This is a genomic window from Marinilactibacillus kalidii (assembly GCF_017599325.1).
Lineage (GTDB): Bacteria > Bacillota > Bacilli > Lactobacillales > Carnobacteriaceae_A > Marinilactibacillus > Marinilactibacillus kalidii.
Genome location: NZ_JAGFVM010000044.1, coordinates 57,672 through 115,342 on the forward strand (window position 1 = coordinate 57,672; position 57,671 = coordinate 115,342).

The following is a 57,671-nucleotide window of genomic DNA, read 5'->3' on the forward strand; positions in this document are numbered from 1 at the left end:
TTCACTAAGAACAGGAAGATAAGCTTTTTGTGCAATATCTCCTAGACCAATAATGCCGATTCTCATTTTCTTTCCTCCATTTTTGATAGAACTGATTTAAAATGTTTTTAAAAAACGACTCCCTGAAAGATAAGTCACAGCTCATTCGTGTGTTTATCTTTCAGGGAGTATCTTGACTCTATTTGTTTATGTTATTGTTTGCTAGCAGGTTTTTCCAATTTTATCATACCATGAATGAGCTGTTTCTTTTACTACAGCATTTAGCTCTTGGATATTTTGTTTCCCCTTACGTTGCAACCAATCTTTATTGCCATTATAAACTACTTTGATGGTTGGCCATATCTTTCGCTTTCCCAAAAACCGGTCTCAAGTCTGATGTGAAATGTATCGTAGTCACGTAAAGTAAGGGTAATAGCACGTATACATGTGAACGATTCTATACATAGTTTTAAGTATTCGTAAATTTTGTATGATATTTTTAAAATTCAAGCTATTTCATTCTGTTTTTAGAGTATAATGAATACAATCAATTTTGGAGGAAGATATGAAGATATTAATTACAACAGAATGGTACACGCCAACTGTTAACGGTGTAATCACTTCTATTATCAATCTAAAAGAGATTTTGACAGATATGGGGCACGAAGTGCGCATACTGACACTATCTGAAAAAGCCAGCGCTCATATCGATGAGGAGCAAGGTTTATATGCGATGTCTTCTTATGGAGTAGGTAAAATCTATCCCGGTGCTCGTGTAGCTTTGACGATGGATGATGACGTCTTATCCCATATCTTGGACTGGAATCCTGATATTGTCCACACACAGTGTGAGTTCAGTACGTTCCGAATCGCTCGCAGAATCTCTCAGATTCTGACCATTCCGATCGTGCATACATACCACACTGTCTATGAAGATTATACGCATTATTTCTCTCCTAATAAAAAGTGGGGGAAAAAAGCTGTTGCTGTATTCAGCAAGCGGGTATTAAATCACTCTGATGCTGTTATCGCACCGACAAATAAAGTCGAATCTCTTTTAAAAGGCTATAAGGTAAATCAACCCGTTCACGTTATTCCTACAGGTCTTGATTTAGAAAAATTCAACCAAGCACTCACACAAAAAGAAATCGTCACGCTCAGACGCAGCCTTTCTATACCTGATGATTGTTCTGTACTCGTCAGCGTCGGAAGAGTGGCAAAAGAAAAAAATCTGGAAGAAATCATCTCTTATCTCAAAGAGCTTGATGATCCTAAGCTACGTTTACTTGTTGTAGGCGATGGTCCTTATCGTGAAACGCTAGAAACATTCATTGACGAAATCGATGCTCGTGCTTTTGTCGTCTTTGCAGGTATGGTTGCCCCTGAAAACATTGCGACTTACTACCAGCTTGGAGATGTATTTGTCAGTGCTTCTACTAGTGAGACACAAGGTCTTTCTTATATTGAGGCGCTCGCAAGTGGTGTATTCGCTTTGTGCAGAAAAGATGACTGTCTAATCGATGTGATCGAAGATGGCGAAAATGGCTTCCAGTATACAACTTACGATGAATTTAGATCATCGCTATACACTTTGCTTACGCATGCAGACTTTAATACTGTCAAAAAACAAGCTGCTCAAAATAAAATCGAAGAAACGTACTCAATCGAGGCTTTCGGAAAAAGTGTAGAGATGGTCTACTTGGAAGCAATAAGAAACCATACGCATCAGCACGTTTTCTCTCTTTAGGAATGAGGATTTAGTTGACAACCGTTAATCAGAAAGTCTTACTTTACAAAGGTTCAGAAAAAGTTATTACTCAAAGTGGTATCGGTGAAGCACTTCGTCATCAAAAACAAATGCTAGCCTCTTTAAAAGTTTCTTATACAGAAGATCCTAAAGATGACTATGACATTGTTCATTTAAATACCGTACTTCCAGATTCCGTCTCAATGGCAAAAAGAGCAAAAAAGAATGGAAAGAAAGTGATCTACTACGGTCACTCGACTATGGAAGACTTCAAGAACTCTTTCAGTGGCTCCAATCTGGTCGCTCCATTGTTCAAACAATGGTTGCGCTATTGCTACCAGCACGGTGATATGATTATTACACCGACAGATTATTCTAAACATTTGCTACTTCAATATGATTTGAATAGACCGATCGTCTCCTTATCAAATGGCGTTGATACAACTTATTTTGTTAAAAATACCGTTGGTGGTGAGCGTTTTAGAAAGCAGTATCACTTGTCTGAAGATCAAAAAGTAGTCGTTTCCGTCGGTCATTTAATCGAACGGAAAGGCATCGTTGAATTCTTAACGCTTGCACAGCAATTTCCATCATATGTATTTTTCTGGTTCGGTCACACGGCAAAGTCGCTGATGACACGTCGTGTACAAAAAGCAATCGCCCATGCACCTGCTAATGTTCGTTTTCCAGGATATGTTTCTCCTACTGCTTTACGCGATGCCTATTCAGGTAGTGATTTATTTTTGTTTATGACCTACGAAGAAACAGAAGGAATCGTCTTATTAGAAGCGTTAGCTAATGAAATACCTGTGCTTGTTAGAGACATTCCGATTTATAAAGACTGGCTACCAGATAGAGAAGTCGTTTATAAAGCAAAGACGCAAGATGATTTTAGTCACATCCTTCCTCAATTATTAGAAGGTCAGTTGCCTTCCTTAACGCATGAAGCTCGTCTTGCGGCAGAAAAACTTGATATAAAAAACATTGGTCATGATTTAGCTATTATTTATACCAAATTATTTAGTGAATAACCGTTAACAGTTGGCATTATAAGAAGAGAAAGATTTGAGGTGACCTCGATTCTTTCTCTTCTTTTTCTTTATTTCTATCTAACCTCTCTATTTTCTAACTTTTTCTTTAATTTCGTTTTTCTCATTGTATTCTTAATTTATTCTATCTACAATAAACTTAACAGATCGATTTTTATTTTCAATGTTCAAATCATACTAAACCAGTTTATTCAGGGGGATATTTCATTGACATACTCAACGCAAACTACACAAACAATTGAAAAATTACATACACTGATCGATACGGTTGATCAAATCGTTATCGGAAAAAAAGAAGTGACTCGTTTGACCATCATGGCGATGTTAGCCGGTGGTCATGTACTCTTTGAAGATATTCCAGGTGTCGGTAAAACATTATTGATCAAAACCATCGCCAAATGTCTCGAAGCAGACTTTTCACGTATTCAATTCACACCGGATCTTATCCCTTCAGATATTATCGGTTTCTCTGTTCCCAATCTACAAGATACACAATTTGAATTCCGCCAAGGTCCACTGTTCAATCAAATCGTTTTAGCGGATGAGATCAATCGTACTTCTCCTAGAACACAAGCGGCGATGCTGGAAGCTATGTCGGAAAAACAAGTAACACTTGATGGAAAAACCCATCGCCTTCCGGACCCTTTTTTCGTACTTGCTACCCAAAATCCTATTGATTACGAAGGGACGTATCCTCTACCAGAAGCCCAGCTAGATCGATTTTTGTTTCAACTATCTCTAGGTTATCCTAGCAAAGAACAAGAAATTCGTATGCTAGAAGCGCCTGACCAGTTACGTGCTGTAGAAGAATTGACACCCGTTCTTTCATTGACTGAGTTCAATGCTTTGAAAGAGCGTGTTCATGCTATTCATGTCAATCCACAGTTGTTGGATTATATGATCACCCTTGTCGATCGAACACGTCATCATTCAGCACTGAGATTGGGTATCAGCCCAAGAGGTACACAATATTTCTTAGCTGGCGCGCGTGCACAAGCTTTGCTTAGTAATCGTGATTATGTTACCCCTCAAGATATTCTTTTCGTCATTAAGCCTTTATTTCGTCATCGTTTATTGTTTATTAATCGGATGACAACAAAAGAAATCGATCAATTTATTGATGATCTCGTCAGTCAGGTAGATATTCCTACAAAAATCAGGGATGCCAAATGAAACGGTCTTTTATAAACTGGATTGCTTGCGCTTGGCTTTTGTTTTATTTTTTCGTTATTGCCTATGCCTTAACCTTTCCTTCAGTTGTTACTTGGTTTATTGTTTATGCTTTTACCTTTATGTTACTGACTGCTTTGTTTACTGCTTGGATGAAGCCATCGATTGAACCAATCAATTGGCAAATTGCTGATAATGCCCATCTATCATTATCGATACGGATCAAACAACGATCAAAGTGGTTATTTCTGTCACCATCTTTCAAGCTCATCTTGTATAGTGATCAAGATAAAGCTTTTCACCAGGTTATTTATCCTGCGCTTTTTTTTAAAAACCACTCTACGGTACATTTAGACGCACTGATACTTGCAAGAGGTCATTATGATGATTTAAAGGTCGGTATTCAAGCAACTGGTTTGTTCGGTATTTTCAGACATCGTTCCGTGCATAAGCTACCACTAGATTTGAATATTTATCCTATGCGTTTACCACATGCTAGTGTACTTAAGTTACTGACCGAAAATGTGATTCATCTTATTGGCTCAGATCCACTCGCTCAGCAAGCTTATCAAGTAAAAGAATTGAGACCTTATCAGTCTCGCGATGCTTTAAGTTCTATTGACTGGAAGTCGAGTATGAAGCGCGATCAATGGATGATAAAGGATTATGACCGTGAAGAACCGCTCCCTGTCCGTCTCTCTTTTATCGGTATGCCGTCTCCTCAATTCGAATCTCTATTAAGTCTCGCTTATAGTCTTGCCTTACATCTTGAGGCCACTACTAAGCTTGATCTTTCGCTGATCGGTGCTTTTGATGGACAATCACAAAAACGAAAGCAACTACAGGATTTTTTGATGATTCAACCAAGTACAGATCAAGAAGATTTAATGGTTTTACTCGGTCATAGTGAAAACAGTAAACAAACGACTATTATCATTACATCAAATCGATCAAGCTTACCTGTATCACTGACCGCTTCTTCTCATACTTTTATTCTAGATGAGCGTCAGTTAACTCTACTGAAAGGAGGCGGATAACCCATGAAAAATACGATTTATTCATTTTTTGATTTCAGCCGATCAATGATGTTAGGCGTCATTCATGGTTTTCTTTTGCTTCCTGTCTTATCATTGTTCTTGCGTATCAATGAACTAACCGGCTTTGAATCTCTATTGATCTTTTTTATTATCACGCAATTCACTGTTTCTATTTTCAAAAAATGGTGGTTCTATTTCCTTATTCAAATTGGGCTTATGCTTGCTTTCCTTTATCGCTCTTTCCCTTCTTTGGCGATCGATGTATCTTTGATTGGCTGGATTAGTCGAATCTGGCAGATTTGTCAGCAACAATTGAATACGATTATTTCGGGTAATACTTCAGAAATCCCATTGTTTTTTGCGATTGTAGCACTCTTTAGCTTAATCACTTTACTATCTTTTTCAAGTATTCATCAGCGTTTCCCGTATACTTCTTTACTTGCTGCTTTTGGGTATTTGATGATTCTGCATACTTTTACAGGTTACGCTATTCTCATGCAAACTTTGATGGTAGTGGGTTCCGGTTTCTTACTGTTTGCCCTCTCTCGACTAGACGTTACGCAAGGGAAAGGCCACTTTTTCAAGCTTTCTGCTTTCACGACTATGTTGACTGTTGCAATCATCGGACTATCTTATTGTGGAATCGAGTGGTTCTTTCCCGTTCAGCGTTGGGCAGAAACGAAAACAGTCGGTTATCAAAACACACTTGAACGAAAAGGTTTCTTTGATTGGATCGATACTACTTCACCACAATCGAGATTACGTCAGACGGGTATGGGTACAGATGACACACAGTTGGGCGGGCCTTTGCGTAAAGACTATACTAGGTTATTTCAAGCTTATATCTCCGAGCCTAGCTACTGGAAAGTCCTTCATCGCTGGCAGTACACAGGTGAAGGCTGGTCCGGTTCAAACACTGGTCAATCTGAACAACTTTTCTCTCCTTACGATAGAAACTTTGCGATTTCTTCCTTTCGAAACGATGATGTTTATTATGGTGAGGTTCTTGATACAGCAAGAGTCAACTGGCAGACACCAATCACATATGTCGCACAACCCTATGGTTGGTCTTCTTTAGAAGTAGCGGCTGACGATGATCATTATACATTATCCCATGGTTATTACAGTGACTACTTGGCTATTGCAAGTCCAAAAGATACTGTTGATAGCTATACAATTGATTATTACGCGGATTACCCAGATCGATCTAGCGAAGAAACGTTACGCGAAGATGACGGCTGGCGAGCAGAATATATAAATGGTTTTGGAGATTTCTCTGACGACATACAAATCGAAGACGTTAGACTTATAAATGATTGGATGGTCAGTACCGGATTAGAAGAGCTCCAGCTTCCTACTGAGTTTCCGCAACGCGTTTGGAATCTTGCAATCGAACTAACAGCGGGACTGGATAGCGAATATGAGATGGTTCGCGCAATCGAATCTCACCTCAAAAGCGAGGGCGGTTATCGCTACAGTCTAAGAGACACTGAGCAAACGCCCCCGGGAGAAGATTACGTTGATCATTTTCTGTTTGATTCACGCGTTGGCTATTGCGATAATTTTTCGACCGCAATGGTTACCTTGTTGCGTTCGGTAGGCATTCCTGCTCGTTGGGCAAAAGGTTTTACACCAGGCAACAGTCAAACAGATTCAAATGGTGAAAACTATTACCAAATCACCAATGCAAACGCGCACTCTTGGCCTGAAGTATATTTCCCAAGCGTTGGCTGGGTCCCGTTTGAGCCAAGTCCTTCTTTCGCCAACCCTCTCACTCGAACAGCGGATGATGTATCTCCTGAAGATGAGCGCCTTACTTTTGAAGATGAAGCTGTTACGCCTGAAGAAAGAGAACCTGATACTGAGCCAGAAACGGACACCCAAGAAGAGGAAGAACCAATCGAAGATGTGCCGGAAGAAGAAACAGCAGCTGAACCAGATACAACAGACAACACTTCTTCAAATCTGGATGCCTCTATGTTCTCTTTCATTAAACTAGTTGTTGCTTTTTTAACAGCTATCGGCTTGATTGCCACTATCATTGGTTCCTATTATTTCTCATGGCATTTGAAACTATTGACCTGGCTACTTCAAAAAGCCCTAAAGGCAGATAAATTATCCTTAAATCACGCTGCTATGTGGACTTTGAAACTCTTTGAATTAAAGGAAAAAAGAGAAAACAATCAAACGATCGATGCTTACATGCAGCACGTGCGTTCAACCTTAAACGATGATTCTTTCGTGCTGGCTGACTTTTCTACTCTCGTTGATCGGACACTCTACGGAAATCAAGAGATGCCTTCTCAGATCAGCACTTCAGATAAAGATACACTTTTAGAAACAACGAATCGCTTAAATCAATGGATAAAATATAAGAAATGACCTTAAAAAGCCAATCTTCCCTCGAACAGGAAAGATTGGCTTTTTTTAATGTTTATTCCATTGAAAGTGAATGGTTATTAAAGCCTTTTGTTAATAGCCAAGTAGCGACCACAGCTAGTATAGCCATAATGATATAGGCGCCAAAAGGTATTAACGTCTGTATAGCGAATATACCGCCAGCAGCTACACCTATTATCATGAAGAAAATGATCGTTGCTAAACAACCTTGATTGGCTTCAGACGCATTGTATCGTTTAGAGAAAGGATATTGTTGAATCGTTCTTTTGACTTGTAGCGAGAAGACAATCGTAACCACTAAAAACCCATTGATAATAGCGGGCAGTAAGCTCAAATCAGAAAAAACCAAGACGACAACTGATAAAATTAAATAAATAGGAAACAATAGTTTCATAAGCATCGCTTTGATGATGCCTCTTAAAAAGACACCTGCATGATCTTCTGACTTCATTCCGAAGATCCAATGCGCTTTGTAGTTTTTTGAATATTTCAACGAAACGGCAAGCATGGGAATCACTAGCAATGCGTAATAAGGCATATATCTAAAGAAAACTGAATCGCCAACGCTACCACCTGTTTCTAAGGTCAATCGGTAAGTTGTCCCGATAAGCACGATTGGAAAAATGAAGAGTGCAGCAAGCGACGGATAGAGCCGTGTTTTAAATTCTCTTTCGTTTTTCGTTAACTGCCAAGCAAAATGATAATAACCCAATTCATTTTTATCCCAACATAACAGTTTCCCTGTAACGTTTTCGTACCAAGAACGTTTGTCAGTGTCACCTTCCCCGCTCTCTAGCTTCTGTAGATTAGCTTCTAATTTATCGCTATTAAAGTAATATAAGAAAGCTAAGCCAACAGAGCCGCCAACAAGTAATAGGATATATACCAAGTAAGTCAGTGAAAATCCATTTGTAATGATGCCAAACGGTGCAACAAACCATAGTGGAAAGACAAAAATATGCCACCACTGTAAGTTCAACTGAACCTCCAGCATACTCGGATTAATGAATTGGATTGCCTGATTCATGATTTGATAAGCCATCACAGTGAAAACTGAAATACCAATTTGACTATAAGCAATGATATTCTTTAACTTCTCCCCGTTGAATCGCTTTAGTACGGTTGCATAAGTAAGAATGGTCAGTAACAAACACCAAAGAGATGCTGTAACGGTTAGTATAACAGCGAGAAGACCGGCTAAAATGCCATGAATAACAAAGGTACCGATGACGACTGGACCCGCAATGACAACTGTCAGTGATATCAAGTAGATAAAGACATGCGTGGTCTTTGCTGCACTCAACGTTCTGGAAGAGACCGGCTTCGTTCCAATAAGGATTTGATCTTTTGTCTCCAATAAAATGGTTGAAAAATTGGCAATCAAAGTAGAGAACAACATGATAAATACATAGCTGAAAAAGATTGTGTATTGAAATTGAATATTATCAATCACAAACAAAAACAAAAGGAGTAAACTGATAAAGCCATAAAGCCATAAGGATTGAAAGAAGGCATTCTTGTCTTCATTCTCTTTTTCTTTCTGACTGCCCCACATAGAATTTGTCGGGATAACTTTTTCTTGACGGCTATCCATAATCAATTTCATATCAACGATTCTTTCCATTATAGGATAGTCTACACCAAATCGACGGTATAAAGGCGCAAACTTTCTGATCACTTTGATGAAGAATTGATCACCCTCTTTTTGTTTCTGATCTCCACCAAAAACATTACGCATCATAAGTGATTTCTCCCTTCATTGCAGAAACGAAAGCACTAGCCAACTCTTCATATTCGTTGAAACCTGTCAATTGGTTGAACAGCTGCTCCAAGGTACCGTCTGCCTCTTTTTGCAGTTCATCGAAATGCCCATCAGCGACAACACGCCCTTCGTTCAAAATAATAATACGGTCACTTAATTTTTCAACCGTATCCATAATATGAGACGAATAAAAAACGGTTTTTCCATCATTTTTCAATTCAGAAAGAATTTCTTTGATGATTTGTACACTGTTGGCATCTAGCCCGTTTAAAGGTTCATCCCAAAAAAGAATATCCGGATTATGTAGTAAGCTCGAAATGATCAACACTTTTTGACGCATCCCTTTTGAGAAAGAAGATAATCGATTTTGATAAGCAGCTTCGATTCCCAGAATCTTCATCATGGCAAAGCTTTTTCTACGAATCACTTCTTCTTCCAAACCGTAGAGCCTGCCAACAAATAGCAAGTATTCTTCGGCCGAGAGCGTGTCGTAAAGCTCGGCATTTTCTGGTACATAACCGATTCTGCCTTTGTATGTATCTCCCATACCTGAAAGAGATTCTCCGAATATCATGATCTCGCCAGAATCCTGTTGCAGTAGACCCAAAATCATTTTAACTGTCGTACTTTTCCCCGCACCATTCGGTCCAATATACCCGATGATTTCTCCAGGGTAAACGGCGAAATTGACTCCTTTAAGAACGTTGTTACCTCCAAAAGATTTGGTGACTTCTCTCATTTCTAAAATCTTATCCATTTATGTACTACCTCCATTGATTACGATTGCACTTAGTTTATCATACAAGCTGAGAACAATGTAGGTATGTTCTTGGGAAATTAGTCTTTTCTTTACATAGAAGTGATGATATGTGATACATTCTTTATGTTAGAATGATTATAGAAAAACTTTGGAGGACTTACATATGTATAAACTATCGCTTAAAAAATTTTCTAACTGGTCTATTGTTTGGCGCGTTCTTTTACTTTTGATTGGATTTGGTATATTAGAGGGCATTTTAATTTTCGCTATTCCTTATCCCCCAGCTCTAGGTTTGATGCTAAACTTATTTTTACATTTTCTGATTTATAAAATAATTACAAATCAGCTATCTAAACAAGATGTTTTGATCAGTGGTATTACAGGTACCGGCCGTCCACAAAAGAAACAACTGCTTCCGATCATCGGTCTCACCTTTCTGGTTGCAGTCTGTGGCAATTTGTTTGTTTTCTTTGCATTACGTGTACTTTTATCATTTCCAGATCTCTATAACTTTTTTATCGGTTACTTGAGTCTTGATTCAAGTGAAATGATTGTGGAGAGCCCCTCTTTTCTTTATCTATTCCCACTGACAGTCATTGCTGCACCTATTGTTGAAGAAGTTTTCTTCAGGGGCATCTTGATGAACAAGTGGTCAGAAAAATATGGTATCTGGAAAGGGATCATTTTTAGCTCACTTGTATTTATGATCATTCATTTCACTTCATTGATGATTCCTCAATTACTGTTAGGTTTGCTTTGCGCAGTTGTTTACACCAAAACCAGAAAATTGATTTATCCTATCCTTACACATGCACTGTATAATTTTATTATTATATTACCAACACTCTTCACGAATAATGCGGCAAATGAAGAAGAATTATCCCTTATTACTAGTCCGACATCTGTATTCATTCAACAGATGACCCTTTACGCTATTGGTTTCTTGATTGTTCTGGTCGTAACACTCCTATTGATCGTAAAATACGCTAAACAAATCAAACATCATCCTACACCTTATCTCGCAAATATCCCGCCTGAACTCCTAATGGCAAGACAAAGTCTGGAAGTCGAACAGGAGAATATTGAAGACATTGATTCACCCGAGGACATCTGATTTAACAGTAATTCTCTCAAACAAGCCAGCGATCGTTACTATGGGATCGCTGGCTTGTTTTAATTTAATTGTAAAAAGATGAGAAAATAATGTATTTTCACTCATCTTTATGTATACTGTGTTCTAAGGAGAAACGACTTAACTTAGGGGGAATATTATGACGTCACCTGTTTCATTTGATGATGTTCTTTTAAAATTAAAAGAAGAAGAAGCCTTTCACATGGATACACTCTTTGAATTGATTCGCCAACGCAGTATCAGTGCACAGAATATTGGGGTAGAAGCTTGCGCTGACTTACTACAATCCATGATGGAAGATGCTGGAATCGATACACAACAATTAGCTACAGAAGGCTTTCCTGTGGTGTATGGAGAAGTTATTCATCCAGATAATGACCTGACTATCCTCTTTTATGGTCACTACGATGTCCAACCGCCTGAGCCCCTTGAATTGTGGGATACCGATCCTTTTGAGCCGACCATTCGTAACGGTAAAATTTATGGTAGAGGTACTGGTGACAATAAAGGACAATTGATTGCCCACGTACTGGCTGTAAAAGCTTTGCTTGACCTTCATGGCCGTCTACCAGTCAATGTGAAATTTTTGTTTGAAGGAGAAGAGGAAAAGGGCAGTATCCATCTAGCCCCTTTTGCCCAAGCGCACCAAGAACTGTTAAAAGCAGATATCGCTTATACAGCAGATGGACCAATGGAAGGGAAAGATCAGCCTTCTGTCACACTGGGTAACCGCGGACTTCTCTATATTGAGCTAAACGCTCAAGGTGCAGTCAGAGACAATCATTCTGGAAATAAGGGAAACATTGCACCAAATCCTGCGATGGCACTTATTAATTTGATTCGTACAATGGTTGATGAGTCAGGTAACGTACTCATTGAGGGTTTTTACGATGATATTTTGGTTCCTACTGATGAAGAAATCGAACATATTCGGTCTCTGCCATTTGACCCAGTAGCGACAGCAGCGGTTATCGGCGTTGATGCAATCGACCTATCGGCTGAAGCTTACTATCGGAAACTTAGTTTATCACCAACATTCAACATTGCCGGATTTGGCAGTGGCTATACGGGTGAAGGAACAAAAACGATTATTCCAAGCCAAGCAACGGTCAAAATCGATATGCGTTTAGCCGCTGATCAACATCCTGAGAAAATTTTTCAAGCAATCTTAGAACATGTAGAACGATTCGAATCAGATTGTACGATTGCAGTAGACTATCTCGGTGGCGTTAAGCCTTCTAGAACACCCTTGCATTTAGATATCGTTCAAAAAGTGATTGAATCCGTTCAGCTCTCACATAATAAAATGCCTGTGGTCTTACCCGCTTTAGGTGGCACAGGTCCTATGTATATTTTCACAGATATTTTAGGTATACCTTCATTAACCATTCCCTATGCAAATGTGGATGAAGATAATCACGCACCTAATGAGAACATGGGCGTATCAGAATATTTAGCCGGTATTAAAACAACTTGTGCGGCTATCTTGCATCTTGGTGAACAAATCTAACCTACATCAAAAAACACAGCTGAGAAAGCGCGCTTACGAGCACCAAATATCTCGGCTGTGTTTGTTATGCTTTTTTATCCCTCTTCATCAGCGTATTCTTTAAAGAATTGTTCTAGATAAATCTCCATAAACTGGTGGCGTTCTTCTGCCATCTGAATCGCTGTTTCTGTATTCATGAGATCCTTTAATTTCAGTAATTTCTCGTAAAAATGGTGAATCGCACTACTTTTCTCTTCACGGTATTCTTTTTTAGTCATTTCTTCTCGAACCGTATACTGAGGATCGAATATCGGGCTACCGACGCTACCGGCATACGTAAAGGTTCTTGCTATACCGATTGCACCAATGGCATCTAGACGATCAGCATCCTGAACGACTTTCGCTTCTAGTGAGCCATACAAATGATTATTTCCACCTTTGAATGACATCGTTTGAATAATCGTTAAAACGTGCTCGATCACATTCGACGGTACACCTTCTCCTTCTAACCAATAATTGATTTCTGAGACACCTTCAGCTTCGCTCGCAACGATTTTATCATCTGCTAGGTCATGTAACAGCGCAGCCAACTGAACAACAAATAAATCTGCTTTTTCAGCCTTCCCGATTTTAACTGCATTACGCCAGACTCTCTCAATATGGAACCAATCATGTCCAGAGCCTTCTCCCGATAATTTTGAACGGACCATTTCAGCCGTACTCAATACAATTTCTTCATTCATGTTATTCCCTCTTCCCACTCCAGTATTTTTCTCAGTCTATCTTATTTTATGCTAAACTGTGTTAAAACGAAATACTTTCCCTTTTTCATTAGAAGAATTGGATAAAGTAGAAAGGATATAACTATGAAAGTGTTCATTGATGCAGATGCTTGTCCAGTAAAAGATGTCGTCATTGAAGAGACGACACAAACGCAATTACCTGTTGTTCTCGTTTCAAGTATTGCCCATTTCTCTCTTCAAGAACATCCTGAACACGTAGAAACCGTCTATGTCGAAAAGGGTGCTGACTCCGCTGATTTCAAGATCGTTCAACTTGCTAAACCTTCTGATATCATCATCACGCAAGATTATGGTTTAGCTTCTTTACTCTTACCGAAAGGTTGCATTGTCTTACACCATAAAGGATTTCAGTACACCACTGAAAATATTGACCAATTACTACAGACCAGACACTTGAGTGCGATGGCTAGAAAAAGTGGTCAGCGAACAAAAGGACCCAAAGCATTTAACGCTGAAGATCGCGAAAAATTTCGTCAGCTTTTCCGTAGCGTTCTTGATGTGCAATAAAAAAAGATCGACAAGTTGATTTGTCGATCTTTTTTTATTGGTTAAACTTCTTCCCAAGCTAGCATACCATCGTTAATATTGATTGCTTCTATTCCATGTTCTTCTAATAAAGTGCCCGTTCTAGCAGATCTCTTACCCTAACGACAAATCACATGCACTGGCTGTCCTTGATCAAATTGATTCAGTTGGCATTCTAATGTCGATAGTGGAAAATTTTGCGCCCCAGCGATACGTCCTTCTTCAAATTCTGCTGCTTTCTTACATCACATCAATCAGTGTTACTTGATCTAACTTTTCTTTAAACTGACCAACGCTTACTTCTTTTTTCGACATGTTTTATGCTCCTACACTATTTATTACGTGTTTGCTATACTTATAATAGCGCAAAGAAAGGAGAAAATAAAAATGAAGAATAGGACTATAAGACCCGCTCTAAGCAAAGAAATCAATGAAATCGAAACAAGGCTCGATGCATTCAATCTTAAGGCAAAACCATTACTGCAAGAAAAAGCATTCATCCCATTCAATTTCACCTTGATAATAGACGATCAACTTGTCGGTGGTGTTTCAAGTTATGCATCGCTTTATAAAATTGGATACATAGATACCCTCTGGGTAGACGAAGCCTTTCGAGGTCAGGGGTTTGGGAAAGACCTACTTTTAAAAGTAGAAGATGCACTAACGAATTACGGGTGCCAAGTTGTACACCTGGAAACATTTGATTTTCAGGGACCTACTTTTTATGAAAAATGTGGCTATAGCCTATTTGGCCAGCTAGATTATCCTCACGCAGATCTGACAGAATATTTTTACGCTAAAACCTTTATTTGATTCTAATCCTTCTTCATCAAATCATCAAAGTCATGTGATAAGATAGTTTGTACAAGAAGGAATAAGAAGGAGTAGAATGAATGAATAAAAGAATAGCTGCAACTGTATTAGGTGGTTTAGGCGCAACAATTGGTGCCTTAGCGGTAACCGGAAATTATTTTTATAAAACGGCGGTCGCCAATACAAAAAAACCGTTTATAGAAGAGTTTGACCATGTGGCGATACACCCAGATGATCCTTGGGCAGACGAAAAAATATGGTATAACGAAGCCGAACGCGAAGTGACCACAATTCTTTCAGATGATGGATTGAGTATTTCAGGAATCTATATTCCTGCTGCTAAGCCATCTAAAAAAGTGGCTTTGATTGCTCATGGCTATAGTGGTAGTTCAAAAGATATGGCTCCTTTTGCTAAACTTTTCCATGATTTAGATTTCAATATTCTCGTCTCTGACGCTAGAGGTCATGGTGATAGCGAAGGAAACTATATAGGCTTCGGCTGGCATGAACGCAACGACTACTTAAGATGGATCGATCAGATGATCGAACGTCACGGTGAAGAAGCGGAAATCGTCTTATTTGGTATCAGTATGGGTGGAGCCACTGTTTTAAACGTTAGTGGCGAACAGCTTCCGCCTCAAGTAAAAGCAATCGTGGAAGATTGTGGGTTCAGCTCAGTAGAAGAAGAAATCACGCATCAATTAAAAGATATGTACAAATTACCAAAATTCCCACTTGTTCAAGTAACTAGTTTAGTGACAAAAATTCGTGCAGGGTATTGGTTTGAAGAGGCAAGTTCACTTGAGCAAGTGAAAAAAAATCAAACACCAACGCTATTTATTCACGGAGACGCCGATCACTTCGTACCGACTTGGATGGTTCATGAGCTATACGAAGCAAATGCTTCAGCTAAGGAATTATACGTAGTACCAGGCGCTGAACATGCCTATGCTTATGTAACAGACAAAGAAACTTATCGTCATAGAGTATCTGGATTCCTCAGTCATTACGTCACACTAGATCAGACCTTATAGTTATCGACTAAAAAACGATACTTACCGTGTATGCTCTTTAACATAGAGAATACGCAGTGTAAGTATCGTTTTTTTTGCTCATTAGACTACTGATCCGGCCATTTATGATGGTCAATCTTTATGGCCCCCATCAATTGCTTTCTACGTTTTTCCTGATCTGCAAAAAGCTTTTCAAAGTCCTCCGCAGAAATCAGGGGTACATTTTTTTCAATTAAAGAATCTGTATTTGGAATAGGCGGTGGTGTATCAGAAGGACTGACAAAAGCTTCTGTGAGACTTTCCAGATACGTTGTAATACTCGATTTCGTACTTTGAATCAATAAAAAATTCGTTTTGTTTTCTTCTGCTAGTCCGCTTTTTAAAATAGTCAGTGTTTCATCCAGTATCGCTATCGCTACAGAAGCTGACTCCTTGGGCTTACTACTGTGATAGAAATGCAGTAGCGGATAGGCATGATGCTGTTGCGTAAGGTGACTGATTTTAGAAGAAATGTCCACCAATACTAAATCAATATTATGAAAGTCTTCCCCATTCCAAATATTGTCGATTACTTCTGTACTTTTGTTGCCCAAACTCGTGATGCTCATTGCAAGCGAACGCTTTTGCACAACGGCATCTACCACTGAAATAATATAAGAAGCACATAACGTTAAAAATAAAATACCAACACCTGAATTTAACGTCGTCATGATCTGCCAAAAACCTGCTTTCGGTGAATAATCTCCAACACCAAGCGTAAACAAGGTGAAGCCGGTGAAATAAATTCGTTCATACCAAACGATTGGACTATCTGGACTAGAAGCATTTGAAATAGAAGTAGGATCACCTGAAAAAAAGAGCGAAAACCCTGCCCAAATCATAAAAGACCATAAAAATAGTGTGCTCACTAATGTGACTGGACCAATAAAATCATAGAATTTATTATTATATTTCCCTATTCGATTGAAACCTCGCCAAATCAATTCTGCCAGTCGTTTCGAGAGTGGTCCTGCACCGCCATCAACCCAGAGTGTTGTCCAGACCAAATCTATAATAGTCAAACCAATAACGCCAAACCCTAGTATATAAAAAATCCAATTCATCCTGATATTCACCTATCCTATACGATTTATTCTATTTATATCATAATAGGATTAGAAGGATTCTCCAAATCAGACGAATCTAAATCAACCATATCTTCCGTAAAAACCTTAACCTTATTTCTTCCAGTTTCTTTGGCTTGATAGAGTGCCTTATCTGCCTTATTCAATAAATCAGAGATTGTATCTGTCCCTTGTTTCAAGGACCCCGCTATACCAATACTCAATGTGACCGTAATTTCACCTTCTGATGTGATCAAGGGTGTCTTTTCAACTGCCAAACGGATACGATTAGCTAATAGTTCTGCTTCTAATTGATGGCAATTTTTGATTGAGAAGACAAATTCTTCTCCCCCATATCTTGCAAACAGTTCTCCCTTTAAAAGATTATTTTGGCAAATCGTCACAACATGTGCCAACAAGCGATCTCCAATGAGATGACCATAAACATCGTTCACTTTTTTAAAATAATCCACGTCCATAATCATCACAGCAAAAGGTGTCTCCTCCATATGAGATTGCGTATAGTCTACTTCACATTGTTGTAAGAAAGCTCGTCGATTATAAATATGCGTCAATTCATCATAATAGGCTTGTCGTTCTAACAAATGCTGTAATTTTTTCACTTCTGTAATATCAGTGAATATTAACAAATATCCTTCCATATTTCTCATTGGATCCAAGGTAGACAGTCTCACTTGGTAGATTCGATCATTATCCACGCTAACATTGATTTCTAAAAGACCAATTTCCATGTCAAATGTAGCATTGAACAAATCTTGCCACACATCGCTAATTGCTAGCCCAAACATGGCGTGATTCAACTGTGGAAAATGCAATTTACTTGCTTGATTGATTTCAACTAGTCTAAAAGAGCCATCCAGAACCATTACAGCATCATCGATACTATTGAAGATAACATCTTTTGCAACCGGCATAATACTAAATAATTTTGAAGTACTGATCGCCCAAAAATAAAGCAAAGTGGATATCCATAAAACCATTGGTACTGGGTCCAGACCTTCAGGTGTGATACCTAATAAATAGACAAAAGCGGTGACGATCGGTAAGAACTGACCAAATATGAGTGCTGTAATTTGAAAACGATACTGGATAGAAACTTCTTTGTACCTAGATGCCAGCAAAAGTAGACCTGCCAACATGCACCCAAATGTCAGACCACCTTGTAGTAAATACCAAAACCCAATTTCTTGATAAAAAAATGGTGCGCCCAACGTAGGGTGTAAAGTGAACACTCTATAGTAAAGGTGATGATAGTCGTTCGTAAATACGAGTATTGTCGTTATCACTGGAATCGTCAGTAAGCTTGCTATTTGGTATTTTTGTACTTTGATACCCAGATACTTCATGATAAATAATAAACCAAGTGGCGAAGTAAAGGGTAGACCAATATACATGATCGCCGTCCAGAATTTTAATTGTTGTAAATTAGCTGATAACATACCAAAAGCGGATCCCAAGCAGTAAATGACGATCACTGCTACATAAACTAAAAAGTAGAAAGAAATCCTCTTGTAAAGACGCCTCCTGTTAAAAACGTACAGGAATAAGTAGAAATTTAATACACCTGACATTGTAATGATCGAGATGTAAGCTAGCATTTGTTCGCGCATATAGTCCCCTCAAATAATGTCCTTTTCATTTTACTATATCACAACTCCCTCCATTTCAAGCTAAACGGATTAAGAACAATTTATGACATATTTATGTAAGAATAATTGAATAAAATAAAAATGTAGGGAACAATTGAACATCAACTATTCCCTACATCATCGAATTTTAAAAAATGACGCTATCAAATCGTGCATTTTTTATTATAGCTAGTCTTGATTTATTTAGTCCATTCCTGGTATATCATCAATTGAATCAATATCCATATAACTTGGAACGGCTAATCCACTACGTGCACCTTCAAGGTTTTCTCCGAGATCTTCTAGATCATCGCCATATTCATCCATAAATGCCCCGTGAGATCCTGGGAGCCATGGTGCGAGGCTGACGTCACCTTCTCCAGATGCAATTGCACTGAACATGATTGCTGGATCTACACTTGTAATAGTAGTGTTAAATCCTTGTTGATCTAAAATAACTTTCATGACATTTGAAGAAGCGCGTTCCGTATCCCATGGCGTAGAAACAAGTTCTATCTGTTCACCGTTTCCTTGTTCCACACCGGTTGTCCATTCAGAAACTCTTTCTTGGTTATCTTCTACCCAGCTTTCCGCTACTTCTTCAAAAGGTTGCTCTCTTGCTTCTAACATAACGTCTTGCATATCTTCCACTGTCCAATTAAATTGGTCAACGATTTGATAAGCAGCCGGATGGTCTTCTTGGAAACCTGTTCTTGCTATCGTATGAATACTTTCGGTTTCTCCAAAAGTCAGTTCTGGATCATCTAGAAACTTGATATCATATTCTTCAAACTTCCAATGTGGCGCCCAAGCAGTAACAATAATTGGTTCTTCGTTTTGAATCGCCTGATCTAATTCTGTTATCATCCCAGCAGCTGAACTTTCTTGTAGTGTCCAACCTTCTAGGTTATCGTACGTCTCTATAGTATCGTGCGCCATTTGTGTTAAACCAGCACCAGGCTCTGTTCCAGTAATTGTGTAGTCTAGTTGCTCGCCTAAATGGTTTTCTCCTGTATCCTCTGCACCTTCACTAGTACTGCAAGCTGAAAGTAGCAAAGCCCCCGATACGATTGACAATGTTCCTATAGATTTCTGATAATTCATTCTTTTCCTCCTCCAAATTCGAGTTGTTTTATGATCGCTTCACTTGTTTATCCATGTTGAACAAAATATTCCGCACGATTAAAGTAAAGCAAACTAAAACAAGCTCCGATAAATATGTTAACATAACCTGGAGAAGCTTTCAAAAAACCCTTGTCAAATGGGCGTTTAAAAGAAATTTTTTTTAGTTTTTAGTTTCAGTATTTAAACTTTTATTCTTTTTATCTGTTTATTTTGTTTCAAAAACCAACCGGATACGTGCACCTAAAACTTTTTTATCTTTTTTTATATTTTCAGTAAATAACCGCGCATGATTTTTATTTGCCAGTTCGTTTGCGATAAACAAGCCTAGTCCATAATGCTCTTTGTTTCGTGCTTTGTGTTCAGTAAAAAACCGATCCATTCCCTTCTCTAATGCAACTTGAGAAAAGCCATCCCCTTCATCCTCAATCACTATTTCATACCGATCGTCCACATGTTTAAAAGACAATGTCAGTTGGGTTTTTATTCGACTGTGATCGATGGCATTTTTAACCAGATTTTGAATAATTTTCATTAATTCCCCTTTATTTACATCTACACTTGCTTCATATTCTCTCTCTAAAACAGATACGTTTATTTGTTTCATCGTAGAAATCTGCTTGGCTAGCGTTTCTATACTTGAAATGGTTTTTTCATCAAATACGCAAGTTTGGACGGTTTCGACTTCTAACCCTGATAGATAACGTAATTCTTTGAGATAACTATGCATTCTTTCTAACCCTTTTTCCGCATGGGTCAGATAAGCTCGTTGTTCTTCATCAAGCACTGTCTCGTCTAGTAGTTCTATGTTTCCGGCAATAATCGATAAGGGCGTATTAATATCATGAGAGATCGCTTGTAACGTCGTCTCAAGGGCTTCACGTTGGGACCACTGGGTTCTTAAACTTTTTTTCAATTTATCTTCCATCTTGTATAGGGAACGTAAGATATCATCAATTTCTTTTATCGTACTGTTTTTCCTGGCATAGTCATTCTCTTGATCAAAAATAGAATCTTTTATTGTCAAAATCATTTGTAATTCTCGATCAATCCGCTTGGCGAAATGTCTGACGAGCAACACGAGACCAATCACGATCACGAGCAAAAAACTTACGGTCATTATATGCTCAGCTGTTGGTAATCGTTCTCGTAACTGATCCGATTTAAAGTCTGCTTTTAATCGGTATGTCAAAACAAGTGTCCGCTGTTCTCCTTCTATCCTTCTGTATTGCCTAGTGCTCCGACTCGTATACGCCTCTGTCATTTGTGCTAGTTTCTCCCGCTCTTCGAGTGACGCGATAGATTGATTAACGATCTTTCCTTCTTTATCTAGTTCAATATAATGGATATACCCAGGAATTTGAGCGACAGAAAAGTTTTGTTGATCAATTTCCTCTGCAATCTCTGAAGCCATTCGCTCTGGGTAATTGGCAGGATAAAGAACCCCGCTGTTGAGCGCGAGGTTCATTCCTACATAAAACAAAGCTACCACACTCATTAAAAATAGTAGCATAGTCATTAAAAACTGTATTAAAATCGATTTGATGGATCGTTTAGCCATTTGTACCCAATCCCCCAAACCGTTTGTATTGGTTGTTCATGATATGCACTAAACTTATGGCGAATTTTTTTAATACGTTCTGTTATGGTTGTTTGACTGTCTCCTTCGCCATCGAAGCCATAAACGGATGTATAAATCGCTTCTTTTGAAAAGACTTGTCCTTTGTTTTTTAAAAGGAGCAAGCAAATATCATATTCAGATGCAGTAAGATTTACGGGTTTTTCTAGACAATAGAAAGTTCTTTGTATGAGATCCGCGCTGATCGTGCCATCGTTCAGACGGTATTGCTTCTCTCTTGTCTCTCTTCTAAGGTGTGCTTCTACCCTTGCACGCAGTTCTTTAATGGAAAAAGGTTTTGTAATATAATCATCTCCGCCAGATGCAAAGCCTTCTAGGATATCTTTTTCGAATGATTTAGCTGTTAAAAATAAAACGGGGATATCGATTTGATTGCGATTGGATCTCAGAAACGTAAAGCCATCTACCGTTGGCATCATCACATCCAATAGTAATAAGTCACACTGATTAATGGCTTGGATGTTCACTGTACTTGAATCCAATTGAACAGTAATGGTGTGTCCAACTTTCTCTAACGCTCGTCTCATCAGTTTTAGTAGATCCAAATCATCATCAATAATCATAATATGCGCCATACTTTATCCCTCCTTGCTACCGTCTTCTGCTTCCCATTGATTATACCAAATTCGCTCGATGAAAAAGATACAGATGATAAGTAATAACGCAATAATCGTTAATCCAAATAGGGGTTTAATCAACAAGGTCCCACCAGTTGCTTGACTGGGAAAATATTCGTAGTGCATGCGAATCGACCACGTTATCGGTAAGTATTTCCAAATTTCTTGACCTAGTCCTGTAGTACCTATCAGTATACCGAATAAAGCTAAAAAGGCAGAATTAATAACCGCGCCATTCATTCTGAACTGGTAGCTTGTAAAGAGTACCAAAAGCACGTTTGGTAACATCAGTAAATAACTGATGCTCAAGAAAAGCAAAAAGAGATTGATCGGTACTTGGGTTTCTCTCAAATAAGAACCGATATAAAAAGTTCCGCCAGCTATCATATAAGTTAATCCTAGATAAGAACCAATACTAAGACATTTAACAAGAAAATAGTTTTTTCTGTTCAGGTCAGTTCGAAATTCATTCGCATATCGTCCTGCTTTACGGTCAAGATCGGTGATCAGATCAATAAAAACCCCTAAAATGATCATCACGCAAAGGTTAAAAAGAATAAGAAAACTTGTTGCTTCGTATTCTGCTGTTATAGTCAATGCTGTCGTCATAAAGTAGCCGATCAGAACCAGCGAAAAAGTAAAAGGTAATAGGAAAGTCATGCTAGGGATCCATGTATGCTTTGTTTTCAACCATTCTGCTCGAATACGGTGAATCATATTTTCACGCTCCTTACAAAAAGACTCGTTGTCGTAACCGACAGCAAGATAAACAACGCAAAGCTTGTTATTATTCCCAACACTACAACCGACAGATCCATCAGAGAACTGTCTACTGCAAGAAAGGTTCCATTCGGATGAATACCCAGCACAGGTGCCATCATTCTGGTACTATAACTCCAGGGAAAGTAGATCCATGCCGGTGCCGCTGCAAAAAAGGCAACACCTACGATGGTCATCGGAACATTTATCGCAAAACACATTAGACGATTCAGTTTATATGCAATCAGTAAACTGAACGGTATCAACCAGCTATTCGAAATAATGAGTATGATACTTGCAAAGATGATGGCGCCTATACTCGTCGTTTCTTGAAAAACAGTCACTTCTATTATTACTGCAAGTATTAGATTGAACAAGGTAACGATGCTATAATCTAGCAAAGTGATGAAGATTTTTGCTATCCAAATGCTTTTCGCATCAGCATTCATCGATAACTGAAAATCAATCTTTCGTTGATCGTCTTCTCGCTTAATGGCATGGCTAGTGATTAAAGATAGCACGATTGGACTGATCATTGAAGGATACCAATTATAGGCTGCGGCTATGAAGAAGCTAATTGACCCTGATTCCGCCTTGCCCATAAGCATACTCACCAAAAAACAAAAAATAGTAAAAACTAGCGGTATAATCCAAAAGAGCGAACGATTCGACGAGTGTCTTTCTTTCAACCATTCGGCTTTGATGGTATTGATCATCTAGACACCTCCGCTCTATTTTGTTGAACGATTTTCATAAAGATCGTTTCGAGATCATGAGCATTTCGATCATTTTTGCCTTCAAATCCCATTACTCCTTCGTGAATGATACCAATGTCGTCTGCTACGAGTTGAACCTCTGTTAATAAATGACTAGATAAAATAACAGTGATGCCTCTTTCTGGAAAAGACCGAATCAGTTCTCTTAATTCTTGAATACCTAATGGGTCGAGTCCGTTTGTTGGTTCATCCAGAATCAGTACTTCGGGCTCGTTAATAAGTGCCATTGCGATACCTAGCCGTTGTTTCATGCCTAAAGAAAACTGCCCCGCTCTTTTTTTCCCTACGTTTACTAATCCAACGATTTCTAGTACTTTCTCGATTCGTTTTTCTGGTAAATCTAGTAATAAACTCAGTACTTTTAAATTATCATGTGCTGACAAATTAGGATAAATAGCCGGTCCTTCAATCATTGAACCGACTGAAGCGACCTGATTTCTATCCCATCGTTTTCCATCAACCCAGATTTCTCCACTTGTTGGTTTTAATATGCCGGTCAGCACTTTTAACAAGGTCGACTTACCTGCTCCGTTTGCCCCTAATAGTCCATACACACTTGCTCGTCTTACATGGATATCAATTTCTTTTAGTACGCTTTCTTTACCGAACTTCTTCGTTAATTGTTTTGTTTCAATCATATTCTGCGCCATCTTTATCAGCTCCTTACCGGCACTATACCGCGTATATCTAACTGATTTATAACTGAATACAGGTATAAACTAAAAAAAAGTAGACACCTTATCGGTATCTACTTAGGTACTCATTTTACGAGTCGCTATTTTCTTCATCTTCTACGTATTCCAATATGTCACCTGGCTGACATTCAAGTACCTTGCAGATTGCGTTTAGGGTCGAGAATCGTACAGCACTCACCTTACCTGTTTTGATTTTTGATAAATTGACATTGGCAACGCCAACTTTTTCGGATAATTCTTTTAAAGAGATTTTGCGATCGGCCATGACGCGATCTAACCTAAGAATAATGGCCATTATTTTTCCTCCATGCTATAGTATTTCGTCGACATCTTGTTGTAAGGATTGACCATATTTAAATATCTCAGCTAGTGTATAAAACATGAGCCCAATCAATAATAACCCACCATCAATATTCATCTGTACATATGTGCCTTCTAAGAAAATCGCATATAAAAGGGATGGTAAAAAACTGATTACGAAGAAACCGAGAAACGATAATCCTGATAACAAATAGATTTTTCTGACTTGAATCGTTTTAAAAGGCACTTCACTTTTAGCAAGACCACTGAAGATTCTGGAAACAATAACATAACCAACTAACGTTAAAAAAAGCAATATGTATCTTAGTGTTACATTGATCGTGTCTACGATAGACTGATCGACTATACCTGATTTTCTTCCCATACTAAATACGGTAAAAATCCCACTTGGTACTTGCTTGTTCTGTGAAAAAGACCCTCCGTCAAAAACAACAAAAGCAAAATAAACGAGTTGCAAAACAATCAAAACAATAAATACGTTTAGTAAAATACTAATACTCTTACTGAGTAATCTGATTTTCTGGTTCATATAATCGTCTCCTTTTTGAAAGGTTACCATTAAAATAAATGTTAATCAACAATTAATTAACGATAAACATTAATTAATTGTTGATTTCACAATTTTTCAAGCGCATTTAATACTTTCAAGATAGCTGATTGAAATACTGCTGACAAAGATCTATAAAGTCTTGTATATCCGTTTTTTGGTTCCGCTTACGTTTTCCAATTCCAAAAGGTACACTGTTATAAGTTTCAGCCAATGGACAAACGCGTACTTTATCGGTATGACCAATAATCTCCTTTCCAATCCATGCAATGCCTTGGTTTAACTGTACGGCACGAATCAGCTCTTCCATGCTATCTACATATTTAACAATATTCAATATAATCTGTTCTTCTCTTATTTGATGTTTTAGCGTTGCATAATAGTCCGGATAGGCTTTTTTTGACAGCGTAATGATGGGGTAATCCGCTAGTGCTTTTAAGGAAACAGCTTCTTGGGTTCCTAACGGATGGTTAGGAGACGTGATCAAACAAATTTGTTGTTCAATCATTCTAGTTGTTTCTATCATGGCATACGACTCAAGATCTTGTATGGTTCCGAAGACTGCATCCAATTCACCTTCGAGCATTTGACGAACACATGATTTAAATATCGTCCGTGTCACTTTAATGATTTTTTCAGGATATTGTTCTTCATACAGTGCAATGATATTTGGCAAGTGAACAGCCTCTAGCGGTCCAGTTATCCCAATATGCAAAACACGGTCCTCTATTCGAGAAATTTCTCTAAGATCGGAAAGCATCGTTGTTTCTTTTTCAAGCGTTTCGGTGCAAAAATCGTAAAATGTTTTTCCTGCTTTCGTTAGCCTTGGTTTGTAAAAACTGCGGTCAAAGAGGGTCACGTCTAGTTCGCTTTCCAGATAAGCAATTTGCTGACTGATTGCAGACTGCGTAATCACATAAGCTTTTCCTGCGGCAGAAAAGGAACCTTCCTCAACGACCGCCAGGAAGTACAACACACGTTTGTCTAACATAGCTCACCTACTTTACTTTTTTAAAGACCAGTTCACAGCCTCTTTTGCATGAATCACCGTTGTATCAAATACTGCTAACGCTGAATCTTCTGGCTTAATCAATAAACCGATCTCTGTACAGCCCAATATAACGCCTTCAGCACCTTGTTCCTTTAGTTGCTTGATTGTTTCTTGGAAATAGACCCTAGAATCAGTTTCCATCTTTCCTAAACATAGTTCATCAAAGATGATCTCATTGATTTTACTACGTCTATCTTCTGTTGGAACGACTACTTGAATGCCTTGTTGTTCAATTCTCGATTTATAAAAAGTTTGTTCCATCGTATACTTCGTCCCCAATAGACCAACCGTTTGAATCTGGGCTTCCTTTAGTGCATTGGCTGTCGCATCTGCAATATGCAACACTGGAATCGAAATCTTTTCTTCGATCGACTGAATCACTTTGTGCATCGTATTCGTACAGATCACGATAACGTCAGCACTTGCTTTTTCTAAAGAAAGCGCTGCTTGCCCCAACCGCTCACCTGCTCGATCCCAATTTCCTGTTTGTTGGTCATGTTCAATTTCTTCAAAATCTACGCTGTATAAAATACACTCTGCTGAATGCAGTCCGCCTAAATTCTCTTTCACTTGCTCGTTGATCAGTCTGTAGTATTCCGCTGAGGATTCCCAACTCATTCCACCTATCAGGCCAATTTTTTTCATTTCAACTGCCCCCTATGTATGTTTCGCTATTCCTTTTTATCAATTCTACTTTAAAACTATCTAAATTAAAATAACAAAATGACCTCTTTCTACTTTTTCGTAGAAGAGGTCATTGATTTGCTCATAAATCATGAGTGATTTTGTATTGCAGTGTTTGTTTTAATCCGGAATAATCAACAACCGTATAATCGGTCACATCAATCTCAATCAGTTCTCCCAACTGAAAATCGTTGTATCCTCTCGTTTCGATCATCTGCTTAAATCCTTCTTTAGTGATCAGGTTGTCTGCTGTAGATCGATCTTCTAAACTGTCTCCATAGTGATAATGTGTCTGAATATGGCTCAGATGTCTAGAAAGTTCAACATCTCTTTTTTTTCGTCTTTCCCAAAGTATCTCAAAATCTGCAACGAGCCTGATCGTGATGACCGTATACTCGTGTTGCGTAGAAAGCTTTGACAGTTCCCCTTTTTGTTTTTGACTAAAAGGGTACTCTGAAAGAATAACTTTTTTACCGATTTTCATGTAATACGCCAACACACCATAGTAAAAGTCCCAGACTTCTTTTTCCAACACTGCTTTTTCAGCTAGGTTACTGAATCCAACAGAATCCGCAATGATTTCTTTTCCTTCATCAGGTGTGATGATAAACATATCTGGTAAGACGGTCTTCAATTCTTCTACGAGGTAGGATTTCCCCGTTGCTGGACTCCCTGCTAAAAGAATCAAATATTTTTTCATACTATTGTGCTACTTTGATTGGACTGTCCACATTCATGAACAAACCAATCTTATGTTTGATGATTTCTTTTACAGCTAAGTTAGCAGGAATCACATTATGGCGCAGTGACTTATTGACAGGGGTCTCTGCAAAGCAAGCTTTCGCTTCTTTTGTCCAGTTAACAAGTAACTCTGTTCCTACGTTAAATTTACGAATACCATTATTGATTAAATCTGGATAATCTTCTTCTTTCACACCTGTTCCACCGTGAACCACTAGGGGAATATCCGTTACTTGATGAATCTCTTTTAATAATGGAATATTTACTTCTGTTTTAGATTTGAACTGACCGTGATTTGTCCCAATCGCAATAGCCAAAGCGTCCACACCGGTCTCTTTTACAAATTCAACAACATCTTCAGGACTGGTATAAATTCTGTCCGCTTCTTCAACATGAATCCCCTCTTCTGTACCGCCGATCGTACCGAGCTCCCCTTCAACGGAAGCGCCGTGTTTGTGGGCGTATTGTACAACTGCTCTTGTTTTTGCAATATTTTCTTTAAAGGGTAACTGAGAGCCATCGTACATCACCGATGTATAGCCACTATCAATCGCCTCTTTGATATCATCAAAATCTTGGGCATGATCCAAATGTAAGGCAACATCGACCATTTCATCTTCAGCTAATTGTTTTGCGACAGCGACCATCACTTTGAAACCAATATATCTCGCTGTAGCAATGGATGTTTGAATAATAATCGGTGAACCCATTTCCTTAGCAGCACGGATCATTTCGGGCATCATTTCCAAGTTGTGGGCGTTGAACGCACCAATCGTCATGTTCAAGTCCTCAGCTGTTTGTGTCACGTTTTTTAAAGTTGTATACATATTTTTTCTCTCCCTTTTATCTAGATGTGGTTACTTTTTTAGCGATTTGTCTCATGTCATCCATTTTGTTCATATAGTAATCAATCCCTTGGTCGTCACCACTCCGAGCAGCTTCAGCTCTTTTTGCATTGTATAAGCTCATGAGTTTTTTATAGCCATCACCGATAGACAGTTTATAATCAAGACTTTTTTCAAGAGACGCTACTGCCTGTTCTTTTTCATCCAGTTCTGCTTGTTTCAGTCCCTTTTTTTCATAAAGAACTGCAAGCGCTGGCTTGTCCGTTTCACTAGTCTGTTCTATTTCTTTGTCCAATGCTTCGATTTCATTGACGAGTCGTGCTTTTTCTTCTACGGATAATGTCGGTTCTGGTGTAGTGGGTTCTTTCGTTTTTGGTTTATCTTTATTTTTAAATAATCCGAACATCTTTGTTCCTCCTTATTTTAAAAGGCTTTTAAAATGGGACTTAAAATCCAAGCGTAAAGTAGCGCTGCGAAGACTGTATCAACATCTGTAGCCGTTGCATTGATAAAGCCAAGACTGTTGAAAATCGTTACGAGTAAAGCAGGTAGGAGTGTGATAAAGAAACCATGAGCGATTCCCCCAATGATCGCACCACGTCGTCCACCTACTGCATTACCGAATATCCCAGCCGTTCCGCCGGCAAAGAAATTCGTTAGCATACCTGGTAAAATCATTGCTAATCCAAAAACTGGTAAAACGAACATCGCAACCACTGTACCTATGGTTGTTGTGATAAATCCTAAAATAACGGCATTTGGTGAGTAAGGGAAAAATACCGGACAATCGAGTGCTGGAATAGCATCAGGTACAAGTTTCATCGCAATCCCTCTAAACGCTGGTACGATTTCTCCGAGCAGTAAACGTACGCCGGCTAGTAGGACATAAACCCCTACGACAAATTGAATCGCTTGTATGAATGCAAACATGATATAGTTTTGTGATCCTGATAGCGTAGAAGCAAATTCGCTTCCTGCAAAGGCTGCTGTAACGATATAGAGTGGCACCATTACGACCATGAGTGAAAGATACGTATCTTGTAAAAATTCAAAAGACCCAGGCAATTGAATATCTTCGATCGATTTTTTGTTTTCTCCACGTTCACCGAATACTTTTGCGACACCGGCTTCAAAAAGATACCCCAGTGTACAGAAGTGACCAAGTGCGATATCGTTTGATCCGGTAACTTTTCGAATGATTGGTTGTGCAAGTGCCGGCATTGCTACTGCGAAGACGGCACCAACAAATCCGCCAACAAGAATCAGTGTGATTCCTCTTAGTCCTGCAAAGAATCCAAAGACTGTGGTCATCGTAGCCATCCATAATATTGCCTGACCAGTTAAGAAAATATATTTCCATTTGGTAAATCGTGCAATCAAGATATTAAAGACGAAAATCGCTAAGAAGGTTAAAGCAATATCTCTTCCTAACCCTAATTCGTTCATAGCTTGACCATTGATCGCTTCAATCGAAGGAATGATCCCTTGCATACCGAATCCTATCGTGAAGATTTCGCCAAAGTACGTTAAACTACCAACAATAATGCCTGAACCGGCACTGAGTACTTGAAAGCCTAATAATGTCTTCAATGTGCCAGATATGACTTGCCCCATGGATTTCTTCTGTAGCAGCAAGCCTAGCATGGCAATCAATGCGATTGTAATGGATGCTTGCGTTAAAATATTATCTACTATGAAATTAATGACTGACATCTTTTTTCCTCCTATACGGTTTCTAGATAGCGCCCTTGGCTTCTAATACAGGTGTTAGTTTTTCGTCGATCTCTTGTTTGGATACAATATTTTTCAAATAGACAATGGCCGTCTTGCTTTCATCAATGTTGAACTTTTCAAACTGTGATTTGAAATTTTGTGCTGTAATGATAATATCTGGGCTCATGGACGCTGCACTTGAAATATCTACATGATCCAATTTTGCTTCTACACCTTTTGCATTCAATACATCTTCCGCAGACATCTGTGCTGCGAAACTACTTCCTAGTCCTGCCCCACATACAAATAAAATCGTTAACTTTTTAGCCATGTTCATCTCCCCGTTTCTGTTATTTTTGATTGTTCACTATATAGAATTTTTTTAAACTGTTGGATATCTTTGCATTGAACCATTTCTTCTATCTTTTCTTTATCATTGATCAAGTCCACTAAATTTTTCATAATGTTCAAATGAGAATACGCATCCACTGCCGCCAAACAAAAAATGATTTTGACTGGATCATTATCTTCATTTCCAAAAACAATCGGTTCTTCTAAAGTAGCTACGCTGACACCTAATTTATTGACCCCATCTTCTGGTCTAGCATGGGCTAAGGCAATATGCTCTCCGATCACAATATAGGGGCCATACTCTTCTACTGATTGAATCATGGCATCTACATACCGTTCCTCAATGATCGCTTTTTCTAGCAAAGGGACTGAGACTTTTCTGATAGCATCACTCCAGTCCGCTGCTTGCTCGGAAAGTAAAATGTCTTTGTCTTCCAAAATATCTTTAAGCATTGGCTGAATCTCCTTTTTATTGATTTTTAACTGATGAGTATCAAATAACTTTTCCATTGACTGATAGATTTTCCCAGATACACTGCCGCCACTTTGCTTGATGATATCGATAAACGCTTGAAACAAGTCAGTCGCATCGACAGTATGGTTTGTCAGTCTCTTAAACTGTTGATGTTTTGTTAGAAAAGCTTCGATCGTTTGTTTGTCTTCTTCTCTGATAATGGGATCCAGTACCAGTAAAGGCTTCTGCTCATAGGTGAGTGCCAAAGTTGAAAAGACGACATCGACATCTAATTTTTCAATGAGATGAATCTCTCTTGAGCTCAACACCCCCACAATATCAATGTTGAATTGTTCTTTCAGATTTTCTGATAGTAATTTACCGGTCACCGTTCCATGATTACAGACAATGACTGCTTTGTAGGTATACTTTAGGTCTTGATTGATTGCACTGACAGAAGCCGAAAAATGAATCGTGAGAAAGGCGATCTCATCGTCGGTCAATTGCTCACCGGTGATCTGTTCGACTTGTGGTGTGAACGTTTGAATCGCTCGATAGACCTCTCGGTAATAATTTTGAATCGTTTCTTTCAGTGGATTAACCATTTGAATATGATTTTTAACGCGATTGATCAATCCTAAAATATGTTTATACAAGCCCTCGTGAAGTGATTCTTCTTTTCTAGTAAAAGGGATATTCGTTGCCTGTTCTACATGTCGGATCAACTGAATGGATAGTAGTTGCGCTTGTACCCACTCGATTGATTCAGTCGTGTTTTCTGAAGTAAAGGACTCTAGCATAAAGTTGATGTATTGCCGTTCCTGTTCCGGAGGACAAACGTCCAATACGGTGCAGAGCGTTTCTGTATACGCCTTCATTTTAGAGTGTTTTTTCTGTTTTAAATCCGTTGAACTCTTTACGATCACTTGCTTTGCAGAATACCGACTGATCCAAACAGCTGTAAACAGAATCATTTGGTCTCGGTAAGCACTCTCTTCTGTAGAAGAGATCGTCTGGTCATAAATCTGATCCAATGTTGTAAATGTTTCTTTTGGTATATAGCGATTCAGTAGATTCTCGATAACCGTTTCTGCTCTTTTACCAGTCGTTATAGCGATTGAACCAACTGATTTATTGATAACGTCGTAAATCATCGTTCTTATCGAACGTTCTGTTCCTTTCAAAAGAATTCCTTGTTTTATTGTACTAACAACTTCAATATCATATTGTCTCAACAATTTCCTGACACGTCGCATATCTTCGTCCATCGTGCTTTTAGAAATTTGATAGTCTATTTCTTTCTGGTAACAAAATACCGGTTCTGTGGAGAGGGAAAAAGAAAGAATAAGATCAAATATTCTCTCATCTCTTGATAGATAAGCTTCTGAGTGATCCAAATCGGTCAATGACTGAATATTAGCTCGTTCATTATCTGTGATCGCTAATATAAATCCTTTCCCTCGAATCGTTTGGACTCTAGAAATCCCTTCGCCTTCGAGAAAGTCATTGATTTCGTTGATCTCATTTCTAATGGTTCGTGGACTAACATTCATTTCTACTTTCAATGTTTCAATAGATAAAGGTAGGTCTGAGTCCATTAACCGCGTTAATGTTTTTAAAGTTCTATCTTTCAACTTATATCAACTCCTTATCTGACTATAGTATAAAAGGTCTTTTCATCTGTTATCAGTAGAGATTGTTGCAACTTGAAACGGCAAAATTGTAAGCGCTCCATTTAATAGCCTTATCTTAACTTGTTTTTCTATATAAGCATACCTTATCGTGATTAATCTTTCTTTCCGTCGATTCTCTCTTTTTGTCATAGTATAATGAGCTTATCTTATCTTTTTGAGGAGGAATTTATATGAGCCAACTCATCATTCTTAGAGGGAATTCTGGTAGTGGTAAATCAACGACTGCACTAGCCTTACAGGCACGTTTAGGAAAGAACACCTTGTTGATTTCTCAAGACGTTATCCGTAGAGAGATCATGTATACTTCAGACGGACCAGATACGCTGATCATCCCGATGATAATCGAAATGGTTCGTTATGGCAGAACGGTTTGTCCTTATATTATCGTGGAAGGTATCTTTAAAGCCCCTTGGTACGCGGATATGTTTGAAACAATCATAAAGTTATGTAATCAACCACCGCTGATTTATTATTTTGATCTTCCTTTTCAAGAAACCTTGAAACGCCATCAACAAAGAGATAAAGCCAATGATTTTGGAGAAGAAGCCATGCGTAGTTGGTGGAATGAACATGATCAGTTAGGTCACGCTAATGAGTTCCTCTTCAATGAAAGTCATACACCAAAAGAAATTTTAGCCATCATAGAAACGGCACTGAACAATTCGGCATCTACTCAAAAAAAGCGCACTGATCAGTGATCAGTCCGCTTTTAATTAGAAAATAGTTATCCTTATACATCTATGATTTTTCTTAATGTTATAAAAATTTCCTTGCCGTGAATAATCATGACTGACCAAAACATCAACGTACTAGTTACGAAAGAAATCACACTGGGTAAAGGGTCAGTCGTCCAGCCCATCAGCAAGAAAATCAAAGGGATGAAACCCAGCAAAGCCGCTGCCTGAAGATAAAGAACGTAATCTTCTGCATCTAAACGGACCGTTTGAATGGCTAGAAACATTGCAATCAAAGCTGACGTACAGATGATTGGAATGGAATAAGTCACAGCCCATCCTTGCCAACCACTTGTGAAATCGAAATAAAAACTGATCATCGATAAAAATAAAATCAGATAAAGAATGCCTTTTGTAATATTTCGACGTTTACGAATGATGATCAATACGACTAACCACATACTGATGATCCCAGCTAAAACATAATCTAAACCAAAAAATGGAAACGCCCAGAACCATTGAACCGCAAAATAAGCCATAGCTACCAAAATGGAAATACCCGTAAGTAACTTTGTGATTCTAGCCCGATTAAATCTCAGTGGAATCTCCGGAAAAGGATTAGCATGTGCGCTATGCTCCTTTTCCATGATCTGACTACCGCATAGCGGACAACGTGTCCACTCACCTTTTACTGTTGTCTGACAACGAGGGCATTGGTTCATTAGCGTTCCCCTCCATTTCTTCTTTTGTTACTTTATTCGCTCTGACAGTCACCGGCAAAGCTTCTTCTCTTAATAGTTCTACGAATCTTTTTTGAATCTCCGTTTCCACAAAAGGCGTCGTAAAACTGACTGTCAACTGATTCTCATGACTGATCATGCAAAATTGCGGTCTTATGGCAGAGGTATGAAAATAAACAGCTCGTATAAATGGTCTGACCGATTCGGGAAACACGACTCTACCCAAATTTGACATTGCAACGGTTACTTTCTGATTATTTATTCGATTGATTATCTTTAAAATGAAATCTTTCAGCGGTCTTGGTTGTACACGAATAAAAGGATTCAACTCAAAGGAGATAAATCGATTCAGTCTATCTTCTAGATATGCTTGATTCGTTTGTGCTTTTAATTGTTCAGAAAGTTGTCTACATAGCTTTTGAATATCCGGCCGTGCGCGATCTGCAATAGATGCACTTAACTTAACCGTAGTAAAGAAATTTCTCGCTGAAGAAGACGGAAAATATTGTCTTAAATTTACAGGCACAGAGATTGTGAGTGCTGAAGACTTCGCATTTTCTTCCTTCGTCTGTTCAACAGCAACCAAGTAAAGTGCTGTCAAATAAACGGTCAGCGATGCCTCAAAGGACTTGGCTAACTTCAACATCTGGTCTAATGGTAGTTCCAATTCTATCACGCGTGTACGATTATCGGGTGTCTTAGTCCCTTTGATTCGATAAATAGTTTGCTGATCCTGGTTATCGTCGATCATATCTGGTTCATCCATCGTCGCTGAAGAAACAGCCGTTTTCTTTACAGGCTCATCATTTTCTCTTTCGAGATAAATTTTTTCAAGTGCTGAAAGCGCCGCTTTGCCAAAATTTTTCTGACGACTTTTTCTAAAATGTTTTGCAAAGCTATCTTCTCGTTGATCTGTCACCCTGTCGGGATCCGCTTCAACACCATCTGATTGCGGTTCAAGATGCATCAAAGAAATATATTCAGATACCAAATCTTCAAAAAACCACTGGGCGCCCGTTCCATCTGATAAGGCATGAAACACCTCCAAATGAATGCGATCTTGATGATATAAAACTCTAAACAACAATTCTTTTCGGTCAAAATGGTAAATGGGCGCACAGGGTGATTGGGTTTCAGGTCTAACAACCGGTCTCAAATTACTTTCTTCAAGGTAATACCAAAACAGCCCTCTTCTTAAAACACTTCGGTATAACGCATATTGTTTATAGACAATATCCAGCGCGCGTTGCAATACTCTCGGATTAACGGTCCCCTCTAACTCAGCACTGAGTCGAAAGACTTTTGTATCGATATCGTTTTTTGCTGCTAAAAAGATATTGGAAGCATTGTCTAATCTTACCCAATTTCTTCTTTCCAACGGATCTTTCCCCTTTCTGACTCAGTCTGATGGAACGTTTAATTTCTTGTTAAAAAATCATTCATAATACGGTACGATTCTTCTAGCGGAGAAGCAAACTTAGGATACGTAATAAATCCATGAACAGCATTCTCCACGCGGTGTAACCTTACTTTATTTCCACTGTTGAATAACGCGTTAGCATATGCTTCGCCTTCATCACAAAGCGGATCATACTCGGCTGTAATCACGAGCGTTTCTGGTTGATGAGATAAATCTTCCGCCATTAGTGGTGCGACTTTATAATCTTTTCGTTCAGTTTCATTCGGAACATATAATTTCATATAACTTTGTATTTTATCAATCGTCAGGCCATAGTCATGACCGTTTCGTCTAATCGATTCAAAAGGAGAAGATTCAGAATGATCCCAATAGGTAACAGGATACAACAGTATTTGCTTATAAGGTTGTGTCAGTCCTTTTTCCCGCAACAAGATACTGACGACAGCCGCGAGATTCCCACCTGCGGAGTCGCCCATAATGATCCACTTGGAGACATCTTCTGGCCCTGTGAATTCCAATTGTTCGAGTAAAATCTCAGCTACACGTAAACAGTCTTCTAATCCTGCAGGGTAAGGAAATTCTGGCGCTAATCGATAATCCACAGAATACACGACTCTACCCAACGCATCAGCTAAGTTGAGACAGGCTTTTGTGTAAGAATCAATATCACCGATCACCCACCCACCACCATGGATATATAAAATTGGTTCTTCATATTGCTTCTTTTTTGGCTGGAATACCCGTACATCTATTGTATGCGAGCGATTTTCAGAATAGATTTTTTCATCTAACACTCTGTAGGAGCGTTTGGGCGAATGATAGAAAATCTGCTGAAACTTTCTAATGGATTCATAGTCTTCTTGAATATCGATCCTAGGAGAAGACAACAACTTCAATAGGAGTTTGAAAAGTGGATTCATAGGCTAGCCTCATTATCTTTTACTTTTCTACAGTTTATCACGAAAACGCTTTGTAGACATTAAATCTATCTATACCTTAACCGATATGACGTTCATGATCAGTTTCGAATCAGCCGACTATGTTAAACTGAGCGTAACCAACAATGCCATTTTATCTATTGAAAGGATGATCAATATGAAAACTGCACAAGAATGGATCAACGAACTCGGCTTAGAACCACACCCAGAAGGTGGGTATTTTATTCAAACAGATAAAGGGGAACAGCCTGTTCATTCCAACGAAACATCTTTACCCCTTTATACCAATATTTATTTCTTACTGACCACAGAATCGGCCTCACACTTTCATCGACTAACTTCGGATGAATTGTGGTTTTATCACGCTGGCTCAGCACTCACGGTGCATGAACTTCATCCTGATGGCTCTTACCATCAACATCTTGTTGGATTAGAGGTAGCAAACGGAGAAAGACTACACCATACGGTACCTGCCGGAACGATCTTTGGTTCAACCGTCGAAGAAGGCTATGCATTAGTGAGTTGCACTGTTATTCCAGGCTTTGATTTTTCAGATTTCAAATTATTTACACAAACTGAACTATTAACGCTTTATCCTGAGCACAAAGAAATTATTACAAAATTAGCATATGAAACGCTTCCTGAATAAGATATCAACTTGTTTTGAAAGCATCTCTTTGAAAGCTTGTCATTTTGGCGAATGATGTCATTTTTTCTCCTTAAATTTCGTTTGACTTGCCTTGCGGCTACTGTATAATTGAAAAAGCGTGCGTAACCACGACAACACCTAAAAGGGAGAACAAAAAATGAGTAATGGGATACCAGAAGGCAAAAAAATTGCCTTCAATGAAATAACTGCTAATCCTGCACCACTTGGATTGCTTGGATTCGGAATGACGACAGTATTACTGAACATCCACAATGCTGGATTCTTTCCAATCAACCCAATGATTATCGCAATGGGAATCTTCTATGGAGGATTGGCTCAAGTTGTTGCTGGAATCATGGAATGGAAAAAGAACAACACTTTCGGTACAACGGCTTTTACATCATATGGATTTTTCTGGCTATCATTTGCTGCACTGAATTTATTACCAATGATGGGATTAGGTGAACCAACTGCTCCGGAAGCGATGTCTGCTTACTTGTTCATGTGGGGACTTTTCACATTGGGTCTATTTATCGCAACACTTAGAATCAGCCGTGCATTACAAGTAGTTTTCGGCTCTCTAGCGCTTTTATTCTTCTTGCTAGCTATCGGAGACTTCACTGGATCTGAAATGGTCATCACGGTTGCTGGATACGAAGGGATCATTTGTGGATTTTCAGCTGTTTATGCTGGGTTAGCACAAGTCATCAATGAAGTATACGGCAAAACACTTATGCCTTTAGGTGAAGTAAAGTAAACTAAAAAGCCAATAAAAAATACCATCCAATATTGGATGGTATTTTTTATTGCTCATCTTGTTTCGTCATGATTCTTACCTTTTTATTTTTTCGTCCACGTGACTTTTTGTAATGCGGTCTTTTCAATATTCTAACGCGTTGGACGGTCGGGATTTTTTGGATTTCTTGTACCGCACCTTCAATCTTATCCAGTCCTTCTTCTAAATCAATCAATACATATACATATCCGTTCTTACGATTACTCGTCATATCTCCCATACGTAGATTATATTGGTTAAATAATTGGATAATTTCCGCTAAGGTATCCATCGTTTCTTCATAGAATACCGTTACACGGTAAGGAGAATGAAACAATTGTCTGGCACCAGGGAAATTGACCGAATCCCTCACCGTTCCATATAACAAGAAATCACTGAGTGCTTTTCTCGCCAATCGTTCGCCACCTTCTAATGCTTCTTGTGTATTCCCACCGATATGTGGCAGCAAGGTGATTTTGTCGTTTCCCAACAACGCTTCTTCAGGAAAATCAGTAATATAGCCCGCGATTTGATCGGTAGCCAATGCACCAACTATAGCTTCATTATCTACAAGGGGTCCTCTTCCAAAATTCAGTAAATAGGCACCTTGTTTCATCAGAGCCAATTGTTCCTTGGATAAGATCCCTTTGGTCTCTTCTGTCAACGGTAAAGTCAGTACTACAAAGTCTGATTGACGCAACAACTCTTCCAGTTCCAATTGTTCGACGTAATCCAGATCCTTATCTGACCGAGCATAGCCTAGCACTTCCATTCCCAAATCGTAACAACTTCTTGCAACTTGAGAACCGATTGACCCGAGTCCAACGATACCAATCACCTTACCTTGCAGTTCTCTTCCTACGAAAGCGTCTCGCTTATCTTCTGCTTGTTTCAATAAGTCTGCACCACTCAATGTCTGAACCATGTCAGCTGCCGGACCGATTGGACGAAAAGTCGCAAACAAACTAGAAAGTACGGCTTCTTTAACCGCATTAGCATTTACACCAGGTGTATTCAAAACGGCGATACCTTTTTCAGTAGCGGCTTCAACATTGATCGTATTCACGCCTACCCCAGATCTTGATATAACCAACAATGCTTCAGTCAGCAAATCATCTGGAACAACTGAACTTCTGACCATAATACCATGTGGGTGAGCGGTATCTGTTACCTTAGCTTTTGCATGCTTTAGTTTAGCCAATTGTTTACTGGAAAAACTGTCGATCACTTTGATTTCGTACATGCTATCGCCTCCTTTGAGTCATGATTCATTCGTTCATTTTTACTTTGCATTTCATTCTATCATTGGTTACACTAAAATAAAAGTTTGGAGAGGGTGCTTTACAGTGCATATTGAAACGATTAAGCTTTATCCTGATCGTCCCGTTATCGGAGAAAATAGCCAAGTCAAAGATACGACCTTTGGAGAATATGTTGAACTGGGTTCTTCTAATAGTGTCGATAACGCAAAGATTGGTGGTTACAGTTACACCGGCAGTTACTGCTATATTCAAAATTCAGTGATTGGCCGCTTCGCTAGTATAGCGGATATGGTGCGCATTGGCCCAACCAATCATCCTTACGAAAGACCCTCTCAGCATTTATTTGCTTACAACGGAGATGGCTACGGCTTTCCGAATAAGGATACACAATTTCTTAAAAAAAGAAAACAAAAAATCACTACGATCGGTCATGATGTTTGGATCGGTCACGGTGTTACGATCCAGTCAGGTGTAACCGTTGGTGATGGTGCGGTCATCGGTGCGGGTGCAGTGATTACAAAAGACGTTGCCCCTTACACAATCGTTGGCGGGATTCCTGCTAAACCACTGAAAGAACGTTTTCCAAAAGAGATTCAAGCTAAACTCTTAGACATCCAGTGGTGGAACTGGTCTAGAGCAGAACTAGAGGAACGTTATGAAGACTTGAAATTACCGATTGAAGACTTTGTTGAGAAATATCATTCTCTTTAGTTCAATCAAATAAGGTCTCAAGAAAGGCCAATCGTTTGGGACTTTCTTGAGACCTTGTTTGATTTTTTTATAGATATTTTCGCTGCATCGCTCTAATCAGCCAAATACCAAATACATAATTCCACAATGTCATGGTATATACAGATAAACGTTCAAAAACTGCGGGATAACCAAAATCATTCATGAGCAACATACCCAATGCAATCAAACCAAAAATGCCTAGTCCAATGGCCAATTTTCTTAGTCGTTTTTTTGTACTCGAATGATGCTTGTTTAAATAGATGCCAAATAAGATGAGTGTCAGGTTTCCGGCAGCAATCGCCATTCCCGCTCCAATCGTATGCATATTTGTATAATCGTAAGTTTCTCCCGGAAATAGACCAACTAAGACATTTCCTACTCCCTGAATCACTGCGACGAGTGAAACGAGTACGCGTGCTTTTTGTTGCAGTAATGGTGCAGCCAGTAGATAGGCACTCATTGAGAGTAGCCCATACAAAATAAATCCACTATTCATCACATATGCTAACGGAGAGTAAACCGCTCGTCCATCGATCATGAGTCGCTTCGCAACACCAAGATCACTGATGTAGTGATACGTGTAACCATAATCTGGATCTACCCATGCATGTGCTGAAATAGCTTCAGTAGAAAGATAGATCGTGGAAGCTGCTATAAAGAATAAGGCAGCCGCCAGTAATCTTCTTGATTGATGTTTTTCCATTCTATGACCCCTTTGATTCAAGCTGTACATACTTGCGCATGTTACGCCTCTTGGATATAATCCAGCATAAGTTTGCTGACGTGCTCAGGCTGTTCGTGATGTACCCAATGTGTTGCATTGCCGAGTAAGATACCTTTACCATTGTCGCAATAATTCAGACTCTTATCTGCCAGTTCTTTTCCGAGAAACTGGTCCTTCGTACCCCAAATAATATACGTCGGGACAGAGATCCGTGCATCCGCATTAGAACGCATCAAGTTCCGACCATTTGCTCGATACCAGTTGATCATTGATTTCATGGCTTCTGGTTCAGACCAAGCTGTACGGTAAGCGTCCATGTCTTGTTCACTAAACGTCCCTTCTATACTACTCCCTTTTAAGGCATTCGATGCAATGTCCCAGTTGTCTCGACTAAATAACTTTTCAGGAAGTCCTCTCAACTGAAAGAATAGAATGTACGAACTCTTCAGCAACTGTGATGGTCGCTCCAACACATGTTTACTCATTGCTGACAAATGAGGTGCATTTAAAATAATCATTTTTTGAATCAGTTCTGGGTGTTTTTCCGCTACTTTCCAGGAAACAATTCCACCCCAGTCGTGACCTACTAGTATGACTTTTTTTCGACCCGATTGTTTGATCAGGCCGACAACATCTTCTACCAAATGATCCATGTCGTATGCTTTAACCTCATCTGGTTTGTCACTACGGTTATACCCGCGCTGATCGGGTGCCCAAACACGATAACCTTGTTCTGATAAAGCCGCCATTTGATGATGCCATCCGTACCAGAATTCTGGAAATCCATGCAGCAATAATACGAGTTCTCCATCTTCGGGACCCTGTTGCGCAACATGAAGTCTGACGCCGTTCGTTTCTATATAAGTATGTTCGATCGCATTCATATCCACTTCTCCTTTAACTCATCCTCATTTATAGGCAGTCTACATTTCTCATCCACTATCGGTTCACACCGTTATTATATCCAAAATCATCAAAAATCCCCCACAAAACACTTTATCCTCAAGCCTTTTAGTGACTTTGATCCTTAATTTTTTTGAGAATCGGTCGGTGCATGTCCGATAATTTTTCGGATGATCTCCGCAAGTTCCTGATGACTTTGTTTTTGTCCCGTTTCGTACCAGGTTTTAAAAGTACCGATGACGCCCCTAATCAAAAAAGCAGAAACTAAACGGTGATAAGCGGGTTCCACTTGTGGAAAGGCTGTCTGTAAAATATTCCTTGAATGATAATCTACCCAACCATCGATCCGAGACGAGAATGAACGACTTCCGTTCGGTCCTAATAAGATATAAATAATATCACATTCCTCGGAAAGACTTGAGAACAACACTTCAAGTAGTGGCGGGTGTTCTGAATCACCTTCAAGGTTATCATCATACTGATCAAACATCTTCTCCAACTCTGTAAAGACATCATCTTCTAGCTCATAAAGCAATTCATAAATGTCTGAATAGTGGAAGTAAAACGTTCCACGATTGATCTCTGCTTTTTCTGTTAACTCTTTTACTTTAACTTGATGTATTGATTTTTCTTTTAAAAAGTAAATAAGTGCTTCTTTCAAATGACGCTTGGTTTTCTGGACGCTACGGTTTTCTTTCATTTCTTTCTCCTTCTTTCAACACTTTTTCCTTATTTGTTGGAATTTGAACAGATGCCAAATGACTGTTTGTTGTACTTTACTGATGTGTATTTATAATTAACACTAGTTCAAATTTCAACATTTGTCAAAATATCATGAAAGAAGTAGGTAGGCATGAAGGAAGCATTATTTAGAGGTATCGTAAAATATAAGAAAATCATTATCACCGTGTTTAGCATCTTGGGGTTGATCTCCATCTTTTTAGCTAGATTCGTTGGTATCAATAACGACATGGTGGATTACTTACCCAGTAGTTCCCCATCTACACAAGCGATTCACGTGATGGAAGATGAATTTCCACCACAACCTTCAGAAATTCGTGTGTTACTCCCCCCCTCTGATATCACAGGCGTCCTTGACGTCAAAGATGAGCTGGCTCAAGTAAGTGAAGTGACCGGCGTGGAGTGGCTTGACGATGAAGAGGATCTTGAAAAACCATTACCCTTAATGGATCAAGAGACGCTTGATAAATACTATCAAGATGATCAAGCACTATTATATATCTCAACTGAAATAACGGAACCCGAAAAACGAGACGAAATGATCGAAAGCATAGAAGCAATCGTAGGGACTGATGCACAAATGGATGGTCCACTCATTCAAGACTACGAACTGGATCAACATACAACGAAAGACTTATATACGACCATCAGTCTAGCAGTTGTCGTCGCCTTTTTCGTTTTACTTTTCACCACTTCTTCGTGGATCGAACCTTTATTGATTCTAGGAACAATTGGTTTAGCCATTCTAATCAACAGTGGTTCAAATATCTTTTTAGGTGAAATTTCTTTTGTAACAAAAAATGCTTTTCCAATATTACAGCTAGGCGTTTCAATCGATTATTCTATTTTCCTTCTTCATCGCTATGAAGAATACCGCAAAGAAGGACTTGTTCAAGAAGAAGCCATGGTAAAAGCGCTGAAAAATTCATTGGGCTCTGTGCTCTCCAGTGGTTTGACGACTGTCATCGGTTTCGCAGCTTTAATCCTGATGAAATTCGGTATTGGTGCCGATATGGGAATCGTTTTGGCAAAAGGTGTCATCTTGAGTTTGCTTTCTGTCTTTATTTTCTTACCGGCTATGACACTTGTCTGTGCCGATATTTTAGAAAAAACAATGCACAAATCGTTTATTCCTTCTTTAAACCCTTTAGCGCAATTCGTTTATAAAGTTCGTTATATCGTTGTTCCATTAATGGCCGTGGCGGCAATCGTCTTTTTCTTTGCCCAACGTCAAAATGACTTCTACTATGGAAATTCTAGATGGCTTCCAGAAGACAACACCGTCATGCAAGATAAACAAACGATTGAAGAAACCTTTGGACATAAAAACCAAATGGCCATTATGATTCCAAATGACAGCGAAGAAAAAGAAAAAGAAATGATTCAATCGCTGGAAGGATTAGCAGACGTTTCGGAAGTACAGGCTTATTCCAACGAAGTAGGCTGGGCTATCCCCATCCAATACGTCCCTGAAGATACGCGCGAGATGCTCCATTCAGAAGATTATACAAGAATGGCGCTTGAAACCTCTCTTCCAGCAGAAAGCCCTGAAACCTTTGAATTGATTGATACGATTCGAGACAAAGCGGGTGACTTATTCGGTGATGATTACTTACTAGCCGGCGATAGTGTATCTACGTATGATCTCAAAGATGTGATCAGTGCTGATCAGAAAATCGTCAATATCACTTCGATCATCGGCATTTTGATCGTTATTATGATTGCCTTTAAATCTTTGATTCTACCAGCTTTGTTAGTCATCAGTATTCAAGCAGCCATCTGGATCAATTTAGGGTTACCTTATTTTAGAGGTAGTGCTTTATTCTATATCGCCTTTTTGATCCTCAGCTCTGTACAACTCGGTGCAACGGTTGATTATGCTGTTTTGCTTACTGACCGTTATCTAGAAGAACGCCATCTTCAACCGAAAAAAGAAGCGTTACTCGCTTCTATTGAAAAATCTGGGGAAAGCATTCTTGTCTCCGGCACTATTATGACCGCTGCCGGTTTCTTATTCGGCCTATTCAGTACCAATCAAGTACCGGCTCAAATCGGCTATCTGCTAGCTCAAGGTACGATCTTATCTATGATCATTGTCTTCTTCGGCTTACCGATCTTGCTTTATATGACCGACCCTTTGATTGAAAAATTAACGTTAAAAACAACTTTTATACACAAGAAAGGACATCACTCATCATGAAAAAAACACTTATTGGATTAAGCTCACTGTATTTAGCCATCGGTTCTGTGTCTTTTCCTGTCTATGCAGCAGAACCTGCTGACTTTTCTAAAGAAGAACTCGTCTATTCCACCATTGATTTGTCTGGAGATTTAGAAGATCTGTATGTAACAAACTTATTTGAATTAAATCAAGCAGGTGACTTCCATGATTATGGTAACTATGATAACTTGCATCTATTAAATTCAGCTGACTCATCATTAACTTACACGGCAGATGATGCACGCGTCCAAACAGACCAAAAACGCGTTTTCACGCAAGGAGAAATTGCAGACAAACAATTACCTTGGTCAGTAGCGTTTACGTATAAGCTAGATGGAAAAACGATTGATCCACATCAAGCAGCTGGTGAAAGTGGTCAGTTAGCTGTTGATGTTTCCATTACGCCAACTGATACAGAAAATGAGCAGTTAATGGACTTCTTTGATCATTATGTCCTTCAAGTCAGTACATCGATGGATCTAGACACACATTTTGATTTGAAAAGTGAAAATGGCATTATCAGTACCTCTGGGAATCAACGACAAGTTCAATGGACTGTTCTGCCTGGGCAAGAAGAAGACCATTTATCTTTCACAGTAGAGACAAATCAACTAGAAGAACTTGACTGGTCTATCACTGGTGCACCCCTAAGCTTATCACTGGGTGACGATTTATTTGATCTATCTAAATTCACAGATCCATTGGAAGATTTGGAATCCGGTATCGCCAAAGTTGATGACGGTTCTCAAGATCTTTATGACGGTAGTGTGACCCTTAACAACGGGATCAGCCAACTACTAGGAGGTAGCCAAACCTTAGCTGATGGCACACAGACATTCGCAAGCAAAACCAAAGAGCTGTCTGACGGTACAAGCCAAGCCTATGAACGTTCAGAAGACTTGGAAGATGGTCTAAACACGTTAGATAAGGGGAGTCAAACTTTCGCGCAGTCTGCTGCACAACTAGCTGATGGTAGCCAAACGCTAGATAACAAAGCGGATACCTTCTTTACTGGTTTAAGTGACTTAAATGAAGGTTTATCTGGATTGGATAGTGGTCTCGCTGAGATTGAAGCTGGCGTACAGCAACTAGACAGCAAATCTGGACAACTAACGGACGGATCAGCTAGTATTTTGGAAGCACTACAGACATTAGATGCTAAAGTCAGTGAAATCAATCTAGCTTTCAATGATATTTCCAAATTGACAGACGCTTCAAGTGCCATTGAATCTGGTATTTCTTCTATAAATGATGGCATCGGCGGAATTGATCAAAGCATCGGTCAGTATAAATCAACGCTTTCCAATGCGGGCTTATCTTCATCTGAACTTACCGCTCAGAACGCAAGCGCCCAAGAAAAGATCCAAGCACTTAAAAGTAATATCGAGACCTTACAACCGCTTGTAGACGAAGGCGTCGTTGATCAGTCAGTTGTTGATCAATTGACCGACTCTCTGAATCAAACAGCGCAACTATTGGCTGCGAACAACCAATATATTGCTGGTAGTGAAAAACTAGTTAATGGTATCCAATCTCAAGTCTCAACAGATGGTGCTTTGCGCAGTGGTAGTCAACAGTTACTTGACCAGTACCAAGCATTTAATGCATCAATCCAAAAAGTGGTAACCGGTATCGCTACTTTGCCTGACGAATTGGCACCTCTACAATCAGCAGTCAGTGAACTAGCTAAACAGTATGCTTCTCTTGATCAAGGTATTCAAGATTATACAGCTGGCGTCGACAAACTATCCGATGGTATGGACTCAGTAACGAGCGCTAGTCGTCAGTTGACTAATGGCTCCACTCAACTAGTTGAAGGTGGGCAAGCCTTAGAATCCGGTATCTCTAAACTATCAAACGGATCCGCACGCTTGAATCAAGGGGCTTCTACATTATCACAAGGTATCAGCGAAGCACACAGCGGAACACGCTCATTTAGAGATGGTATCGGCACACTCAACAATGGTACGAATGCACTCTATGCTGGCTCCCTTTCCTTAGTAGACGGAACAAATACACTAGCCAATGGTATCGACGAAGCCGAATCAGGTGCTACTTCCTTAGCAAATGGTGCAAATGATCTTTCGTATGGTACACAGACACTTCGAGAAGAAACGAGTGGCTTGCCAGGCAAAACTGAAGAAGAAATCAATGAGGCTCTCGAATCATTCACAAACGAAGATTACACTGTTCACTCTTTCGTAGATGATCGCAATGACCAAGTTGAAAATGTTCAATTTGTCATTCAGTATCGTGCACAAGAAGATACTGAAGAAACCAAAACAACTGAACAACCTGAAGAGCATAAGAACTTGTGGCAGCGATTCTTGGATCTATTCAGATAACCAATCAAAAGAAAGCAGCGACGAAAACGTCGCTGCTTTCTTTATCTTTATTGTTTTATCTCTTAATATAGCTGAAATCCGTTAACGCTTCATACGTATACGATTCTTCGATTTGATTTTTGTTGACTGTCCAGTCTATGATTGCTTCAAATTGCTCTTTATCTACTGATTGCGCATAGGGATACGACGCTTCCTGACGATCTAAATAATCGCTCATCGCTTCCGGGAACGCGTACTCAGATAAGATAGCTGCATATTCACTAGCTTGATGTTCATTCATATAATCGATCGCTTTATTGTAGCCTTTATAAAAAGCAGATACATCTTGAGGACGTTCGGATAACAACGAGTCCATAAATTGAATGGCTCCACCATTTAACCCAGCAGCTTTTGAACTCCCTAATACCACTGCTCCTTGAGCAGCTAACATACTGGCTTGAGGTTCTGTGTAGACAGCAGCATCTACTTCACCTGTCAGTAACGCCTCTGAACGTGTTGCAAATGAAGGTATATCCACAATTTCATAAGTTATATCTTCTTCATTAGCAAATTCATCCATAATATATTCTAAGATAAAGTTCGGCACTAATGTTACTGTTTTTCCATCTAGTTCTTTTATTTCTTTTACGCCAGATTGTGGCGATGCCAGAATTTTAAAGTCTTCTAAAATACCAGAAGTAATCGTCATATCTGTACCGTTTTTCTTGAATGTCGCCTCTGTCATAACATCACTAATGGTTCCTTCAACTGCATGCGCTTGAATCGCTACGTTACGGTCATTAGGTGATGCAAAAGATTCAATTTCTACAACGGTTCCTTCTTCTTCAAAGTAGCCCTTTTCTTTAGCTAATATAATAGGAATCGCTGATTCAGACGGTAAAATACCAAACTTAATCGTTTCTCCCGAAACAGCTTGTTCCTCTTCGTTTTCTACTTGACTGGTTTGGTTCCCACAAGCTGCTAAACTCATTGTCATTGTAGCAAAGACCATACCTATTGTAATTTTTTTCATACTGTTTCTCCTAACTTTTCTCTGAATGCTGCTAACGACAAGCCTTCCGGGATAACTTCCCGATGCAATTCAAGTGGGTTCGTTTTTTTTGTATTGATACCAGGAACCGTTGTAAAAGCTAATGTAAAACCAAGCTCAGTTAAGGTTTCTACATTTTCCTTATTGTACAAACCAAATGGATAAGCGTAGACGTCCTTTTCCTGTACATAGTCATTACATTTATTGACATCTTCTATAAATGCCGCTTTCGATTCCCACATGATTCGGCTTCGTTCCCTTCCACTACGTTGATGAAAGTGGTAAGAATGGTTTGCGTACGTAAAGACGTCCTTCATTTGTTTTAATTCTGGGAAACTCAATGTTTTTGATAGCGATTGCTCATAAGGTTGCGGATGATCAAATACCCAGCCAGCTGCTTCAAAAGAAACCGCAGGGATACCTTTATCCTTTAAAAATGGATAAGCATACTTCATTTGCGATTGAAAACAATCATCAAAAGTAATCAGTACGGCTTTTTTAGGTAGGTTAAAACTATTTTTATAATAATTTTTTACTTCCTTAAGTGTTAAAAAATGATAGTGCTCTTGAATCAAATAGTTCATTTGTTCACAAAAACATTCGTAACTGTTGTATAACACTGTAGGTAATGCGTCTTCGTATCCATCTGCCACAGATATAGGTCTTGGTACTGATAGGATTTCTTCACACGGTAAAATTTCATGATATAAAAGTGTTGTAAACATCTTAATATTCTCCTTCCGAACTTTTATATTATAGCATATTTGTGTATAATTACACTAACCGATTTAAGGAAAGGATCATTTATTGAATGAGTATTCAATTGAAAAATGTACATTTCGAATATGAAGATAACCTTCTATTTCACAATATCGACTTCACATTTAAAGAAAATACAATTTATACACTTCTGGGACCATCTGGAACTGGAAAAAGTACGCTTTTAGATTTATTAAAAAAGTCATCAGAACCTACTAATGGCGTAATTCAGTATCAACACTTATCGGTTACGGATATTGTAACTGTTTTTCAGAAGAATCAGCTTTTCCCATGGTCTACCGTCTCGGATACTTTGGAACTACCGTTGAAGATTACGAAATATCCCGTAAGTAAACGGACTAACAAAATAATGGCATTGGCCGAAGAACTTTCTCTTGAAGATTTATTATCTAGAAAAATCCCCATGTTAAGTGGTGGGCAAGTACAGCGTGTAGCGATAGGGCAAGGTCTAGCTATGCAGCCTAAAGTACTATTACTCGACGAGCCGACTTCTTCACTAGATCAAGAAGCAAAAGAAGAGATTCAAGAAATTTTGTTAAAAGAACAGAAAAAAAGAGGTCATATGATGATAGTCGTCACACACGACATTGAAGAAGCTGTCTACCTTGGACAAGAAATTCTCTTGCTTAAAGACCAACAGTTGCAGTTATTCCATAATCCAACCACTCATCTTCATGATCGACGAAACGATGTGGCGTTTTATCAATTTTGTATCGAAATGAGAAAGCAGGTACGCACCTAATGAATCAATATCGTTCATCTTTTTTTCGTTCTTTATCTTTAGGGATTCTTTCTTACTTAGGCGTTTGGTATCTCATTTACTTTGTCTCCCAAAACCACGCGATTCCAGACCCATTAGTGACAATTTCTAACATGTGGACAACCAAAGAAGTCCTTTTCTTACATACTTCAGCGAGTACGCTACGCATTCTAGCAGCATTGTTTTTTTCTATTATTGTAGGCGTTCCTACAGGAATCTTATTAAGCACTTATCCTCAATTGGATCGGATCATTTCTCCCTTACTTTATTTTTTATATCCGTTACCAAAAGTTGCACTCTTGCCTGTCCTCATGTTGTTTTGGGGATTAGGTGATTTTTCTAAAATTCTATTATTATTCTCCATTATTGTTTTACAAATGATTGTTTTGGTTAGAGACGGCGCTAATAGAATTCCTAAGAACTACCAGAAAACAATGACCAATTTCCATGCTAGTACTTGGCAGCGTATTTATTATTTGATGCTGCCAGCTGTCTTTCCTCATATCTTAGTTAGTTTACGGACAAGTATCGGTATTGCCCTAGCTTCTTTATTTTTTGCAGAAAATTATGCTACTCAATATGGCCTAGGTTATCTTATACTCAGCTCGTGGACCAAGATGGATTACGTAGAAATGTTTTCAGGTATCTTCTGTATTGCCCTTTTAGGGTTTCTATTCTTTCAAGTCATTGATTTTTTAGAACGATTTTCTTATCGTAGTTAGCTGATTGACTATCGCTTTACGTCCTGAATACGAAAGAAGATCGGTCATCCCTTAACGTTAGGGTATGACCGATCTTTTTCGGTTTCTGATAAAAATCTGATTGTGCTTATCCTTTAGCTGATGCACCGGACATGGCATCAACAGAAACTTCAACAGCATCTTCTTTAGCAGAAGCACCGGACACTGCTTCGACATGTTTATCTGCTTCTTTCACTGAAGCACCTGTCATCCCATCTACTTCTACACCACCAGCCAAGGTCTGACCAGTTTGTTTCAAGTACCAGTCAATGATTGGTTTAAAGTCTAAGATATATTCATTGATGCCTACGTAGTTCCCTTCTTTATCGTGCATCGCTTGATAATTATGGACGACATATTTATCTGGGCCATGTGTCGGTACATTTACCCGTACTGCATCTACTGCACCAGAACGTAATTGTTGAATCACCCACTCTACATTTTTGAACGCCGCTTTTGGATGGCAATTTGCTAATGGATTTCCTACCTGTCCTAGTACCCTAGAAGCTAACATTTCACTACCTGGAAGTGTGTGGTTATAGTAAAGGAATTGATTATTACTATCGGCATAAGTTAATTCCATTGGCATAGAGGATAGGAAATAATTCAACTGATCAACGGTCAATAGACCTCTATCCAATTTGACATAAGTATTTCCTTCAACCGCGTTGACCGCTTCTGCCGCTTGTTCGAGCCAGTCATCCGCATCCATATCAACACCTTCGATCGTCGTATCGATTTTTCCAGTTGCGTATAGATCTTCTGGTTCCGGTTCTGACTGTTCAGCGGCTTCCATGGCTAAAACCATTTGAATAAATTGTGTAAATTTAGCTAGACAGCTACCGAGAAACACAATCGTTTCATGGTCGATCAGGTTCCCCTCTTCATTAAATGCTTCTTTTACTTTTCCTAATAAAAACTCATTTCCTGGCATAACGATCGCATTGACACCAGGTGCGTTCAGAATTTGTCTTAAGTGCATTTGCGCTCTGGAAGAGCCTTGATCATAGTAAGATGCACCAACAATCATGACCGGTTTCTCTTCAAATGAATGTACTTTGAATGACAACCATTCTAACAGACTTTTTAGTGCTGCTGGAATAGTATGATTATGCTCTGGTGTCGCAATAATGACACCATCCGCTTGAAGAATTTTGTGATGAATCGATTGAATCTCTTGGCTATCTGTTTGATCATCACTTTGGTTAAACATCGGTACATCTTTGATTTCAACTAATTCTAAATTAAACATACCTTGGAATTGTCTTTTGATATACTGTAATAACGTTCTATTGTATGAAACTTCTGCGTTTGACCCAACGATACCGACGATATTCATTTTACTCATTCTTTATTCAAACCCTTTCCCATGAGAAGTTTTCTGCTTCTTTTTTATTGATTTCATGCGCATGGTTCAATTGATTGATAATGTCGACGAATGTCAGAAAATCTTCGAATAAACCTTCTAACTTTTCAATTTTTTCTTTTGAAACCAATTTATTTTCATCATCAAACGCTTGTAAAGAATGACTAAGTAAAAACTCCGAGCTTGGCATGATTCGTGCTTTCAACTCTGGTGCATCTAAGATCTGTCTTAGGTGCATTTGTGCTCTTGAAGATCCTAATGTTCCATATGAAGCGCCTGTTATCATCACTGGCTTATCAACAAATGGGTAAATACCATAAGACAACCAGTTCAGTGCATTGATCAAGACTGCCGGTGCAGAATGATTATATTCTGGTGTACTAATCATCACACCATCAGCTGCTTCAATTTTTTCTGCCAATGCTTTAACTGATTCAGGTAACTCTTTCGATTCCGGTTTGTTGAATACGGGTAATGCTTTGATTTCCACTAACTCGATCTCTGCTCTTTCTGAAAAGTGTTGCTGCATAAACTGAAGTAGCTGACGATTCGTTGATGCTGTCGAATTGGTTCCTACTAATCCAATCAATTTTTTCATTTATTTTCTTCCTCTCCACTTGCTGTTTTATTGATCTTCCCACTCACATTCAACACGTTATTCATCGCATACAAAACGTCTCCTGATTTAGTGATCACAAGCCCCTCAACACCGGGCACACCATTCAGTGTCTGGATCACATCTGATGCACACTTACCAAAGAGTCGCGTCGTCCATATTTCGCCATCCACTGATTTCGTAGAGCGAATCGTTAGGCTCGCTACATCTGTTTCTACAGGATACCCGGTTTTCGGATCTAAGATATGATGATACGTCCGCTGCTGATTCTCTAGCTTTCTGATATAAATACCGGACGTTACGACAGACTGATCAACTACATCTAGCACTGCTTGATAATGTTGTCTAGATTGATTCGGATCTTGTATACCAATTTTAAAACTTGTTCTTTCATCATCATCACCTGGACCGATACCTACCAAATTTCCACCTAGATTAATCAAAGCCGTCTTCACACCTTGGGCTTTTAAATACTGGACGATTCGATCCGCAATGTATCCCTTCGCCAGTGCCCCCAAATCGATCAACATACCTGTTTCTTCAAGAAATATCGATCCGTTTTCTGGATTCAAACGGATTTTTTCAGGATCTGTTTTTCTCAATAAATCTTGCACATCATCGTCAGAGGGAACTTTTGCATCATCGAATCCAATTCTCCAAGTTTGCACTAGTGGTCCGATAGCGATATTCATCAAACTATCTGATGCACAACTATGTTCTTTGCCGATTTCAATCAGCTCATAGAGTTCCGGATGTACAATAACGGCTTGCTTTCCAGCATTTAGGTTTACTTTCATCAGTTCTGAATTAGCATCATTTGCACTGAACCGTCGCTCATACATACTCAGTAATGCAATCACTTCTTGAACCAACTGGCTCGCCGACTCATGTTGGATTTGTATCTCAATGATCGTACCCATCATCCGGACGGTTTTTTGCTCCATATACATCCTTACTCAACTCCTATCCGTCCTCAGGTATGCTCTAAACTTTTTTCCATATCTGCTAACACAGCTAATCCTACTTGGTTTCGGTTCACTTTAGAGTATGCTCTGGCATCGTAAATCAAGCCTAAGATCTCTGCTTTCGGACGATTCAATACGATTGCATTCTTTGCCAACTGGATAGCCGCTCTAGCTAAATAATAAGTTACGTGATTATCTGAGCAAATAGAGATAGCATAATTCAACAAAGCGTTACTGATTTCTAATTCTCCTACATCAGCATAAAACACACCACACTCAAATACGATATGTAGAACGCGCCAAGTGTCTTCCATCTTTTTCGTCGGATATGCATAAATCTGTTCCAGTACCTTACTAAAGTAAAATTCTGCTTTCACTTGGTCTTTTTCTCGTGCATAAATCATACCAATACCGGTATAAGCTAATAACTGAAAGATTCCAGCATCTGCGCAGTCCTTTTCCGTTAGTAATTGGTCAAAAATAAACAAGTTATCGATCAGCGGTTCATTTCTAAAAATAGCCAAAAACCCTTTAATGTATAAGTATCTTGCGCACAATCCAGGTTCTTCATATTGGTCAATCTCAATGGTCTCCAATAAATCCGAAGCTTTCTGATATTCACTTGTGATGAGATAAAACTCTGCTTGATTCATTTTCGTGGTAACCTCAGTGTACGCTACGCCTACTTTCGGGAATAATTCCCCCAGTGGTAAATCTAATTTGTTGCATAACTTATTTAATATCTTAAGATTAGGAACGTGAGCGTTATTTTCAAACCGACTTAAAGTAGCTTGCGTACAAATACCTTCAGCTAATTCATATTGTGAAAGTCCTTTTTGTTTGCGTGCAGCTATAAATCGCTCAATATGCATATTCATCTCCCCTTTACGACAGGCGTCTAAGGTATTACCGACCTTAATTGTGTTCGTTTTCACAATCAATATAGTTAAAATTATACACATCTCATATAATACCGTCAATGCTTGATATAAAATCGTATATAATTTTTTCATCATATTTGGACACTTTGTGAAAATAGCTAGTTTTTCTAATGTATAGTTGGAGATACAAGATACAACAAAAAAAGATAAGCGTGCACTGCTGTCATCAGTACACGCTTATCTTCATAAAATAGTTTTTTCTTAAGGTAAAACTATATAGTGGTAATCACTTTCTGATTCTAACTGAAATCATCTCGCTGATTTCTCAAGTCGGTAAACGCTTCTACTGAATCTGCTTTTAAGAACAAGTTGATTCGTTTTTCTTTTCCGATCGTTGACGGCAACGTTGGCATCTCTCTTTCTCTCAACGCTTTCACTTGTTCTAATTCTTCTGCAATCGACTCGTTTTCTTTATCTATACTCTGTGCGAATCGTAAGTTGGTCAGCGTATATTCATGACCGGCATATACCGATACACCCTCATCTAGCTGATTAAACACTTGTAACGCGTCATATTGTGCCTGATAGTCTCCTGTAAACACACGTCCACAACCACCTGAGAACAAGGCATCCCCAGAGAATAAAGCACTACCTATCAAGAAGCTGATATGTTCTGTGGAATGACCAGCTGTTTTAAAGACTTGCACCGTTTGATCCAACACCTCAAACGTATCACCATCTTCTACTGTCTCTGTGTTTAATGGTTTCGTTTCTTTCGGACCATAAACCGGCGCATCTGGATAATCGGCTAATACCGCTTTAACACCACCAATATGATCATCATGCTCATGTGTCAGTAAAATAGCTTCTAACGTCAATTCATTTTCTTTCAAATACCCTAACACCTTAGCAGATTCCCCTGGATCCACAACAACCGCTCTGCTTCCTTCTTCCATGACCCAGATATAGTTGTCAGATAATGCTGTAATGGGTTGAACCATCATAATTATCGCCCCTTTGTCTAATTGCTTACTCTTGAAGTATAGCTGTTTCTACTATTGAACTGCAATGAACACGCTCTTTATCCTATACGAAAAGTTATTTATTTTTTTATAAGTAAGTTCTCCCAATCACGATTTTTCTGATATGATAGAACTATAAAAAAGTTAATGGGGGAAAGAATGAATGTTGGAATTCAAACAAAATATCCGAGGAAATGTTGCCTTAGGGATCAACCCAGTCGGACTTAAACAAGAAGTACAAAATCAAATCAATTATGTAAAAAAACAAGGAACCTATGAAGCTCCTAAAAAAGTATTGATTATCGGTGCTTCATCAAGCTACGGCTTGGCAACAAGAATCAGCTTGGCTTTCGGTGCTGGTGCAGATACGATTGGTGTCTCTTTTGAGAAAGGACCCAAAAGTGCCCGTTCTCTAGGAACGGCTGGCTGGTACAATAACATTGCATTCAAAGAAGCGGCTGAAAAAGAAGGACTCGTTGCGAAAAATTTCGTGCAAGATGCTTTCAGTCATGAAAGTAAACAAGAAGTGATTGATTACATTAAAAATGAATTTGGCGGAAAAGTTGACTTAGTTGTTTACAGTCTAGCGAGTGGCCGTAGAACAGATCCAGATACGAAAGAAACATATACATCCTCTATTAAAGCCATCGGTGAGCCTGTCGTTGGACCAAACATCAATATGCAAGAACAATCTTTTTACACTGAAACACTTGATCCTGCAACTGACCAAGAAATCGCTGATACCGTTAAAGTTATGGGTGGCGAAGACTGGGAACTATGGATGCGCGCATTAAAAGAAGCTGGTGTGCTTTCGGACAATGTTCTGACAACGAACTATTCTTACCTTGGTACAGAATTGAATCACCCTTACTATGGTGGTGGTACACTCGGACAAGCTAAAGCAGACTGCGATGAGAAAGCTGAAAACATCAACAACCTGCTGACTGATATCAATGGTAAAGCACTCATTGTCGTTGCGACTGCTGTAACAACAAAAGCAAGTTCTGTGATTCCTTTCTTCCCGGTTTACTGTATTGGACTATACAAAGTCATGGAAGAAAAAGGCACCCACGAAACACCTATCATGCATCAAGACCGTATTTACCGTGATATGATCTACGGTAACAATCCTGAGTATGATGACGCAGGACGTCTGAGACCAGACAGCTGGGAATTAGATAGCGATACACAAGCTAAAACGAAAGAATTGATCATGCAATTAAATGAAGATAACTTCAATTCTGACAAAACAGCTTACGATCTATTTTACAAAGAGTTTTCGAACTTAAGTGGCTTTATGGTAGACAACTATACAGAACAAGACGTTACTTTAGAAGAACTAAAAGCACTAGACTATTAAGTTGAAAGAGGCCGGGACAAAAGTCTCCGCCTCTTTTTTTGGTTTCTAACCTATTTGAAGTATGCGTTTGAAATTTAGGGATTATCGAAGTAGTTTTCGAACGCATCAGACGTTTGCGTTCGACTCTTACGTACGAATAGATCTCTTTTTAACGTATCCATCATTTAAATAACATAAAACAAGAAGAACCACTGAGAGAATTGCACTTTTACAATTCTCTCAGTGGTTTCTCTGTAGTTAAAAACTTTAAGAAATTTATGTCTTCGCCACTTTTCTAGTCCTTGCGATTACTCTTCCCAACGACAAACTTTCAGCTCGACCTGTATTTCATTTTTCATCGGTACATCTTCAGCTTCTAGCAGTCCTCGCTGTTCTTTCCATCCAGGTGCCAACCTACCTGCATGATTCACTACTCTATGACACGGATAACTCCCGTAAAATTCTGACATACTCAATACTCTTCCAACGAGACGTGCATTTTTTTCTCTACCAATCAGTCTGGCAATCTGACCATATGTCGCTACTTTTCCTTCTGGAATCTCATCAACGACTGACAAAACCTCATAGATCAATGCTTCATTTAATACTCGACTCATCCATTCTTCCTTTCCAATTAACAAAGTCGTTCTTACTTTTATATTGTGATTGTTTCTTTCTTATAATCGATATACACTTTTTCACTGATTTTCGTATATTTACGTATCTTTAAATCGGCCGAGATACTATCTAGCTTAAAATTACCGATATATCTATAGCTGAACTTTCCAAAATGATCTCTAATTTTCGCAAAGACGATTCTTAATTCTCCCACATCATGATAAGCAGCTTTGCCGTCTTGCCGAATATTTTTCTCTGTGAGAACACACCATGAATCGTCGAGATAATTTAACCACTGATTGTGCTCTTCCTTTTCCCCAGTGGAAATTGTCGGAAACCATACCTCTACCGATTTATCCGCCACGGTCATATTAAAACCTGCTTGCTGATAGCCTTTGTATTTTTTAAAAAATAATTGATTCGCTACATCCGTTATCAATCGAAAGCGATAAAAGTCGTCGATAGATAAGAAGCCATTTTTTTCAATCCATTCTTTGACCGATACATCTGTGTCCCACTTTTTGATATCGTATGCTATAATTTTTGCTTTTATTTCTTCAGCAACATCCTGTATTCTTTCTGTCAAAGCTTGTAAGGGTAACGTTGCATCTATTCTTTTCACTTCAAACAAACGATCTTCTCGAACGGCAGACAATTTCTGTTCCATCGTTAATACCCTTTTTAAATCAGATTCAATCGTCTTTTTATGAAAAGCTTCGTCTACTTCTATGCCCATATTGATCTGCGGGAAAAACAAATCAATCAAATAGTACTTATCTGCACTGACTCTCACATATTGCTGCGTCACTGGACGAATATTCAAGCAATCTATTCTTTGCCATAAAGCATTCAATATGTAGTTCTCATAATCTTTCCGCTTTGTACGCGAAAATGTCTTGATCAAGTACGTTACTTTATCCATTTTTTCCACCTTTACAATCACAAAACCAGCTTTCAATTATCTATTAGAATTGATGACGCTTTTATACC

At 38.8% G+C, this 57,671-nt stretch carries 57 protein-coding genes (1 of these 57 only partly in view); 19 read left to right on the forward strand and 38 right to left on the reverse strand.

The features are described from left to right. Window positions 1-66, reverse strand: partial view of a Gfo/Idh/MocA family protein gene (locus J5J05_RS11030; RefSeq protein WP_208560718.1) — the 5' end (the start) only. Its footprint begins 840 nt before the window's first position; 66 of the gene's 906 nt are visible here — the first part of the coding sequence; its start codon is at window positions 64-66; the stop codon falls past the left edge of the window. A gap of 478 nt (window positions 67-544) precedes the next feature. Between J5J05_RS11030 and J5J05_RS11035 the strand changes: the two genes are divergently transcribed. The 5 genes from J5J05_RS11035 to J5J05_RS11055 all read left to right on the forward strand — a co-directional run bounded on the left by J5J05_RS11035 (window position 545) and on the right by J5J05_RS11055 (window position 7,364). Beyond that, the gene (locus tag J5J05_RS11035) at window positions 545-1,726 is read left to right on the forward strand and encodes a glycosyltransferase (RefSeq protein ID WP_208560719.1); all 1,182 of its coding nucleotides are present in this window, start codon (window positions 545-547) and stop codon (window positions 1,724-1,726) included. A 14-nt stretch (window positions 1,727-1,740) separates the two neighbouring features. Beyond that, a complete protein-coding gene (locus J5J05_RS11040) occupies window positions 1,741-2,757 on the forward strand; it encodes an LTA glycolipid anchor biosynthesis glycosyltransferase, IagA/BgsA family (RefSeq protein ID WP_208560720.1) in 1,017 nt (338 codons plus the stop codon). Window positions 2,758-2,982: 225 nt separating this feature from the next. Beyond that, the gene (locus J5J05_RS11045; RefSeq protein WP_244244726.1) at window positions 2,983-3,948 is read left to right on the forward strand and encodes an AAA family ATPase; all 966 of its coding nucleotides are present in this window, start codon (window positions 2,983-2,985) and stop codon (window positions 3,946-3,948) included. Further along, on the forward strand, window positions 3,945-4,982 hold the full coding sequence (locus tag J5J05_RS11050) for a DUF58 domain-containing protein (protein ID WP_208560721.1): 1,038 nt from the start codon (window positions 3,945-3,947) through the stop codon (window positions 4,980-4,982). The genes J5J05_RS11045 and J5J05_RS11050 overlap by 4 nt, the downstream gene beginning before the upstream one ends. A 3-nt stretch (window positions 4,983-4,985) precedes the next feature. Beyond that, on the forward strand, window positions 4,986-7,364 hold the full coding sequence (locus J5J05_RS11055; RefSeq protein ID WP_208560722.1) for a transglutaminase domain-containing protein: 2,379 nt from the start codon (window positions 4,986-4,988) through the stop codon (window positions 7,362-7,364). 52 nt (window positions 7,365-7,416) lie between these two features. Here J5J05_RS11055 and J5J05_RS11060 read toward each other — a convergent pair whose 3' ends face one another. Then, window positions 7,417-9,123, reverse strand: coding sequence for a hypothetical protein (locus tag J5J05_RS11060; protein ID WP_208560723.1), 1,707 nt, complete (start codon window positions 9,121-9,123; stop codon window positions 7,417-7,419). Continuing rightward, on the reverse strand, window positions 9,113-9,901 hold the full coding sequence (locus J5J05_RS11065; RefSeq protein WP_208560724.1) for an ABC transporter ATP-binding protein: 789 nt from the start codon (window positions 9,899-9,901) through the stop codon (window positions 9,113-9,115). The genes J5J05_RS11060 and J5J05_RS11065 overlap by 11 nt, the downstream gene beginning before the upstream one ends. Window positions 9,902-10,067: 166 nt before the next feature. Between J5J05_RS11065 and J5J05_RS11070 the strand changes: the two genes are divergently transcribed. Together J5J05_RS11070 and J5J05_RS11075 are read left to right on the forward strand one after the other, a co-directional pair. Next, entirely contained in the window at window positions 10,068-11,018 is a 951-nt protein-coding gene (locus tag J5J05_RS11070; protein WP_208560725.1) for a CPBP family intramembrane glutamic endopeptidase, read from the forward strand. Window positions 11,019-11,175: 157 nt separating this feature from the next. After that, window positions 11,176-12,546, forward strand: a complete 1,371-nt coding sequence (locus J5J05_RS11075) for a M20/M25/M40 family metallo-hydrolase (RefSeq protein WP_208560726.1) — start codon at window positions 11,176-11,178, stop codon at window positions 12,544-12,546. Between the two features lie 74 nt (window positions 12,547-12,620). Here the strand turns inward: J5J05_RS11075 and J5J05_RS11080 are convergent, their stop codons facing one another. Then, complete coding sequence (locus tag J5J05_RS11080) at window positions 12,621-13,268, reverse strand: HD domain-containing protein (RefSeq protein ID WP_208560727.1); 648 nt, start codon at window positions 13,266-13,268, stop codon at window positions 12,621-12,623. Between the two features lie 123 nt (window positions 13,269-13,391). Between J5J05_RS11080 and J5J05_RS11085 the strand changes: the two genes are divergently transcribed. The 3 genes from J5J05_RS11085 to J5J05_RS11095 all read left to right on the forward strand — a co-directional run bounded on the left by J5J05_RS11085 (window position 13,392) and on the right by J5J05_RS11095 (window position 15,700). Continuing rightward, window positions 13,392-13,835 (forward strand): YaiI/YqxD family protein, encoded by a 444-nt coding sequence (locus J5J05_RS11085; protein WP_208560728.1) that lies wholly within the window; start codon window positions 13,392-13,394, stop codon window positions 13,833-13,835. A 405-nt stretch (window positions 13,836-14,240) separates the two neighbouring features. Beyond that, window positions 14,241-14,666, forward strand: a complete 426-nt coding sequence (locus J5J05_RS11090; RefSeq protein ID WP_208560729.1) for a GNAT family N-acetyltransferase — start codon at window positions 14,241-14,243, stop codon at window positions 14,664-14,666. 80 nt (window positions 14,667-14,746) lie between these two features. Then, window positions 14,747-15,700, forward strand: a complete 954-nt coding sequence (locus J5J05_RS11095; protein WP_208560730.1) for an alpha/beta hydrolase — start codon at window positions 14,747-14,749, stop codon at window positions 15,698-15,700. A gap of 86 nt (window positions 15,701-15,786) precedes the next feature. On the opposite strand, the gene J5J05_RS11100 is transcribed toward J5J05_RS11095, so the two are convergent. The 18 genes from J5J05_RS11100 to J5J05_RS11185 form a co-directional block, all read right to left on the reverse strand. Continuing rightward, the gene (locus J5J05_RS11100) at window positions 15,787-16,782 is read right to left on the reverse strand and encodes a two pore domain potassium channel family protein (protein WP_208560731.1); all 996 of its coding nucleotides are present in this window, start codon (window positions 16,780-16,782) and stop codon (window positions 15,787-15,789) included. 35 nt (window positions 16,783-16,817) lie between these two features. Continuing rightward, on the reverse strand, window positions 16,818-18,413 hold the full coding sequence (locus tag J5J05_RS11105; RefSeq protein ID WP_208560732.1) for a histidine kinase N-terminal 7TM domain-containing diguanylate cyclase: 1,596 nt from the start codon (window positions 18,411-18,413) through the stop codon (window positions 16,818-16,820). A gap of 222 nt (window positions 18,414-18,635) precedes the next feature. Continuing rightward, complete coding sequence (locus tag J5J05_RS11110; protein ID WP_208560733.1) at window positions 18,636-19,535, reverse strand: glycine betaine ABC transporter substrate-binding protein; 900 nt, start codon at window positions 19,533-19,535, stop codon at window positions 18,636-18,638. A gap of 226 nt (window positions 19,536-19,761) precedes the next feature. After that, on the reverse strand, window positions 19,762-21,114 hold the full coding sequence (locus J5J05_RS11115) for a sensor histidine kinase (protein WP_208560734.1): 1,353 nt from the start codon (window positions 21,112-21,114) through the stop codon (window positions 19,762-19,764). Continuing rightward, window positions 21,084-21,767, reverse strand: coding sequence for a response regulator transcription factor (locus J5J05_RS11120; RefSeq protein ID WP_208560735.1), 684 nt, complete (start codon window positions 21,765-21,767; stop codon window positions 21,084-21,086). The genes J5J05_RS11115 and J5J05_RS11120 overlap by 31 nt, the downstream gene beginning before the upstream one ends. A 3-nt stretch (window positions 21,768-21,770) precedes the next feature. Then, window positions 21,771-22,526: an ABC-2 family transporter permease gene (locus J5J05_RS11125; protein ID WP_208560736.1), complete on the reverse strand. Its 756-nt coding sequence runs from the start codon at window positions 22,524-22,526 to the stop codon at window positions 21,771-21,773. Then, a complete protein-coding gene (locus J5J05_RS11130; protein ID WP_208560737.1) occupies window positions 22,523-23,284 on the reverse strand; it encodes a lantibiotic immunity ABC transporter MutE/EpiE family permease subunit in 762 nt (253 codons plus the stop codon). The genes J5J05_RS11125 and J5J05_RS11130 overlap by 4 nt, the downstream gene beginning before the upstream one ends. Then, window positions 23,281-23,994, reverse strand: coding sequence for a lantibiotic protection ABC transporter ATP-binding protein (locus J5J05_RS11135; protein WP_208560738.1), 714 nt, complete (start codon window positions 23,992-23,994; stop codon window positions 23,281-23,283). Before J5J05_RS11135 ends, J5J05_RS11130 begins: the two co-directional genes overlap by 4 nt. 115 nt (window positions 23,995-24,109) lie before the next feature. Next, window positions 24,110-24,334, reverse strand: coding sequence for a helix-turn-helix domain-containing protein (locus J5J05_RS11140; RefSeq protein WP_208560739.1), 225 nt, complete (start codon window positions 24,332-24,334; stop codon window positions 24,110-24,112). Window positions 24,335-24,349: 15 nt separating this feature from the next. Continuing rightward, a complete protein-coding gene (locus tag J5J05_RS11145; protein WP_208560740.1) occupies window positions 24,350-24,889 on the reverse strand; it encodes a hypothetical protein in 540 nt (179 codons plus the stop codon). A gap of 115 nt (window positions 24,890-25,004) precedes the next feature. After that, window positions 25,005-25,898, reverse strand: a complete 894-nt coding sequence (locus J5J05_RS11150; protein WP_208560741.1) for a LysR family transcriptional regulator — start codon at window positions 25,896-25,898, stop codon at window positions 25,005-25,007. Window positions 25,899-25,910: 12 nt separating this feature from the next. After that, a complete protein-coding gene (locus tag J5J05_RS11155) occupies window positions 25,911-26,603 on the reverse strand; it encodes an aspartate/glutamate racemase family protein (RefSeq protein WP_208560742.1) in 693 nt (230 codons plus the stop codon). A 121-nt stretch (window positions 26,604-26,724) separates the two neighbouring features. Next, entirely contained in the window at window positions 26,725-27,342 is a 618-nt protein-coding gene (locus tag J5J05_RS11160) for an AAA family ATPase (RefSeq protein ID WP_208560743.1), read from the reverse strand. 1 nt (window position 27,343) lies between these two features. Beyond that, entirely contained in the window at window positions 27,344-28,210 is an 867-nt protein-coding gene (locus tag J5J05_RS11165; RefSeq protein WP_208560744.1) for a class II fructose-bisphosphate aldolase, read from the reverse strand. Window positions 28,211-28,226: 16 nt separating this feature from the next. Then, window positions 28,227-28,634, reverse strand: coding sequence for a tetratricopeptide repeat protein (locus J5J05_RS11170; protein ID WP_208560745.1), 408 nt, complete (start codon window positions 28,632-28,634; stop codon window positions 28,227-28,229). 17 nt (window positions 28,635-28,651) lie between these two features. After that, on the reverse strand, window positions 28,652-29,941 hold the full coding sequence (locus J5J05_RS11175) for a PTS sugar transporter subunit IIC (RefSeq protein WP_208560746.1): 1,290 nt from the start codon (window positions 29,939-29,941) through the stop codon (window positions 28,652-28,654). Window positions 29,942-29,963: 22 nt separating this feature from the next. Then, a complete protein-coding gene (locus J5J05_RS11180; protein ID WP_208560747.1) occupies window positions 29,964-30,272 on the reverse strand; it encodes a PTS sugar transporter subunit IIB in 309 nt (102 codons plus the stop codon). Window positions 30,273-30,274: 2 nt separating this feature from the next. After that, window positions 30,275-32,380, reverse strand: a complete 2,106-nt coding sequence (locus J5J05_RS11185) for a BglG family transcription antiterminator (RefSeq protein WP_208560748.1) — start codon at window positions 32,378-32,380, stop codon at window positions 30,275-30,277. Between the two features lie 230 nt (window positions 32,381-32,610). Between J5J05_RS11185 and J5J05_RS11190 the strand changes: the two genes are divergently transcribed. Next, complete coding sequence (locus tag J5J05_RS11190) at window positions 32,611-33,138, forward strand: AAA family ATPase (RefSeq protein ID WP_208560749.1); 528 nt, start codon at window positions 32,611-32,613, stop codon at window positions 33,136-33,138. Window positions 33,139-33,170: 32 nt separating this feature from the next. Here J5J05_RS11190 and J5J05_RS11195 read toward each other — a convergent pair whose 3' ends face one another. From J5J05_RS11195 to J5J05_RS11205, 3 genes are read right to left on the reverse strand one after another with little or no spacing between them, the layout of a single operon-like run. Further along, the gene (locus tag J5J05_RS11195; RefSeq protein WP_208560750.1) at window positions 33,171-33,836 is read right to left on the reverse strand and encodes a DUF6320 domain-containing protein; all 666 of its coding nucleotides are present in this window, start codon (window positions 33,834-33,836) and stop codon (window positions 33,171-33,173) included. Further along, the gene (locus J5J05_RS11200) at window positions 33,796-35,232 is read right to left on the reverse strand and encodes an alcohol acetyltransferase (protein WP_208560751.1); all 1,437 of its coding nucleotides are present in this window, start codon (window positions 35,230-35,232) and stop codon (window positions 33,796-33,798) included. Before J5J05_RS11200 ends, J5J05_RS11195 begins: the two co-directional genes overlap by 41 nt. 38 nt (window positions 35,233-35,270) lie before the next feature. Further along, a complete protein-coding gene (locus J5J05_RS11205) occupies window positions 35,271-36,194 on the reverse strand; it encodes an alpha/beta hydrolase (RefSeq protein WP_208560752.1) in 924 nt (307 codons plus the stop codon). A 175-nt stretch (window positions 36,195-36,369) separates the two neighbouring features. Between J5J05_RS11205 and J5J05_RS11210 the strand changes: the two genes are divergently transcribed. Both J5J05_RS11210 and J5J05_RS11215 read left to right on the forward strand, forming a co-directional pair. Next, window positions 36,370-36,861: a cupin domain-containing protein gene (locus J5J05_RS11210; protein WP_208560753.1), complete on the forward strand. Its 492-nt coding sequence runs from the start codon at window positions 36,370-36,372 to the stop codon at window positions 36,859-36,861. Window positions 36,862-37,018: 157 nt separating this feature from the next. Then, window positions 37,019-37,618 carry an acetate uptake transporter gene (locus J5J05_RS11215; protein WP_208560754.1) on the forward strand — a complete coding sequence of 200 codons (600 nt, stop codon included), beginning with the start codon at window positions 37,019-37,021 and terminating at the stop codon, window positions 37,616-37,618. 46 nt (window positions 37,619-37,664) lie between these two features. On the opposite strand, the gene J5J05_RS11220 is transcribed toward J5J05_RS11215, so the two are convergent. Further along, window positions 37,665-38,879: an NAD(P)-dependent oxidoreductase gene (locus J5J05_RS11220; RefSeq protein WP_208560755.1), complete on the reverse strand. Its 1,215-nt coding sequence runs from the start codon at window positions 38,877-38,879 to the stop codon at window positions 37,665-37,667. A gap of 103 nt (window positions 38,880-38,982) precedes the next feature. Between J5J05_RS11220 and J5J05_RS11225 the strand changes: the two genes are divergently transcribed. Continuing rightward, on the forward strand, window positions 38,983-39,609 hold the full coding sequence (locus J5J05_RS11225) for a DapH/DapD/GlmU-related protein (protein WP_341868523.1): 627 nt from the start codon (window positions 38,983-38,985) through the stop codon (window positions 39,607-39,609). A gap of 67 nt (window positions 39,610-39,676) precedes the next feature. On the opposite strand, the gene J5J05_RS11230 is transcribed toward J5J05_RS11225, so the two are convergent. From J5J05_RS11230 to J5J05_RS11240, 3 genes are all read right to left on the reverse strand, one after another. Then, window positions 39,677-40,333 (reverse strand): DUF998 domain-containing protein, encoded by a 657-nt coding sequence (locus tag J5J05_RS11230; protein WP_208560757.1) that lies wholly within the window; start codon window positions 40,331-40,333, stop codon window positions 39,677-39,679. A 41-nt stretch (window positions 40,334-40,374) separates the two neighbouring features. After that, the gene (locus tag J5J05_RS11235) at window positions 40,375-41,238 is read right to left on the reverse strand and encodes an alpha/beta fold hydrolase (protein ID WP_208560758.1); all 864 of its coding nucleotides are present in this window, start codon (window positions 41,236-41,238) and stop codon (window positions 40,375-40,377) included. A 143-nt stretch (window positions 41,239-41,381) separates the two neighbouring features. Further along, entirely contained in the window at window positions 41,382-41,957 is a 576-nt protein-coding gene (locus tag J5J05_RS11240; protein WP_208560759.1) for a TetR/AcrR family transcriptional regulator, read from the reverse strand. A gap of 153 nt (window positions 41,958-42,110) precedes the next feature. On the opposite strand from J5J05_RS11240, the gene J5J05_RS11245 reads away from it, so the two are divergent. Together J5J05_RS11245 and J5J05_RS11250 are read left to right on the forward strand one after the other, a co-directional pair. Further along, the gene (locus tag J5J05_RS11245) at window positions 42,111-44,198 is read left to right on the forward strand and encodes an efflux RND transporter permease subunit (protein ID WP_208560760.1); all 2,088 of its coding nucleotides are present in this window, start codon (window positions 42,111-42,113) and stop codon (window positions 44,196-44,198) included. Beyond that, window positions 44,195-46,564 (forward strand): phage tail tape measure protein, encoded by a 2,370-nt coding sequence (locus tag J5J05_RS11250; RefSeq protein ID WP_208560761.1) that lies wholly within the window; start codon window positions 44,195-44,197, stop codon window positions 46,562-46,564. Before J5J05_RS11245 ends, J5J05_RS11250 begins: the two co-directional genes overlap by 4 nt. Before the next feature lie 55 nt (window positions 46,565-46,619). Here the strand turns inward: J5J05_RS11250 and J5J05_RS11255 are convergent, their stop codons facing one another. Both J5J05_RS11255 and J5J05_RS11260 read right to left on the reverse strand, forming a co-directional pair. Beyond that, window positions 46,620-47,576 (reverse strand): ABC transporter substrate-binding protein, encoded by a 957-nt coding sequence (locus J5J05_RS11255; RefSeq protein ID WP_208560762.1) that lies wholly within the window; start codon window positions 47,574-47,576, stop codon window positions 46,620-46,622. Then, window positions 47,573-48,319, reverse strand: coding sequence for a polysaccharide deacetylase family protein (locus J5J05_RS11260; RefSeq protein WP_208560763.1), 747 nt, complete (start codon window positions 48,317-48,319; stop codon window positions 47,573-47,575). Before J5J05_RS11260 ends, J5J05_RS11255 begins: the two co-directional genes overlap by 4 nt. Window positions 48,320-48,405: 86 nt before the next feature. Here J5J05_RS11260 and J5J05_RS11265 point away from each other — a divergent pair, with 86 nt between their 5' ends. Both J5J05_RS11265 and J5J05_RS11270 read left to right on the forward strand, forming a co-directional pair. Further along, window positions 48,406-49,116, forward strand: a complete 711-nt coding sequence (locus J5J05_RS11265) for an ATP-binding cassette domain-containing protein (RefSeq protein ID WP_208560764.1) — start codon at window positions 48,406-48,408, stop codon at window positions 49,114-49,116. After that, window positions 49,116-49,856, forward strand: a complete 741-nt coding sequence (locus J5J05_RS11270; protein WP_208560765.1) for an ABC transporter permease — start codon at window positions 49,116-49,118, stop codon at window positions 49,854-49,856. The genes J5J05_RS11265 and J5J05_RS11270 overlap by 1 nt, the downstream gene beginning before the upstream one ends. Window positions 49,857-49,962: 106 nt before the next feature. Here J5J05_RS11270 and J5J05_RS11275 read toward each other — a convergent pair whose 3' ends face one another. The 5 genes from J5J05_RS11275 to gloB all read right to left on the reverse strand — a co-directional run bounded on the left by J5J05_RS11275 (window position 49,963) and on the right by gloB (window position 54,706). Further along, the gene (locus J5J05_RS11275) at window positions 49,963-51,213 is read right to left on the reverse strand and encodes an NAD(P)H-dependent oxidoreductase (protein WP_208560788.1); all 1,251 of its coding nucleotides are present in this window, start codon (window positions 51,211-51,213) and stop codon (window positions 49,963-49,965) included. A 16-nt stretch (window positions 51,214-51,229) separates the two neighbouring features. After that, on the reverse strand, window positions 51,230-51,838 hold the full coding sequence (locus J5J05_RS11280) for an NADPH-dependent FMN reductase (RefSeq protein WP_208560766.1): 609 nt from the start codon (window positions 51,836-51,838) through the stop codon (window positions 51,230-51,232). After that, on the reverse strand, window positions 51,835-52,806 hold the full coding sequence (locus J5J05_RS11285; RefSeq protein ID WP_244244727.1) for an FAD:protein FMN transferase: 972 nt from the start codon (window positions 52,804-52,806) through the stop codon (window positions 51,835-51,837). Before J5J05_RS11285 ends, J5J05_RS11280 begins: the two co-directional genes overlap by 4 nt. Window positions 52,807-52,829: 23 nt before the next feature. Then, complete coding sequence (locus J5J05_RS11290) at window positions 52,830-53,693, reverse strand: helix-turn-helix domain-containing protein (RefSeq protein WP_208560790.1); 864 nt, start codon at window positions 53,691-53,693, stop codon at window positions 52,830-52,832. A 308-nt stretch (window positions 53,694-54,001) separates the two neighbouring features. Further along, a complete protein-coding gene (gloB, locus tag J5J05_RS11295) occupies window positions 54,002-54,706 on the reverse strand; it encodes a hydroxyacylglutathione hydrolase (protein WP_208560767.1) in 705 nt (234 codons plus the stop codon). Between the two features lie 181 nt (window positions 54,707-54,887). On the opposite strand from gloB, the gene fabV reads away from it, so the two are divergent. After that, window positions 54,888-56,084 (forward strand): enoyl-ACP reductase FabV, encoded by a 1,197-nt coding sequence (gene fabV / locus J5J05_RS11300; RefSeq protein WP_208560768.1) that lies wholly within the window; start codon window positions 54,888-54,890, stop codon window positions 56,082-56,084. A gap of 287 nt (window positions 56,085-56,371) precedes the next feature. On the opposite strand, the gene J5J05_RS11305 is transcribed toward fabV, so the two are convergent. Beyond that, window positions 56,372-56,680 carry an MGMT family protein gene (locus tag J5J05_RS11305; RefSeq protein WP_208560769.1) on the reverse strand — a complete coding sequence of 103 codons (309 nt, stop codon included), beginning with the start codon at window positions 56,678-56,680 and terminating at the stop codon, window positions 56,372-56,374. 38 nt (window positions 56,681-56,718) lie between these two features. Further along, window positions 56,719-57,603, reverse strand: a complete 885-nt coding sequence (locus J5J05_RS11310) for an AbaSI family restriction endonuclease (protein WP_208560770.1) — start codon at window positions 57,601-57,603, stop codon at window positions 56,719-56,721. Between the last annotated feature and the right edge of the window lie 68 nt (window positions 57,604-57,671).

Bases quoted from the DNA above. Each gene is read 5' to 3' on its own strand.
- J5J05_RS11035 (WP_208560719.1), top strand. From the start codon at position 545: ATGAAGATATTAATTACAACAGAATGGTACACGCCAACTGTTAACGGT.
- J5J05_RS11050 (WP_208560721.1), top strand. From the start codon at position 3,945: ATGAAACGGTCTTTTATAAACTGGATTGCTTGCGCTTGGCTTTTGTTT.
- J5J05_RS11055 (WP_208560722.1), top strand. From the start codon at position 4,986: ATGAAAAATACGATTTATTCATTTTTTGATTTCAGCCGATCAATGATG.
- J5J05_RS11060 (WP_208560723.1), bottom strand. From the start codon at position 9,123: ATGATGCGTAATGTTTTTGGTGGAGATCAGAAACAAAAAGAGGGTGAT.
- J5J05_RS11065 (WP_208560724.1), bottom strand. From the start codon at position 9,901: ATGGATAAGATTTTAGAAATGAGAGAAGTCACCAAATCTTTTGGAGGT.
- J5J05_RS11070 (WP_208560725.1), top strand. From the start codon at position 10,068: ATGTATAAACTATCGCTTAAAAAATTTTCTAACTGGTCTATTGTTTGG.
- J5J05_RS11075 (WP_208560726.1), top strand. From the start codon at position 11,176: ATGACGTCACCTGTTTCATTTGATGATGTTCTTTTAAAATTAAAAGAA.
- J5J05_RS11080 (WP_208560727.1), bottom strand. From the start codon at position 13,268: ATGAATGAAGAAATTGTATTGAGTACGGCTGAAATGGTCCGTTCAAAA.
- J5J05_RS11085 (WP_208560728.1), top strand. From the start codon at position 13,392: ATGAAAGTGTTCATTGATGCAGATGCTTGTCCAGTAAAAGATGTCGTC.
- J5J05_RS11090 (WP_208560729.1), top strand. From the start codon at position 14,241: ATGAAGAATAGGACTATAAGACCCGCTCTAAGCAAAGAAATCAATGAA.
- J5J05_RS11095 (WP_208560730.1), top strand. From the start codon at position 14,747: ATGAATAAAAGAATAGCTGCAACTGTATTAGGTGGTTTAGGCGCAACA.
- J5J05_RS11100 (WP_208560731.1), bottom strand. From the start codon at position 16,782: ATGAATTGGATTTTTTATATACTAGGGTTTGGCGTTATTGGTTTGACT.
- J5J05_RS11105 (WP_208560732.1), bottom strand. From the start codon at position 18,413: ATGCGCGAACAAATGCTAGCTTACATCTCGATCATTACAATGTCAGGT.
- J5J05_RS11110 (WP_208560733.1), bottom strand. From the start codon at position 19,535: ATGAATTATCAGAAATCTATAGGAACATTGTCAATCGTATCGGGGGCT.
- J5J05_RS11115 (WP_208560734.1), bottom strand. From the start codon at position 21,114: ATGGCTAAACGATCCATCAAATCGATTTTAATACAGTTTTTAATGACT.
- J5J05_RS11120 (WP_208560735.1), bottom strand. From the start codon at position 21,767: ATGGCGCATATTATGATTATTGATGATGATTTGGATCTACTAAAACTG.
- J5J05_RS11125 (WP_208560736.1), bottom strand. From the start codon at position 22,526: ATGATTCACCGTATTCGAGCAGAATGGTTGAAAACAAAGCATACATGG.
- J5J05_RS11130 (WP_208560737.1), bottom strand. From the start codon at position 23,284: ATGATCAATACCATCAAAGCCGAATGGTTGAAAGAAAGACACTCGTCG.
- J5J05_RS11135 (WP_208560738.1), bottom strand. From the start codon at position 23,994: ATGGCGCAGAATATGATTGAAACAAAACAATTAACGAAGAAGTTCGGT.
- J5J05_RS11140 (WP_208560739.1), bottom strand. From the start codon at position 24,334: ATGGCCATTATTCTTAGGTTAGATCGCGTCATGGCCGATCGCAAAATC.
- J5J05_RS11145 (WP_208560740.1), bottom strand. From the start codon at position 24,889: ATGAACCAGAAAATCAGATTACTCAGTAAGAGTATTAGTATTTTACTA.
- J5J05_RS11150 (WP_208560741.1), bottom strand. From the start codon at position 25,898: ATGTTAGACAAACGTGTGTTGTACTTCCTGGCGGTCGTTGAGGAAGGT.
- J5J05_RS11155 (WP_208560742.1), bottom strand. From the start codon at position 26,603: ATGAAAAAAATTGGCCTGATAGGTGGAATGAGTTGGGAATCCTCAGCG.
- J5J05_RS11160 (WP_208560743.1), bottom strand. From the start codon at position 27,342: ATGAAAAAATATTTGATTCTTTTAGCAGGGAGTCCAGCAACGGGGAAA.
- J5J05_RS11165 (WP_208560744.1), bottom strand. From the start codon at position 28,210: ATGTATACAACTTTAAAAAACGTGACACAAACAGCTGAGGACTTGAAC.
- J5J05_RS11170 (WP_208560745.1), bottom strand. From the start codon at position 28,634: ATGTTCGGATTATTTAAAAATAAAGATAAACCAAAAACGAAAGAACCC.
- J5J05_RS11175 (WP_208560746.1), bottom strand. From the start codon at position 29,941: ATGTCAGTCATTAATTTCATAGTAGATAATATTTTAACGCAAGCATCC.
- J5J05_RS11180 (WP_208560747.1), bottom strand. From the start codon at position 30,272: ATGGCTAAAAAGTTAACGATTTTATTTGTATGTGGGGCAGGACTAGGA.
- J5J05_RS11190 (WP_208560749.1), top strand. From the start codon at position 32,611: ATGAGCCAACTCATCATTCTTAGAGGGAATTCTGGTAGTGGTAAATCA.
- J5J05_RS11195 (WP_208560750.1), bottom strand. From the start codon at position 33,836: ATGAACCAATGCCCTCGTTGTCAGACAACAGTAAAAGGTGAGTGGACA.
- J5J05_RS11205 (WP_208560752.1), bottom strand. From the start codon at position 36,194: ATGAATCCACTTTTCAAACTCCTATTGAAGTTGTTGTCTTCTCCTAGG.
- J5J05_RS11210 (WP_208560753.1), top strand. From the start codon at position 36,370: ATGAAAACTGCACAAGAATGGATCAACGAACTCGGCTTAGAACCACAC.
- J5J05_RS11215 (WP_208560754.1), top strand. From the start codon at position 37,019: ATGAGTAATGGGATACCAGAAGGCAAAAAAATTGCCTTCAATGAAATA.
- J5J05_RS11220 (WP_208560755.1), bottom strand. From the start codon at position 38,879: ATGTACGAAATCAAAGTGATCGACAGTTTTTCCAGTAAACAATTGGCT.
- J5J05_RS11230 (WP_208560757.1), bottom strand. From the start codon at position 40,333: ATGGAAAAACATCAATCAAGAAGATTACTGGCGGCTGCCTTATTCTTT.
- J5J05_RS11235 (WP_208560758.1), bottom strand. From the start codon at position 41,238: ATGAATGCGATCGAACATACTTATATAGAAACGAACGGCGTCAGACTT.
- J5J05_RS11240 (WP_208560759.1), bottom strand. From the start codon at position 41,957: ATGAAAGAAAACCGTAGCGTCCAGAAAACCAAGCGTCATTTGAAAGAA.
- J5J05_RS11245 (WP_208560760.1), top strand. From the start codon at position 42,111: ATGAAGGAAGCATTATTTAGAGGTATCGTAAAATATAAGAAAATCATT.
- J5J05_RS11250 (WP_208560761.1), top strand. From the start codon at position 44,195: ATGAAAAAAACACTTATTGGATTAAGCTCACTGTATTTAGCCATCGGT.
- J5J05_RS11255 (WP_208560762.1), bottom strand. From the start codon at position 47,576: ATGAAAAAAATTACAATAGGTATGGTCTTTGCTACAATGACAATGAGT.
- J5J05_RS11260 (WP_208560763.1), bottom strand. From the start codon at position 48,319: ATGTTTACAACACTTTTATATCATGAAATTTTACCGTGTGAAGAAATC.
- J5J05_RS11265 (WP_208560764.1), top strand. From the start codon at position 48,406: ATGAGTATTCAATTGAAAAATGTACATTTCGAATATGAAGATAACCTT.
- J5J05_RS11270 (WP_208560765.1), top strand. From the start codon at position 49,116: ATGAATCAATATCGTTCATCTTTTTTTCGTTCTTTATCTTTAGGGATT.
- J5J05_RS11275 (WP_208560788.1), bottom strand. From the start codon at position 51,213: ATGAATATCGTCGGTATCGTTGGGTCAAACGCAGAAGTTTCATACAAT.
- J5J05_RS11280 (WP_208560766.1), bottom strand. From the start codon at position 51,838: ATGAAAAAATTGATTGGATTAGTAGGAACCAATTCGACAGCATCAACG.
- J5J05_RS11285 (WP_244244727.1), bottom strand. From the start codon at position 52,806: ATGTATATGGAGCAAAAAACCGTCCGGATGATGGGTACGATCATTGAG.
- J5J05_RS11290 (WP_208560790.1), bottom strand. From the start codon at position 53,693: ATGCATATTGAGCGATTTATAGCTGCACGCAAACAAAAAGGACTTTCA.
- gloB (WP_208560767.1), bottom strand. From the start codon at position 54,706: ATGATGGTTCAACCCATTACAGCATTATCTGACAACTATATCTGGGTC.
- fabV (WP_208560768.1), top strand. From the start codon at position 54,888: ATGTTGGAATTCAAACAAAATATCCGAGGAAATGTTGCCTTAGGGATC.
- J5J05_RS11305 (WP_208560769.1), bottom strand. From the start codon at position 56,680: ATGAGTCGAGTATTAAATGAAGCATTGATCTATGAGGTTTTGTCAGTC.
- J5J05_RS11310 (WP_208560770.1), bottom strand. From the start codon at position 57,603: ATGGATAAAGTAACGTACTTGATCAAGACATTTTCGCGTACAAAGCGG.